Below are 46,279 nucleotides of genomic sequence, written 5' to 3' on the forward strand. Positions count from 1 at the left end.
TAAAGCACGTAGTCTTCATGGATTTCTGAGTGGAATTTACGCCTCACTATGTGCATATCAATTAACCCATCAAAATAAGCCAACAATTCAAATTAAGGAATCATCGGCTTAAGCAGGATCCGGGTTAAGTAATTCTTATTCAATTGGAAACTTTGCATATAAATAGCTAAAGAATCAAGAATAAATGATTCGCCAGTCATTAATGATCCATCTAATATTTAAATAAAATATAGGGTGGATCATTTTATGCAAATTCATACTGCAAAAAATAATGTGAATTACGATATATTAAAAAATATATTTAAAAATATCTCTGAGGATAAACTAGATTATATTTTAAAGTATTCAACTATTCGAAAATATCAAAAAGGTGATTTGATATTAAATAAAGAAAATTGCCATACTGCTTTATATATATTGCTTGATGGGATTATCCAGATTGGATATTTAAGCCCATCAGGTCGTTTTCATGCTTTTAATTATTTCTCGGAAAAGCATCTGATTAACCTGCTTCCTTGCCTCAATACACAAGTGATTGATTATGATTATTATGCTTTTAATCAGGTCAAAGTCCTGCAAATTCCGCAGCATATATTTATAGAAGAAATAAATGATAACAATCACTTAAAGCAGGATACTTTAAACATTCTCAGCCATCGGATGCAATATCTGATCCAGCAGGTCAAATTCCTGCAAGTCGCTAATTTACATCAAAAAGTATGCAAGGTTTTGCATGACCTTTCGATTCAATATGGTCGATCTCATCCTCTGGGAACTGAAATTAAACTCAAGATCTCCCAGCATGATTTAGCAGATTTAATCTCTGCTTCACGCCAAACTATTAATAAAGAAATAAAGAATCTGGCAAGTCAAAATATTCTGGATTGGCAATATGAGAATATCGTGATTAAAAATAAGGAATATTTAAATTATCAGATTAACTGGATTTAAAATAATATTTTTAGATTTTATAAAATAATATATCAAAATATATTTATATTATTTTTCTGCATATTAAAAATCATGCATATTAATTCCAGCCAAAACAACAGGAATTAATAATGAAAATTCAATCTATTAATGTGTGTAACCAGTTAAAAGGTACTATTCAGGAAATTGTAAAAGGTGATGTGGTTTCTGAAGTCGATGTAGTGACTGCTTCGGGTATTTTCACTTCGGTAATTACGACACGTTCTGTAGAAGAGCTGGATTTGCAGGTAGGAAGTCAGGTGATTGTGCTGATCAAATCGACTGATGTTTCACTGGCAAAACTGTAGGTGTGTCGATTGTATGAAGCAATATTTTAAACAAGGGGCAACGGTACTGCCTCTGCTGAGCGCGAGTATTGGCTTAACGCATGCAGATGCAGATATAGGTCAGTTACAACAACAGGTCAGTCAACTCGAGCAGTCATTAAAACAATTAAAAACCCAGTTGGCACAGATTCAGAACCAGAACGAGGCCGTTACAGAAGCCACTACTGCTAATGAGGCTGAACTATCTGCTGATGCAGAAACTGAATCTGATGATGACCAAAGCTTTTTGACACGTGCCGAGTTGCAAGGTCTGCAAAGCGACCTGGAAAACTATAAATATCAGGTACAACGTGACCGCGATACCAAAACGGCATTATCAACACGTCAGTTATTGATTAACGGGGTGGTACAGGCCAAAGCCTCTTATATCGATGAAGCACAACACACTCCACCTACGGGTACCAATACCGGGATGGCAGTTCAAGACCGCCACTCTTCGTTTGATTTAGGTGCAGTCCAAATTGGTTTTATTGGCAACCTGTATAAAGACTATGAAGAAGGCAAAAACCTGGACTTCAACCTGCGTTTTGGTACGTCTCCACAGACAGGAACCAATAACAGTTATCTGAATTTATTGGATGCGCAACTGACTTATCACGTATTGCCAACCTTAAGTGCCGACACGGGGCGCTTGAGCGTCACATTAGGCCAGCAACTGTTGCCATTTGGCCAGGAAGTTCAGGCCACTGAAGACTTGAAGCCCACCATTAACAATGCCTTGTTCAGTTTACCGGGCCTAGGTTATGGACTGGCACTGCGTGAAGTGGGTTTGATTGTGCGTGGAGATGCCTTACCAACCGTGGACTATGGTTATAACTATCGCTCGCCAATGATCAGCTATGCCTTTGGTCTGGTGAATGGTAATGGAGCCAATAAATCGGATGACAATGATGACAAAAACTTTATTGGACGTCTGCGTTATACCTTGCCTGCTGAATATAACTCATGGCTGCGTGAACTGAGTTTTGGTCTGTCCTGGTATCAAGGCAAGAGCAATCTATTTGAAATTGATGGTACCAGCGCGGCCTTTGCTGGTAAGGGCGATGTGCTGCGTAAAGGCTTCGATATTTACTATAACCACCATCCATTCGGTGTGACCTATGAATATGTGCAAGGTGAAGATGACACCTACATTTCACAAACTGCACAGACCTATAAGCGTGAAAGTGAGTCACACACAGGTACCTTGTTCTGGAACTTTGGTGAGCAGTTTGTCAAAGGATTCCGTAATCAGGGCCGTTATGACGACTGGTGGCCAAAATCTTATCAGGCCTTCTATCGCTACGACACCATTGATCGTGACAAGAATTTAGCCGATCAAACGGTTGATATTCACAGTCTGGGCCTGAATGCATTCTTTGCGGAAACCACCAAGTTCCAGATCAACCTGAACCATGTCAACAACGACATTACAAACAAGAGCTATAACGAACTGGTCGCACAATTCCAGTACGGATTCTAATTTTATATTTTGAGGAATTTTCACATGTTTAAATGGTCAAAAGTATTATTCGCTGGCCTTCTCTCCACAGCAACACTAGTGCCTGCTGTTCAATCCTTTGCAGCAGAAGCCAAACCGACCGTGATTCGCCTGGCATCTCCATTAGTCGGCAGCGGTAGCCGCCCGGTGGGCTATGGCAACTTTTACTCCACCACACAAACTTTAGGTTTGCTGGAAAAAGAATTCCAGAAAGACGGGATTAAAGTACAGTGGAACAACTTTAAAGGTGCAGGTCCTGCGATCAATGAATCTTATGCCAATGGTTTGGTAGATATTACCTGGCTAGGAGACTTACCGGCTTTGATTGGTAAGGCCAGTCGTCTGGATACCAAGCTGATTTTAGCGGGCGGTACACATGACAATACCTATCTGGTGGTGGCATCGGGATCATCCGCAAAAAGCTGGGCAGATTTGAAAGGCAAACGTATTGGTTTCTTCCGTGGAACTAGCGTGCATCTTGCTTTAAACCAGATTATTAAAAAACATGGTCTTACTGAAAAAGACTTCCGCTTTGTCAATGTAGATGGTCCAGTCGGCTATTCAGCACTGGCAAGTGGTGATCTGGATGCTTTATTTACCAACCAGTCGATTTTCCCTGTGACTGATCGCGGTGTTGCCAAGCTGATTTATAGTTCTAAAAAGGAACCGGCACAGTACCAAAGTTCGGGTTATATTCTGGTCAATTCTAAATTTGAACAAAAATATCCTGAAGTCGTACAGCGCGTTGTGAATGTGCTGGTCAAACAGGCGGCTTGGGATTCGAACCCAGCCAATAAAACTGAATTATTCAAAATATGGTCGAAATCAGGCCTTTCCTATAACACTTTTGTGCGCGCCAATGATGGTGTAGATCTAAAACGTCATAGTGCTCCGATTCTGGATGCTTTCAACGTTGCTGTAATTAAGAAAAAACTGAAAGCGGGTCAAGACTTGAAACTGATTCGCGGCAATATTGATGTCGATTCTTGGATTGAGCCGAAGTATGTCAATAATGCTTTAAAAACGCTGAATTTACAGAACTATTGGAAACCTCTCAATGCCAATGGGCAATAACCATCATGCCCTTGAGGAGGTTGAGTGATGTTACAGGAAATCGAGCTTGAAACAACCAAGACACTGACACAGGACAGTGCTGTATCCAGATTGAACCGAAAAAGTATTCTGAATTTTTTAAAACAGAATCAGGTGTTCATATGGGGAATCGGAGCACTTTTCCCCATCGCGCTGCTCTATCTGTGGCATGTGTCGGTAGAACGGAACTGGGTGAACCCTTTATTGCTCCCTGCACCTGAACTGGTCTGGGTGGCCCTGAAAGATCTGTATCAAACCGGCGAACTGTGGAGCAATCTGAGTGTCAGTCTGAGCCGGATTGGCTACGGGTTCAGTGCCGGCATTGTACTGGCACTGGTCTTAGGTCTGACTATGGGGCTGTCACGTCGAGCAGAAGCCTATATCTGGCCCACATTCAAAGCCATTAATCTGGTACCCGTGATCGGCTGGATTCCACTGTTAATTTTACTGGTCGGGATTGATGAAGCCCTCAAGATTATTCTGATTGCTAAAGCCGCGCTGGTGCCGATGACGATCAATGTATTTAAAGGGGTACGCAATATTCCACAGCAATTGACTGAAGTCGCGGAAGTTTATCAGTTGAGCACCTGGTCCAGATTTAAAAATGTGGTTCTGCCGGGTGCTTTTATCAGTTTTATCGGTGGTCTGCGTTTATCTCTGGCAAGTTCATGGGGCGCTCTGGTTGCAGTAGAACTGCTAGCTTCAAGTGAAGGGATCGGCTATGTGATGGTCTATGGCCGTCAGATTTTCCAGCTCGATGTGGTGATGGCAACTGTAGTGGTGATTGGACTGGTGGGATTTGGCTTTGACGTCATTATCCGCCTCATACAAAAACAGTTCCGTGGTTGGGATCAGGCTAGATAGAGAGAACATCATGAAAAAAATAGATTATCGCGGCTGGGTCATTCCTCTGGTTCTGTGGGTTGCCTGGTTGATCGTAACCGCAAAACAATGGGTTGATCCTGCTTTGCTGGCACCGCCAGCTGCTGTATGGCAAGCTTTTGTAGAAAGCTGGCAGGCAGGCGAGGTGACAGAAAACATTATCGCCAGTCTACTTCGCAATACGGCAGGGTTTATTGCCGGTGGAGTGATAGGTGCAGTGCTGGGTTTGGCCCTGGGTCTAAACGTCTGGCTGGATCGAATCTTTTCTCCAACGTTGAACGCCATTAAACACGTGGCTGTATTTGCCTGGATTCCACTGATGATTATGTGGTTTGGACATGGTGAAGTTTCAAAAGTGATTTTTATTGCCTTGGTGGTGTTCTATCCGGTGTTCTTTAATACCTATGACGGGGTTAAGAATGTGCCGGTCAAAATTAAGGAAGTGGCGCAGATTTTCCAGCTTAGTCCGGTACGTACTTTTTTTAAAGTGATTTTACCCGCAGCAGCCCCAAGTATTTTTGCCGGTTTGAATATTGCGCTGGTGTTTTCATGGGTGGCGACCGTGGGTGCAGAATATTTCTTTGTGTCCTCGGTTGGCGTGGTCAATCCAATCATGGATGGACAGAACCTGTTCCAGATGGAAGTGGTGCTATATGGCATGGCCATTATTGCGATTGTCGGACTGTTATTTTCCAAGGCAGCACAATTCTTTGAAAACTATAACTTACGCTGGCGTCAGGCGGCCAATAAATAAAAGATGTGAGATAACAACATGAATCAACAGGCGAATATTAAGGGTCATGTCCAGATCCAGAAACTAGACAAGTACTTCCCTAAAGACGGGGAGGAGTTACAAGTATTAGATCAGATTAATCTGAATATCCAGCCAGGCGAGTTCATTAGTATTGTCGGTAATAGTGGTTGTGGTAAATCAACCTTATTGCGGCTTTTGGTGGGCTTGGATGCCGAGTTTCAAGGCAGTATTTTGATTGATGGCAAACCGATTCAGGGCACCAGTCTGGATCGCGGGATTGTGTTTCAGGATCACCGTTTGTTCCCTTGGCTGAGTGTCGAGCAAAATGTAGCTTTAGCGCTGGAAAAATCAGGCCTGAGCAAAGCCGAAAAGCGGGAGCTGATTGATTATCATCTGGAGTTGGTGCAATTGAGCCAGTTTAAAACTGCCTATCCAAGTCAGCTGTCTGGGGGGATGAGCCAGCGTGTGGCAATTGCGCGTAGTCTGGTGAATCGTCCACAAATTTTATTACTGGATGAACCTTTTGGTGCCTTGGATGCCTTGACCCGTGCCAACTTGCAACAGGAATTACAGCGGATCTGGCAGTCGGAAAAGATCACCTCTATTCTGGTCACCCATGATGTAGAAGAGGCGGTATTGTTAGGTGATCGCGTAGTGGTAATGCAACCCCATCCGGGACGAATCAAACGTATTGTGAAAGTGGATCTGGAACGTCCGCGTAAGCGTGAAGACTACCGTCTGGCGGCCATTAAAAATGATATCTTGCTTGATTTTCAGGAGCAGGTCGAGCTTGTGCCGCATGAATTAGAACAGTATAAATTGGCCTGGTAAGCTGAGCCAATTGAATACCCGCATTCGCGGGTTTTTTATTGCCCTAAGCATTGTTGCGATTTGGTTATGCGGAATATTTTAAATAATGTTTTCTAGAAGAATAAAATTTTAAGATATTGAAATTTATAAGTTTGTGTCTAGCTATTAAAACCTATATATGCTTTTGATAACCAAATAAAAAATCAAGATAACTCCTTACCCCAAACTCTTTTATAGTGAAAAGAGTCCTATTTTGGCAGATCTAAAAGAGACAGAAATTTATCCAAGTTCGTAAATAGGATAGATCCAATCTAGAACAATGATTAAATGTGTATTGCAGCAAAAGGTGAGGAAAAATGACGGAGCAATCTCAATGTAGAATCACGATTCAAAATTTATATAAAAGTTATAGCACCGCACCAGATCAGCAGACCCAAGTCCTCGAAGATATTAATCTGGATATTCATGCAGGTGATTTTGTCAGTGTAGTGTGGCATGCTGGCTGCGGTAAATCTACATTGTTACGCTTACTGATGGGTTTGGAACAGCATCAACAGGGACAGATTCTGATTCAGGGAAAACAGCCAGCTGAACATCTTCCAAATCTCAGTATTGTCTATCAGGATCATCGGCTGTTTAACTGGCTCAGTGTAACGGAAAATATCCGCATGGCCTTACATCAAATCCCTTTAAGTAAAGAAGAGGAAAATCGAAGAATTCAGGAACAGCTAGAATTACTGCAATTGACGCCGTTTAAGGATGCTTATCCATCGCACTTGTCTGCTGGCATGAATCTGAAAGTGGCCATTGCCAAAAGCCTGGTTAATCAACCGGATATTTTATTATTAGATGATCCTTTTGCTGGACTGGACGCACTAATGCGTCATCATCTGCATAAAGAATTACAGCGAATCTGGAAAGCCAAAAAAATTACCGTGATTTTAGTAACCCAAGATATTTCGGAGGCTTTATTGCTGAGCACTTCAGTTGTGGTAATGCAGGCTAATCCTGGGCGAATCGAACAGGTTTTAAAGGTGCCTTTATCTTATCCACGCAAGCGCCAGAATATGCGACTACAGCAGTTGAAAAAAGAAATTCTAAAAGTATTAAATTTCTCAATCGCGAAGGATCAACAGCCGCTACTTACAAGCTTTGGTCAGTTTTGCTGGTAGGCTAGGGTCTTCATTTATTTTAAATTGTACAGAAATCAACCTCGCCCATATTTGTCATTTTTACTCGCACCAATTACCCAAGTGCTTAACTTAAAGAAATAAAAAATGCCCTATCGGGCATTTTTTATAATGGCTGTTTTAAGAGGCAACCGCAGTATTTTGTTGTGCAATCACATACTGGTTTTCTGGATGTTTCAGTCCTAAGTTTTCACGTAGAGTTGTGCCTTCATATTCGGTCCGGAACAGGCCGCGGCGTTGTAGCTCGGGTACGATGAAATCGACAAAGTCATTCAGACCGGCAGGTGTCGTTGGTGGCAAGACATTAAAACCATCAGCCGCTTCATTTTCGAACCATTCCTGTAGCTGGTCGACTACCTGTGCAGGTGTTCCGATCAGTGTCCAGTGACCGCGAGCAGAGGCAATATATTCATATAGCTGGCGAATACTAAAGCGATGCTTCGCTGCAATTTCGAACATCATTTGCTGACGGCTAGACTTGATCTCAATGTCTTCTAGAGGAAATGGAGCATCCAAATCATAGTTTGAAAGATCAATATCACCTGCCAGACCAGACAGTAAGCCCAAACCGACATCTGGATGAATCAGACTATTCAGCAATTCATATTTTTCTTTGGCTTCCTGTTCGGTTTTAGCCACAAAGACAGAAACCCCCGGCATTACTTTTAGATCATCCGGATGACGGCCATATTTAGCCAGACGACCTTTGACATCACGGTAGAAGGCTTGGGCATCAGATAGACTTTGCTGGGCGGTAAAAATCACTTCGGCATATTTGGCGGCCAGCTCACGTCCATCTTCAGACTGGCCTGCCTGAACAATCACTGGATAGCCTTGTGGTGGACGAGGGACATTCAGTGCACCCTGGACATTAAAATATTTGCCGCTATGCAGAGGTTCATGCTGTTTAGATGCATCAAAGAAATGACCGCTTTCTTTGTCATAGAGGAATGCATCATCTTCCCAGGAATCCCAGAGCTTCTGTACAACTTCAATAAATTCATCCGCGCGCTCATAACGGACTTTGGCATCCGGATGTGCACTAAAACCAAAGTTCCGCGCGGTTTCAGCAGATATAGTGGTGACGACATTCCAAGCGGCACGACCCTTACTGATATGGTCTAAAGAGGCATATTTTCGTGCCAACAGATACGGTTCTTCATAGGTGGTAGAAGCAGTGGCAATAAAACCAATATTTTGGGTGACGGCTGAAATCGCTGCGAATAAGGTAACTGGTTCAAAGCCCACGACTTTATCGCTATAACCGACATTCTTATTATGTTTGGAAGCGCCATGACTCCAGTTGACTGCCAGACCATCTGCAAGGAAATAGGCATCAAACAGGCCGCGTTCAGCAGTTTTCGCCAATTCAATCGCATAATCAATGCTTAAATGATTCTGAGGACGAGACTCAGGATGACGCCAACCTGCCGCATGTTGCGAAGTTGTTGGAATAAAAGCACCCAGTTTAATTTGTCGTTTAGCCATGAGAAGACCTTGTATTTTTATGCAATACACTGCTTATAACAAGGATCTTCATGGCTGAAAAATATAATAAAAATGAATCCATATAAAAAATATGGATTAAGCAGGAAATACGCTCTTTAGAGGTGGTTTGCTAAGGTTTACCCAGTAGTTCAGGCCGGAAGATTAAACCAGTGCCTCGATGGTCTTTTTCTTCCAGATAAACTGGTAATACAAGCCTTGCATAATACAAAGACAGACAAAGGCAAGGGCATAGCCATACCAGATCCCTTGTAAACCCCACCAGCGGCTGAACATATAGGCAGCTGGTACTTCAATGCCAATAATGGCAATGATATTGATCAACATCGGGACTGTCACTGTGCCACTGGCCCGCATGATCGAAGCAAAAATTGCGCTAGCACCAAAGAACAGAATCGACCATAGGACAATGAAGAGAAGTTGCTGACCTAGGACCACGACCTGCGGGTCAGTGATAAACAAAGCCATGAGATATTTAGAAAACAGATAAGCCAGAATCACCAGACTACCTGTGAACAAGATATTCATACTTAAGGCAGTTCGGGTCACTTTATTGAGCAAATCATTTTTACCAGCACCAATGGCCTGTGCCCCAAAGACGGAAGCCGCAATGGCAATAGAAAGGGCAGGGAACTGAATATAATTCAGCACCTGATTCACGGCACCATAGGCCGCCGTCGCTTCTGCACCATAACGGTTGACCAGACCTACAATGACCAGACCAGCGACTGAAGTCGTCACCATTTGAACTCCAGTCGGAATACCTAAGCGCAGGATAATCTTGCTGAGCTGAGGCTGATGACGAATATCTTTGATCAACGCCCAGTCTGGTCTTAGAGGGTGACGTTTATAATTTAAATAGAGAATGAGAAATAGCAGAACAGCCAGATTACCCAGAATGGTTGCAATTGCTGGAGAGATGATCCCCATTTTAGGAAAACCAAAATAACCGGCGATCAGGACCGGTGTTACTACCAAGCCAACGCCAATCGTCAAAGCAGAGGCAAATAGTGGTGTAGTACTATCTCCGACACCACGTAAAATTGAAGTATAAATAATATAAATGAAAATCAGTGGGCTACCAGCCAACATCCATTGCACATAAGGTAAAGAAAGGTGCATCACATCCGGATCTGTACCTAAAAGCTGTAAGATATTTTCGGCAAAAGATACACCCAATAAGGCAATCAGGCTGCCCCCAATTAGCGTCATAAATAGAGTTGAGCCAACTACACAACGCACTTTTTCCAGGTTTCTGGCACCCCAAGCTTGTCCTACCAGAACCGTAGAACCTGCAGAGAGACCAATCACAAAAGCCATCAGACAGAACAGGATCGGGAAAAATACTGCCACAGCTGCAATCGCTTGCACGCCCAACATTTGCCCAACAAAAACAGTATTAATCGTACCGGACAGGCTTTGCAGGATGTTGGTAACGACCAGCGGTAACAGGAAAATAAAAAATGTTTTCCATAAATTCTGCTGGTGAACCAATGCTTGCTGTGCCATATGACATCCTGTTCTTGATTTTTCATATATTTATCAGGACTAAATTATCCTTGATCCGCATCAAGAACGCCTTAGCTTTTCAGTAACCAATAAGTCTATTTTTTTAAACTTTGGAAAGAATATGTGCTGCTTCTATCAAGGTTTCATCTTTTTTGGCAAAGCAGAAGCGTAATAAGTGTAAATCTTTAGGCGGCTCCTGATAAAACGCTGATACCGGAATCGCCACAACACCGTGTTGTTTCGCCAGATAATGGCACATCGACAGTGCATCCAGATCAGGACGAATTTCACTGTAATCCAGATTCTGGAAATAGGTGCCTTGTGATGGCGTCCAGTGAAAAAGGGAGTCTGTCAGTGCATGATTAAACAGGTCCCGTTTGGTCTGATAAAAACCGGACAGCTCATGGATATGTTCAGAATGTAGCTGCATATATTCAGTCAAAGCCACCTGAATTGGCGTTACACCACAGAAGCTGACAAACTGGTAAATCTGTCTGAACATCTGCATTAAGGCTGGCGGTGCAACACAGAAACCAGTTTTCCAGCCGGTCACATGAAAGGTTTTACCAAAAGAACCAATCACAAAACTGCGTTCACGGAGTTCCGGAAATGATGCTGCAGAATGATGACGAACTTCATCAAATACCAGATGTTCATAAACTTCATCAGACAGAACTACAATATTGCGATCACGAATCAGTTCAATCAGCTGTTGCCAGTCTTGCTCTGTCCATACCGTTCCGGTGGGATTATGCGGTGTATTCACTACAATCATGCGGGTACGGTCATTGATTGCATATTTGACCTTATTCCAGTCCACAGAAAAACCAGGATATGCCAGAGCGATATGTACCGGTTTGGCACCGACCAGCTTCACGCTTGGCGCATAGCTGTCATAACTGGGATCAAAAATAATGACTTCTTCACCTGTTCGTACCGTTGCCTGAATTGCACAGAAGATTGCAATCGTTGCGCCAGGAGTAATGGTGATTTCATCTACCGGGTCTAGAATGAGCTGGTCACGATGCTGATAAAGATCAGCGACCAGCCCACGTAATACTGGTAAACCATCACCTGGCGCATATTGGTTAAAACCATTTTCAGCTGCCCGACTGAGGGCTTCAATCAATTGCGGTGGAGCAGGAAAATCTGGAAAACCTTGTGACAGGTTAATTGCCCCGAGTTTTTGTGCCAAGGCCGACATGGTGCTAAAAATGGTGACGCCCAGATTGGGAAGTTTAGAATGTAACTCAAGCATGTCCTTGGCCTCTGGCTTATCCTGTAATCGAGGATGATGTAGGAGATATAAAGTATTCGGCTTTCAGTGTAGCAGTAAGTGAATCAGCAAATAATCAGAAAAATCGAAAAGGTTGAAACAGAATACATCTTCTATTTCATAAGCATAGAGAATATAAGCTCAGGGTAAGGCTATTCGTGGTTAATTCATGTGAAATAAATACCAAGATGGATTGTTCTAAGCTTATTCCCTAAAATCAGTGCGATAAAAATAACCTCAAATAATAATTATAAAATGCTACAGAGTATTTATACGGTGCTTGAAGGCTTGGGTCTAAGCTCACAGAAGCGTGCACTTCATCTCCGATTTTCTAATGAAATTTTAAATTCTCAGGTTCTGATTCAGCGTATTGAAGGCAGGCACTGGATCAATGAGGGGCTACATGCTGAATTACTTTGTCTATCCACTCATCCCTATATTGCTTTAAAACAGTTTATTGGCTGTCAGGTTGCTGTTGATCAGGTCACTGATCAAGGTGAGCTTTTCCGAACTACAGGTATCATTACCGCAGCTAAACAGGGGCATAGCGATGGTGCTTTAAGTGTCTATCAGCTGACTCTCGAAGATGCGACTTCACTTTGGCATAAACGCCGTAATAGCCGTGTGTTTTTGAATAAAAGTATCAAAGCGATTAGTGAGATTCTGTTTACTGAATGGCAAAAGCGAAGTGGCTTATTTGCGAAAAGTTTAAGTTTGGATCTTTCCGGACTAAATCGTGAATATGATGTACGGCCATTGGTCATACAGTCCAATGAAAGTGATTATGATTTTCTGACCCGCTTATGGCGTAGTGAGGGTATTAACTGGCTGATTGATGAAAAGGAATTAATTATTCCAATCTCAGCTCAAACCATTCAGCCACAAGTCCTGCGTCTTGTTAATGGGCAGCAATATTTTCAAGCCTTAAAACGCCGTTCCATCCACTTCCATCACAGTCATGCAACTGAGCAATTCGATACTATCACCAGCCTAATTGCTGAGCGACAACTTGTACCAAATAGTGTTGCATTGCAACGCTGGCAAGCTATAGATCTGGAGCAGGAGCAAAACCAGCAGTTAGTGAATATTCAGCAAAGTAGTGTTCAGGATCATACCAGTTTAAGTCTGGAAGATGTCTGGAACATCAGTCCAGCTTGGACCAGTGACCTAAAGAGAGAAGATCAGGCTACATCATCCAGTCCAGCTCAACTGGATCAACTCAGTCAGCAACTTAGTCACTATCATGCCATGCAGTCCAAATATTTTAAGGCCAGCAGTAGTGTTCGTGATGCCCAAGTGGGTTACTGGTTTGAACTGCATGATCATCCCGAAATTGATCAACATCCGTGCAATGAGCGTGAATTTTTAATTTTGGGCAAACACTTCTATAACCAGAATAATTTACCAAAAGACATTTTGCTACAGGTGGATCAGCTCATGCTGTCCAGTCGCTGGAAAGTTCTGGATGACGAGAGACAAGGCAATGAGCTGTATTTAATTCGTCGAGATATTCTGGTGATACCTGAATATCATCCACTACAACATCGGCCAATGGCCTATCCACAACGGGCGAAAGTGGTAGGGCCTGAAGGTGAGACTATTTATGTCGATGAATGGGGACGCGTAAAGGTTCGTTTTTTATTTACCCGGAGTGAAGATCATCAGCATGATGGTGGTGCTGGCGCCAATGATAATGACACTGATTCGGCCTGGGTAGATGTGCTAACGCCATGGGCAGGTGAAGGTTATGGCGCCCGATTCCATCCACGTATCGGGGAAATCGTAGTGATTGATTTCTTCGAAGGGGATATTGATCGTCCCTTTATTGTTGGACGTATTCATGAAGCTGAACGTTATCAAACTATATTTGATAAGAAGGGGCAGTTGCCATTCACTAAAAAACTAAGTGGTATCCGTTCTCAAGAGGTGGAGGGTGAAGGTTTTAACCAGCTTCGCTTCGATGATACAACTGGACAGATTAGTGCACAGCTGCAAAGTAGTCATGGGGCCAGTCAGCTAAATTTAGGAAATCTAAGTCATCCAAAAGAAGATGAGGCTAGCGACGGGCGTGGTGAGGGCTTTGAGTTAAGAACAGATCAATGGGGAGCACTTAGAGCGGGAGCTGGCTTGCTTCTCTCTACCTATAAACAAGAAAATGCCAATGCCAATCACTTAAATGCCAGTCCTGCGAAAAGCCAGCTTGAATCTAGTTTGAATCATAGTAAAGCCTTAAGTGAGATTGCCAAAAATCAGCAAACAGATCCCTTAGAAGGGTTAGATCATCTGAAAAAATTTCTGGATCAGATTGAACAGCAAGATCAAAGCAAGGCTGAAACCTTTAAACAGGCTTTAATGCTGCTGTGTGCACCGAATTCAATTGCACTCTCAACTAATGAAGATCTGTATCTTTCAGCTGATCAGCAGATTAACCACAGTGCTGCGGATAATATTAATTTTTCCACACAGAAATCTTTGATTGCTCACTCTCAGGACAAGATCAGTTTATTTGCAGCCCAACAAGGATTAAAAGCCATTGCGGCAAAGGGGAAGGTCGAACTCCAGGCACAAGATGACGCAATAGAAACAATTGCTCGTCATAAAGTAAAAATTATTTCAACTGAAGATCGAATTGAAATTATAAGCCCTAAAGAAATTGTGCTTACTGCTGGTGGTTCTCAGTTAAAGATTAATGGACAAGGTGTATTTGGAGTAACAGATGGGAAGTTTGAGTGTAAAGCGGGGCAGCATAGTTTTATGGGGGGAGCAAACGTAACGTATGAAGTACCTCAGCTTCCCAACAAGCCTTTATATAGCAACAGACTGGATGTATATGATTTATTTTGGCAATCTGACTTCAGTACATTAACTTATAAAGCTTTTATTCCAGAGACAAATTCATATATATCAGGTCAGCTTGATGAGCATGGTCGTACTAAAAAAATGACTACAGCAGATCCTTCTAAGATTGAAGTTTTAGTAGGCCTTAATGATGATTGGGAATTAAATGTTCAGGGTTATGATGTAGAAGATTTAATAGAACATAATAATAACTAGGATATAAAAACAAAAATGGTGAATAAGTCTTTAGCAACCATACAAATTTTAGATTTATTGGGTAACCCAATTTCTAAAGTTCAATATGAAGTTAAAAATAGTAAAACAGGCCAACATGTAGTGCGTGGCTTTACCAACTCTAAAGGATGCCTATACGAGATTCAAAGAGATAAAGGAACAGTTTTAGATATTTACGTCAAAAGCCTTTTTGGCATAGGTATGAAAAAAGTTCAGACATTCACAATGTCGAAAGATCGTATGCTTGTCACGGTAATTAGCCCTAAAATTCTATTGGATTTAAAAACAGTTGATAATAATGGAAGTCAGGGAAGTTATAAGCGTAAAACACATACTATTGAAAAGGGTGAAACTTTATCATCTATTGCGCAGAAATATCAGACCACAGTTCGAGCACTTGAAAAGCTGAATAAAATAAAAGATGCTAATAGAATTAGTATAGGCCAAGTAATTAAGCTACCAGTTAATACACCTGCAACAGGGAATAATATTAGTACGAATAAAAAAACGAGTACTCAACCAATAGAAAAAAGTAAAACAGAAGATAAAAAAGTTGCTACTACGGCAGATACAGGCATTGCTACTACATTTGAAGAATACCAAAGGAAAGCGTTAGAACAACTTAATGAATGGTATGAAGAAGGGAAAAAAGCACTTTCAGAATCGGTAAAAATTGATATTACAGAAGACCGTAGCCAAGAGAGTGGAACACCTAAAACCAATACCAAAAATTTGTGTGAAAATAATCCTCAGTGTATATCAAAAGGTCAAAGTGAATTAATTAGAGAAGTTAATATCAGATTAGCTGGATTTGGAGGTGCATTACCTACAGATGAGTTTACTCCTTTAACTGCGAAATGTATTAAACAGTTTCAAAGAGATTATATGGGGGTGCCAGAAACTGGAAAAATATGTGGCAGTGTTTTAGTTGCTTTAGATAAGTTTTATTATGAATACCCGATTGCTAATTTTATGGCTAAAGCCAGTTGCCCTTGTGGAGAATGTTCAGGCTATGGTATGAATAGAAGAAATACAAAGTCAGGCTTTAATACTGCCAATGAATATCCAGGATTACATAGGTCATTAATATGGATATTAAAATCTTTAAATTTCTATTTAAAAAATGAATTTAAACCTAAAGGCCTTGAAGTGGCTTATATTGAATCTGGTTATAGATGTATAGGTGATAATAAGAAAAAAGGCAGAACCACAGTAAACCATATGGGTTTAGCGCTAGATATACACATCAAAAAAAATGGGAAAAGAACTAAGGCTATAGAAGATGTAGAGTTTATTAGAAAAGAAATTATGACTGTAAAAATGGGAGCAAGTGAAGAAAGGGCTTCTGATAAAATATATTTAGAGCCAACAAAATTTAAGAGTGGAGCAAATGGAGCAACTACTTGGGTTCATTTTGATGTAACAAGATTCTCGAGTATTTACTTTAATGATGAATACTTTAAAAAAGAGATTAAAGATCTAAATGGTAAGCCGATAGTTGAGATTGCTAAATCACTAAATATAAATTCTATTTTTAATTGTGCAGGAATAATTGTAAATACTTCTACTATTTCTAAAATAACAGACCAAACTATTGATGATCTTGTAAAAGAGTTAGGGGACGCAATTGCTAGTGGTGAAGGTAGCTATGAAGCTTGGAATGCGGGAGCTCCTGAAGGGAAAAGGGTCAAATATGGGAAAATGAATGACTTGCCAGGTACAATTACTGGGAAAACTATTGATGAGCTTTTAGAGGCTGCAAAAAAATATAAATGGGATGATAACAGAAGAAGATTTGCAACGGGGAAATATCAAACGATTCCTTCTACTCTAGCGGCAGCTAAAGCAAGACTAAATTTGACTGGTAATGAGTTGTATGATCATGATATGCAAGAAAGAGTCTTTAAGGAACATTTATTAAGAGGTCGTTCATCTATCTATAACCTGATTATTAATGGAAATAAAACTGTAGAACAGGCTATGGTTGATGCTTCTAAAGAGTGGGCTTCAATTGCTTTACCAAAGGGAAAAAAGAATAAATATGGGGTTATTTCTGATGGTAATATTGGTTACCATGAATCTAGAACAAATAAAGCAAATAAACATTCTACTGAGAAAGTTAAAGTTATATTTGAGAAAATACATACTTATCATTCAAATAAATAGGTTTTAAAAATGCAGTTCAAATTAATTTTATTATTTCTTTCTATTTTAGGATTTTCGAGTTGTACATACCCCAAAGAAAATATATTGATAACTTCAGATAATGTCTCAAAATGTTATTTTGAAGGTGGAAATATTGATTTTTGTTCGAAAGATAAGCTTGAGGTTTATAATAAGCATATTAAAGATTTACCTAATTTTTCAAATGATAAAGTGTTATTAATCTTAAATCATAATAGAGATTTAGGTGTAGGTGAAAGTAGAGTTGTTAAGCTGATAGTTATATTAGACCCGTTAGGGAAAAAAGTAATTCCTGTTCCTCAGATGGTAGGTAATTTTGTTGATGGTAAGTTAAGGGAGATTTATAATGAACCTGCTATTATAAAATACAATAAGAAGGGTAATAAAATTTGTTTATCAGGAACTACCTATTTTTTAAAAAATAATAATATTAATATTGAAGATGAATGTTATAATTTTGAAAAAGGTCGTATAAGTAAAATAGAGGATTTGAATTTAAATAATAAAGAATTTTCTAAATTGCCCTATTCATCCGATATTCATTTTAAATGTATAAATAATATTAAATTAAATAAGTGTAATGGGTTAAGATTGATATCTTCGCAAACAATGTTGAATAAGTATAACTTTATTAATCCTCAAGATGGAATGAGTGTGCTCTTGAAAGGAGAAAAAGATTTCTTTTTAATAGTATCTCCGTTTTTTGATGAAGAAGGGGCCAATTTAAGGATTATGAAAGTTAAAGATTTTAACTTAATTTCAGAAAAATATATATATGCAGGAAAGAATGTAGAGATTGATAATAATTTGAATATAAAATATTTTGAAGGAAATAATAAAAAAGAATTCTCATTCTAAGAATAATTGATTTAAAAAGCCGACTTTCATCGGCTTTTCACTTTACCCTTCCAAAACCTCTTCCAGCAATTCCTCACTCGGCGCAAAGTAATACGCACCATCCATTGGAGTCACGAAGTGTAGCAAGCGGTCATGGATCCCATCGCCTGATGTACCAAACATGCGCACTAACATGGCATCAATGATTTTCAGGTCTTTGGTATAAGCAATGAAGAATAGACCTTGGTCACCACGACCATCTCCATAAGGCAGAGAGTGACGTAGAATTTCCATTTCCTCGCCTCCCTCATCTTCAACGACAGTACGAGCGATATGCGCATTGGCAGGTTTTACCTCATCCCCGAGTTCAATCGATTCAAGTTTGGTACGACCCATCACTTGTTCTTGAGCATCGACTTTGAGTTTCTTCCATTTATCCAGGTTATGCGCATAACGCTGTGCAAAAATGAATGAACCGTCTTGGAAAATGCCAGCATCTTCACCCAGTAAAGCCACTTCAGCTCGATCATCCGGGAATTGCGGATTTTCAGTCCCATCGATGAAACCGGTAATATCACGGCCATCAAAGTAACGGAAGCAAACACGCTCATCTAGTACTTCAACCTGATCGCGAATACCTTCAAAGAAAGACTGACTCAAGGCGAAACAGATATCAGCACGCGCACTGGCAATATGAATCAGTACATCAGCGGGAACCACAGGCATATTAAATGAACCTTGAATTGGCTCTAATTGTTTAAAACCAGCAGGTGCCTGTTCATACAATTTTGACCAGAGTTCAGGACCAAAAGCGACAGCCGTTTTAATTTGCGCATTCGGATGTTGGGTAATCAGGCGATCGCGTGTCGTAAATAGCTGTTCTAATCGTTCTTTAAAATCTTCAATATTGAGATCTTTCAGGCGTAAAACAATAAAGCGAGCATGATCTGAAGGTAATGGCAAAATTACAGATTGGGCTGTCATTCATGGCTCCTGTAATAAATTTCTGTATCCAATCCTGCTATTGTGCCTGAAGCGCTATAGAGTGAATAGTATGCAGTCTGATGTTTAAGCAATTTTTTTGGCTGAAAATATTGGAAAAGTCATATAATTAGATCCTGAATTTGAATGAGTTAAATCTCCATGTCCTATCAAGTCTGGTTTGCTTATATGTTAGCCTGTTGGGTGATCAGTATTTCTCCAGGTGCGGGTGCTATTGCTTCGATGTCGAGCGGACTAAATTATGGCTTTCGACATGGATACTGGAATGCGCTCGGCCTGCAACTCGCCCTATTGGTTCAAATTGCCATTGTGGCTGCCGGGGCAGGGGTATTGTTCGCGACTACACCTTGGGCATTTCTTGCTGTGAAATGGTTTGGAGTTGCCTATTTATTGTATCTGGCCTTTTTGCAGTGGAAAGCACCAGCGCAGTCGATTGAAATTAAACATGAACTCGCACGAAAATCAGCTGGAAAACTCGTCATCCACGGTTTTCTGGTCAATATGAGTAATCCCAAGGCAATTGTATTTTTGCTGGCAGTATTACCGCAATTTCTGGACTTATCTAAACCGCAATGGATTCAATATGTGATTATGGCCGCGACTATGGTAACGATTGATCTGATCGTAATGGCAGGTTATACCGGTCTGGCTGCCAAGGTTCTGCGACTTTTGAAATCGCCAAAACAGCAGAAAGTCATGAATCGAACTTTTGCCAGCTTGTTCGCCGGAGCTGCGTTTTTATTGAGTTTGGTGCATCAGTAGGGAAACCTCTCCTTAAAGGAGAGGGAATTCAACGATCTCTTAAAGAATCATCTGTAAAAATTCATCTTCAGTCATGACCTCAATATCATGCTGTTTAAATAATGCAGCCGTCACGCCATCACCCTGAATTTTATTTCCAGTAAATGAACCATCATAAATCAGCTTGCTGCCGCAAGATGGACTATTGGCTTTTAAGACTGCATGGGTGACTTGAAATTTCTGTGCTAGCTCCAAGGCGGCATATGCTCCCTGTATAAAAGCAGTAGATACATCCCTTCCTTGAATATCTGTTACTTGAGCTAAACCTTTAAGAACTTCTAATCCTGTCCCGCCTTGAATCTCTGCTGCGGGTCGAGGTATAGGCAAACCACCACTGACTTCAGGGCAAATCGTGACATATTGATCCGGCAATAAATAATCGACCAACTCTTTTACCAGACAGTCGCGACCATCATAACGAACCTTGTGTCCGAGCAAGCAGGCACTAATTAGATAAAATTTACCTGCCATGTCTTAAGCCAGTTTTTTAAACTTCTGCAGAATAAAAATAGCAGCAAACAACACTGACATGGTCAGCACAATGGTCAGACCTGTTGACGTATTTAGACCTGCACTTGACCAGAGTCCGACTGTCACACCAATTTGTGCAATCACAAAAGCCCACATCACCATTTGACGAGGGGAATTTGCCAGTAGGCGAGCGGTGAGTGCTGGAATCACCAGCAATGCGCCCATCAAAAGAGAACCGACCGCACGTAATGCCAATACAGTAAACAGCGCCAGTAACAACATGAAGATCAGACGCTGCAGTTTTGCATTTACGCCTTCACTGATCGCCATATCAGGATCAATCGCAATTTGGATTTGCGCCTGCCAGCTTTTATACAGAACGGCCAAGGCCAAGATAATCACGACGGCAAAAGTAGGAAGATCTGTCCATGAAATGGTGAGTAGATCACCAAATAAATAGCTAAGCAGTTCCGGTCTTAAACTCGGTAAATGCTGAATGAATAATAAACCTGAACAGAGCAGGGTTGCTGAACAGAGTGCCAATAATGCATCATTCGGCAAACGCGGGTCATACAGTACCCATAGTACAGCGACCAATAAGACTGCAATAAAGCTGACCCCCATCCAGAGTGGCAGGCTCATCGCACCAGCAATTGCAACACCGAGCAAAGTACCATGTGCCATGGTGTCGGCGAAAAATGACATACGGCGCCATAGCATCAGACAGCCAAGCGGTGCGGTCAGGAACACCAAGAGTGTTCCCATAATCCATGCAGGTAATAGGAGAGATAACCAATCCATCATGGCTTAAGCTTCCGGCTCGGGGTGAATGTGAGGGCGTGAATCGTGCTGGCATGGTGTGGCTGAATCACCATGCGCACAATGGTCATGATGATGCTGGTAGAACACCCGATTGGTACCAAAAATGGCTTGATATTCTGGATGCTGCTGCACACTTTCTGGTAGACCGCTACAGCAGATATGTTTGTTGAGACATACCACGCGATGCGTGCCTTGCATTACCCATTGCAGGTCATGTGAGACCATTAAAATGGCACAGCCATATTTTTCCGGCAGGCTACGCACATATTCATACAGTTCAGCCTCAGACTGAATATCTAGACCCTGCATCGGTTCATCCAGTACTAGAATATCCGGCTGACGTAATAAGGCGCGAGCCAACAACACACGTTGACGTTCACCGCCGGAAAGCTGTTGTACTTTAGAATTTTCCAGTTTGGCAATGCCAGTATCACGGATGATTTCTGCCTTAATATCCGCAGGGCATTTTTCTAGAGCTAACAGGTCTTTGACACGTAGTGGCAGACTATGTGAAGGATTGAATTTCTGTGGCACATAAGAGAATTTCAGCTTGCGCGCCGTTTTGATTTCACCGGATTTTGGTTTGACGATTCCAAGCATGACCTTTATTAAGGTCGACTTACCGGCACCGTTCGGACCAATCAGCGTAACAATCTCTTTCTCCTGCAAAGAGAAATCAATCGCCTTTAAAATGTCACGATCATCAATATTGACCCAGATCTTGGAAAGCTGGATCAAGGGTGATGCATTCAAGCTTTGTTGCGACACTGCTGACAGATTCCTGAAATTTCGATAATGCTGTGGTGTGCACTAAAATCGTCTGAAGCCGCCAAGGCATCCAGTTGTTCTAATAAACCTTGTGCAGATGCTTCTTTGACTGCTTTACATTCAGTACAAATCAAGAATGCCGCCTGATGGCCTTCACGCGGATGGCAGCAGGGAATATAGGCATTAATAGAGGTCAGGCGGTGAATAAAGCCTTTTTCTAATAAAAAGTCGAGTGTACGGTACACCGTTGGTGGGGCAGCGGGACGGTCACTGGCATTTTTCATTTGTGCCAGCAGGTCATACGCACCCATCGGGCCGCTTGCATTCAGAATCAGTTCCAGTACCTCTTTGCGTAAAGGAGTGAGGCGTGCGCCACTTGCCGCACAAAGACTCTCTGCTTCGGCCAGACGTTGCGCGACATTTGGATGGTCGTGTACGCCGTGCAATGCATTGTGGTGTTCGTGCGAACATGAACCCATAGTTCACCTCAGGTGCGAAACTGAAAATTAAAAGATTTCAAATCTTAACATGAAGCGCCCAGAGTTTCGATTGGGCATAGGTATTTTTGTGATTTTGTTATATTATAACACTATTAAATTTGTCCTTATATAGTGATTTCTCTTCATGTTCCGTTTCCTTGCCCTGTGTAGTCTGGCTTTGTTCAGTACCCTTAGCTGGTCGCAAAGTTTGGTGGTTTCAACGCAGCCGATTTATCTGATTGCCAAGACCATTACTCAAGGCGTGGAACAGCCGACTTTATTATTGGCCAATCAAAGCGGTCATGATGTCAGCCTGACCCCGGCACACCGTAAAACGATTCAGGATGCTGGTCTGGTGATCTGGTTAGGGCAGGCACATGAAGCACCGTTGGCAAAAGTGTTGAACAATAACAATAAAAGTATCGCGATTTTAGATTCGGGTATTCTGACCACTTTGCCAATGCGTAATCCACGTGGGCAAGCCTTAAAAGATACCATCGATACCCATGTTTGGCTTGATCCAAATAATGCAGTACGTATCGGTTTCTTTATTGCAGCTCTACGTTCTCAGCAGCTGCCTGAGCATCGGGAGGCCTATTGGAAAAATGCGCGTGACTTTGCCCAAACCATGTTTTTGACTGCACAGCGTTATAGTTCTACAAGTAAAGCTCAACCCTATTGGTCCTATCATGATGCCTATCAATATCTGGAACGCCCATTGAACCTGAAGTTCATGGGGGCTTTAACCGATGATCCACATGTGTCACCAACCGTGGCGCAAATCAAGTATCTGCAAGACAGTCGTGTGCAGAGCAAAATGTGTCTGCTGGCAGAAGCACATGCTGGTGAAAATCAGTACCGTAAACTGAAACCGATTGTATTCCAGAGTGTCGATGAAAGCATGAGTGGGGCAGGGGACTTTATCCAGGCCTGGCAGAAATTGGCCGAGCAAACCCGTAAATGTGTGTTAAATGCCCATCAATGATTTAAAAATAATCAAGTTTTGATTAGTTTGCCAGCATTTGATCTGTTGAAAAAAACACGACTAAGGTCGGGAAAAGATTGCATGTTCAGGGGTGTAACTCTATAATGCCTGCGATTAAAAATAATCATCAGCTAAACTTGTCAAGCATGCTTGCTGTGAGTGAATAAATAATGAGCCGAACTAGTCGCTTGATTGACCGACGATTAGCGAAAGCTTTAGTCCTCTTACAAGCATTAATGATTCCTGTTTCAGCCTTGATTGGCTGGGTCGTGAAAGACTCAACCGTAGCCATGAGTGCCGCTTTGGGGGCGTTCGTCTGCTGGCTTGCGAGTTGTTATTTTTCATGGCAATCATTTCGAGCGGCAGGAGCCCGGGCATCTAAGCAGGTTCTTTCGAACATGTATAAAGGCTTGATGGGCAAGTTTGCAATTGTGATTGTTGGTTTCATTTTAATTTTAAGCAATGTACAGCCGTTATCCCCGGTGGCATTGTTTTGTGGTTTTATGCTCGTTCAAGCCATGTCGTGGGTCGCTCCTTTTTGGGTGTCACGTCTACAAAAACGAGTTTAAACACAACAAAAAATTGAAAAGTTTTTTTAGGAGCAGGCGAGATATCAAGCAGCACGCGATATTCGTTTGTTCTATAGTTTTTTGACATTGACCAGGTGTGATTTATGGCTGCTGAAGAACATGCCCTTACTTCGACCGAGTATATCAAGCATCACTTGACCAATATGACCTATGGCAAAATGCCAGACGGTACATGGAAGTTGGCTGAGTCTGCTGAAGAAGCTCAACAGATGGGGTTCACTGCTATTCACTTGGATTCAATGGGTTGGTCTATCGGACTTGGTCTGATCTTCTGTTTATTGTTCTGGATTGTTGCGAAAGCTGCAAATTCAGGCGTGCCTGGTAAATTCCAGTCAGTAATTGAAGTGATTATCGAGTTTGTGGATTCAAGTGTACGTGATACCTTCCATGGGAAGTCTCGATTAATTGCACCCTTAGCATTAACCATTTTCGTGTGGATTTTCCTCATGAACTTGATGGATTTAATCCCTGTTGACTTTATTCCTTATGTAGCTCAACAGGCGATTGCATCTATGCTGGGTGTGGACCCTCATCAGGTTTACTTTAAAATTGTTCCGACTACAGATCCAAACATTACCTTAGGTATGTCTATTTCTGTATTCTTCTTAATTATTTTCTATAGTATTCGTGAGAAAGGTGTTGGCGGCTTCGTTGGTGAGTTGGCACTTAACCCATTCAACCCAAGTAATCCAGTTGCTAAAGTGCTTTTAATTCCATTCAACTTATTGTTGGAATTGACTACTTTCTTGGCGCGACCAGTTTCATTGGCTCTACGACTGTTCGGTAACATGTATGCGGGAGAGTTAATCTTCATTCTTATCGCGTTATTACCGTTCTGGATCCAGTGGGCATTGTCTGTGCCTTGGGCGATTTTCCACATTTTGATTATTACGCTACAAGCATTCATTTTCATGATGTTGACTATCGTGTACATGAGCATGGCAAGCGAAAAGCATTAATGGTATGGCCTAACTGTCATCGGGCGGTTGGGCACACAATTTTTTAACTTAATTTGGTATAAAACCTAACCTCTGAGGAATTATCATGGAACTCACTTTAGGTCTAGTTGCAATTGCATCTGCTATCTTGATCGCTTTCGGTGCTTTAGGTACTGCGATTGGTTTTGGTCTTTTAGGCGGTCGCTTCCTTGAAGCTGTTGCTCGTCAACCAGAATTGGCTCCACAACTTCAAACTCGTATGTTCTTAATCGCAGGTCTTCTTGATGCTGTGCCTATGATCGGTGTTGGTATTGGCTTGTTCTTCATCTTCGCTAATCCATTTGTAGGTTAATCAGCTTAATTCCGAAATTCACTATTTGAGGAATTTGCAATGAATATCAACCTCACATTGTTTGGCCAAGCGATTGCGTTTGCGATTTTCGTCGCATTCTGCATGAAGTTTGTATGGCCACCACTAATCAATGCGATTAGTGAACGTCAGCGTAAAATTGCTGATGGCTTAAACGCTGCTGAAAAAGCGAAGGCTGACCTTGCAGATGCGCAAGCACAAGTGAAAGCTGAACTGGACGCGGCAAAAGCACAAGCGGCTCAATTGATCGAACAAGCGAACCGTCGTGCAGCGCAATTGGTCGAAGAAGCTCGTACTCAAGCGTCAGCTGAAGGTGAGCGTATTCGTCAACAAGCTAAAGAAGCTGTTGATACTGAAATCAATGCTGCTCGCGAAGAATTACGTCAACAAGTGGCTGCTCTTGCAGTTGCTGGTGCTGAGAAAATTCTTAGCCAGCAAGTTGACGCAGAAGCTCACAATGCCATGCTGACTCAGCTGGCTGCTAAACTTTAAGAGAGGCGGATTATGGCTGAACTCTTGACGTTGGCACGCCCTTACGCTAAAGCAGCATTTGCTTACGCTTCTGAGCAAGGTACAGCTGACTCTTGGTCAACTGCACTTGAATTGCTCAGTGCTGCGGTGCAAGACGAAGCATTTTCAGCTTATCTAAATCGCCCTGAGTTGACACCTGCTGAGCAGGTGGCACTTTTTGCTAAAGTTTTAGGTGAAGACCAAACGCCTGCAGTGTCAAACTTTTTGACTATGCTTGCTGAAAACGCACGTTTGGCTTTGCTTCCTGAAATCGCTGCAGAATATGAACAGCTCAAATCACAGAATAACAATACTGTGGATGTTGTAATTGAATCAGCATTCCCATTGACTTCTGTACAGGAACAACTTCTTACTCATGCGTTAGAGAAAAAATTCAATGCAGCAGTAAACGTTTCTGTAGAAGTTAACCCGGCGTTAATCGCGGGTGTGGTTATTCGTGCAGGCGACCAAGTGATAGATGATTCTGCGCTTAATAAGCTTGAAAAAATGCGTACTCGTCTTCTAGCTTAATTGCATATAAGAAGACTGAACTTTAAAAAGATTGAGGTATAGCGCAATGCAACAACTGAATCCATCCGAGATCAGTGCGCTCATTAAACAGCGTATCGGCGATCTGGACACCAGCGCGACCGCTAAAAACGAAGGTACCATTGTTATGGTATCCGACGGTATTGTGCGCATTCACGGCCTTGCTGATGCAATGTACGGTGAAATGATCGAATTCGACGGCGGCTTATACGGTATGGCACTGAACCTAGAACAGGATTCAGTGGGCGTCGTTGTTTTAGGTAACTACTTAAGCCTTCAAGAAGGTCAAAAAGCTCGTTGTACAGGTCGTGTATTAGAAGTTCCGGTTGGTCCTGAACTTCTTGGCCGTGTCGTAGACGCTTTGGGTAACCCAATTGATGGTAAAGGCCCTATTGATGCAAAACTTTCTGATGCTGTTGAAAAAGTAGCACCAGGCGTAATTTGGCGTCAATCAGTGGATCAACCTGTACAAACTGGTTATAAATCAGTAGATACAATGATCCCAGTAGGCCGTGGTCAACGTGAGTTGATCATTGGTGACCGTCAGACTGGTAAAACAGCTATGGCGATCGACGCGATCATCGCTCAGAAAAACTCTGGCATTAAATGTATCTACGTTGCAGTTGGTCAAAAACAATCAACTATCGCAAACGTAGTACGTAAGCTAGAAGAAACTGGCGCTATGGCGTATACAACTGTTGTAGCAGCAGCTGCAGCCGATCCAGCAGCAATGCTGTTCTTGGCTCCATACTCTGGCTGTACAATGGGTGAATACTTCCGTGACCGCGGTGAAGACGCTCTGATCATCTATGATGACTTGTCTAAACAAGCTGTTGCTTACCGTCAAATTTCATTGCTTCTTCGTCGTCCACCAGGTCGTGAAGCTTATCCAGGTGACGTGTTCTATCTACATTCACGTCTACTTGAACGTGCTTCTCGTGTATCTGCTGACTACGTTGAGAAATTCACTAACGGTGAAGTTAAAGGCCAAACTGGTTCATTAACTGCATTGCCGATTATTGAAACTCAAGCAGGTGACGTATCTGCATTCGTACCAACAAACGTAATTTCGATTACTGACGGTCAGATCTTCCTTGAAACATCATTGTTCAACGCGGGTATTCGTCCTGCTGTGAACGCGGGTATTTCTGTATCTCGTGTTGGTGGTTCTGCGCAGACTAAAGTCATCAAGAAATTGTCTGGTGGTATCCGTACTGCACTTGCACAGTACCGTGAATTGGCAGCGTTTGCTCAGTTCGCTTCTGACCTTGACGAAGCAACTCGTAAACAACTTGAACACGGTCAACGCGTAACTGAGCTTATGAAGCAAAAACAATATGCTCCATACTCAATCGCTGACCAAGCTGTATCAGTTTATGCATCTAACGAAGGCTACATGGCTGACGTAGAAGTTAAGAAAATCGTAGACTTTGACGCTGCGTTAATTGCTTACTTCCGTTCAGAACACGCTGCGTTAATGCAAAAAATTGACGAGACTGGTGCTTGGGATAAAGATATCGAAGCTGAATTCAAAGCTGGTATTGAAAAATTCAAAGCGACTCAAACTTACTAATTTAGCAACTTGCTAGATTGGTGTTGGTTTGGTTCACGGAATCAACCTTCGAGGGCTCGTAAGGGCCTTCGAATACTAGGTTAAGCGTATGGCAAATTTAAAAGAAATTCGCGCCAAAGTAGCTAGTATCAAAAGCACGCAGAAAATTACTCGCGCGATGCAGATGGTAGCAGCTTCTAAGATGCGTCGTGCGCAAGAGCGCATGGCTCAAGGCCGTCCGTATGCCGAAAATATGCACCGTGTAATTGCTCATTTGGTACAAGCGAATCCTGAATATAAACACCGTTATATGGTTGAACGTCCTGTTAAGCGCGTTGGCTATATCATTGTGTCTTCAGATCGTGGCCTTGCTGGTGGTTTGAACATTAACCTGTTCAAGAAAGTGGTAAAACACGTTCAACAGCAACAAGAGCAGTCAATTGAAGTTCAATTTGCTTTGATTGGTCAAAAAGCGGTTTCGTTTTTTAAAAACTACGGCGGTAAAGTGCTTGGTGCGACCACTCAAGTGGGCGACACTCCAAGTCTTGAACAGTTATCTGGTTCTGTACAGGTGATGTTAGACGCTTATGATAAAGGCGAATTAGATCGTATTTATCTGGTTTCTAACGGCTTTGTCAACGCCATGACTCAAAACCAAAAGATCGAACAGCTTGTTCCTTTGGCAGCTGCTGAAGAAGACAAGACGCTTAACCGTCAATACGGTTGGGACTACATCTACGAGCCTGAAGCTGAAGAGCTTTTAAATGGCTTGTTGGTTCGTTACATCGAGTCTGTGGTGTATCAAGGTGTGATCGAAAACATCGCGTGTGAGCAGTCTGCTCGTATGGTTGCAATGAAAGCTGCAACTGATAACGCGGGTGAATTGATCAAGAACCTGCAACTTATTTATAACAAGCTGCGTCAAGCCGCGATTACTCAGGAAATTTCTGAGATCGTTGGTGGTGCCGCTGCCGTTTAACATATATTAGTTTGAATTGAGGAGACAGCAATGAGTAGCGGTCGTATCATTCAGATCATCGGCGCGGTTATCGACGTCGAGTTTGAACGTAACAGCGTTCCTAAGATCTATGACGCTCTCCAAGTTGACGGTACTGAAACTACATTAGAAGTTCAGCAACAACTTGGTGATGGCGTAGTTCGTACTATTGCAATGGGTTCTACTGAAGGCCTTAAGCGTGGTTTGAACGTAACTAACACTAACGCTCCGATCTCTGTACCAGTAGGTACAGCGACTCTTGGCCGTATCATGGACGTTCTTGGTCGCCCGATCGATGAAGCTGGTCCTGTTGCGACTGAAGAGCGTTTACCAATTCACCGTCAAGCGCCTTCTTATGCAGAACAAGCGGCTTCTACTGACCTTCTAGAAACTGGTATTAAAGTCATCGACTTACTATGCCCGTTCGCGAAAGGTGGTAAAGTTGGTCTGTTCGGTGGTGCCGGTGTTGGTAAAACTGTAAACATGATGGAGTTGATCAACAACATCGCGAAAGCGCACTCAGGTTTATCTGTGTTTGCTGGTGTTGGTGAACGTACTCGTGAAGGTAATGACTTCTATCACGAAATGAAAGACTCTAACGTTCTTGACAAAGTAGCAATGGTCTACGGTCAGATGAACGAGCCACCAGGTAACCGTTTACGCGTAGCGTTGACTGGTTTGACTATGGCTGAGTACTTCCGTGATCAAAAAGACGAAAACGGTAAAGGCCGTGACGTACTATTGTTCGTAGACAACATCTACCGTTATACACTAGCAGGTACTGAAGTATCAGCACTTCTAGGTCGTATGCCATCTGCAGTAGGTTACCAACCGACTCTTGCAGAAGAGATGGGTGTTCTTCAAGAACGTATTACATCGACTAAGTCTGGTTCTATTACGTCAATCCAAGCGGTATACGTACCTGCCGATGACTTAACAGATCCATCGCCTGCAACTACGTTCGCTCACTTGGACGCAACTGTTGTATTGAGCCGTGACATCGCTTCTCAAGGTATTTACCCTGCGATCGATCCACTTGACTCTACTTCACGTCAGCTAGATCCACTTGTAGTTGGTACTGAGCATTACGAAATCGCTCGTTCAGTTCAAAACGTTCTTCAACGTTATAAAGAATTGAAAGACATTATCGCAATTCTTGGTATGGACGAATTGTCAGAAGAAGACAAACTTACTGTATACCGTGCACGTAAGATCCAACGTTTCTTCTCTCAACCGTTCCACGTAGCTGAAGTGTTTACTGGTGCTCCTGGTAAACTTGTACCGCTTAAAGAAACGATTCGTGGCTTTAAAGGTCTTCTAGCTGGTGAATACGATCACATCCCAGAACAAGCGTTCTACATGGTTGGTGGTATTGACGAAGTGATTGCTAAAGCTGAGAAACTTTAATTAGTTCCCTAATTTAGGAGATTCTCATGGCGACTATGCAATGTGACGTTGTAAGTGTTCAAGAGTCTTTGTACTCAGGCACTGTAACTATGCTAATTGCTAAAGGTGCTGGCGGTGAGTTAGGTATTATGCCTGGTCACGCTCCGCTGGTAACTTTGCTCCAACCTGGCGCGATCCGCGTTATTTTGGAAAACGGTACAGAAGAATTAATCTATGTATCTGGTGGTGTTCTAGAAGTTCAACCGCATGTTGTTACGGTTCTTGCTGATACAGCAGTCCGTGCAGAAAACTTGGATGAAGCGGCAATTATTGAAGCGCGTAAACACGCTGAACAATTGCTAGCAAATCAAAAGAGCGATTTGGACTCTGCTGCTGCTTTGGCTGCTCTTGCAGAAACTGCTGCTCAGCTGGAAACGATCCGCAAAATCAAAAACCGTGCAATGTAATTGCTGGTTTAAGATTGAAAAAACCACCCGAAAGGGTGGTTTTTTTATGCCCAATTTTCTTGAAAATTTGCACCTTCTGAATTTGGTTTAATTGTGGGTTTCTTAATATTTATAGTTAGTGGAATAGGGAAGTCATTGCCAATGATGACAGCTTCGCCAGGTTGGAGGCTTGGTAAAAAGTCAGATGCAGCTTTATCAATCTCACCGCATGCACGTTCTACAATTTCACGATCTCTATCGTTTGTAAGGCGATGAACGATGAGAGTGCCAAGCTGGCTTAGAACGCCTTCAGTAATATCTCTTGGCCTTTGTGTGGCAAGGCAGATATTTAATCCAAACTTACGTCCTTCTTTTGCAATGAGTTCAAAAGCATCTAGTTTAGCTAAGGTATCTTCATTACCAATTGATTTACCGATGAAGTTATGTGCTTCATCTAAGAAAACTACAATAGGTTTATTTGAAAAAGTACCTTTTCTAGATTCATTTAATAGTACTCTACCAATGCAATTAGCAATAATTTCACGAGCCTTATATTCGAATGGAATTCCACTAAGATCTATTCTTATTAATTTTTTACTAGTTTCAGTAGCAACTGCAAAACGGCTTAAGACAGTTGTTAAAGGGAGTTTTGTAGTTGAGGATGTAAATAATGTATTAAAAGGAGGCGAGTGAATAATACTAGTAATTCTACTTATTAAGGGTAAGCAGCTTGTATATGAAGCGCCATCTGAATTTCCCCAACGAGTAGGATCTTTGGGGCTAGTAAAAGAGGTGCTAAATTCAGGGAAGACACATTCATGTTCAATTTGAATATTAAGATTAAAAATATTAAAAGTAAGCTGGGGAGAATTTAGATCCAGAGAAGGATCATTTATAGCTGATAAAAAATCATGTTTATAAGAATTTATTTTAGGTACATATCCATTGGTAAATACATCAGGTTTTAAGTTTGCGATTTTTAAACTTCGGATAGCTTCTTTAAATTTTGGGCCTTGGACTTTGCCTGATGGCTCAAATAAAGCTAAAAAATCTGTTTCAATGAAGCATTCAGGTGGTAAGTAACATTCCTTGGAACCAGCTACTTCATACATTGGCTTGCCTAAATGAACATGAAAAATATCTTCGCTATTAAAGCCTCTATATTCACCAGTTGGATCTAATAAAATTATACGTGAATTGTGCTTTAAACATTCTTCTAAGATTCGAGCTGTAGTGAAGCTCTTTCCACCACCTGTTGATCCTAATATTCCAAGATGGCGGCCAAATAACTTCTCTGGTGTAACTGTGATTTTGCAGTCTCTATCAAGATCTATAGAACCAATTTCTAACTCAATTTTAGGAATCTTATTATTCATCCTACGAGGGATGTCTGCAATGAATTCGTGTGGTGCGGAATAAATTAAATCGTTAATACTTGGATAATAATCAATACCTGCTGTAACTCTTAGATTATCCATTTGGATTGATCCGAGTAATTGAATACGACCAACAATTTCTAGATTTGATAGCTCAAGATCATCTTTTTTAATTTCAACAATACGTCCAAGAATTAAATTAACTTGACTTTCAATAACTACAAATTCTCCAACTTCTCCTTTACCGTATCGTCTTCCCTCTAAGTATGTAGCTTGATGGTTTATATTTATAAATTCGAATTGAACAGAATTTGCTGAAATCGCATTAACTTTTCCAAATAGAAGTTCAGAACGCACAATTCCTAATTCTTCTAAATTACGCATTAAGTGTTCCTCCATGAATAACCTGGTAAAGGTTTTCCGCAGGACTCAAAGCTTTAAGATCTGGAATATTTATTGCAAAATTTTCGAAGTCAGCTTCAATAAATAAAATATCTAATCCTTTATCTGCTAATGCTTTAAATTTTTTCCAATAGGGTGAAAAATTATCAAGATCTTTGAATTTTCTTTCTACTGACCGATCTACGATAATTAATTTTAAGTGTGGATTAGATTGTAAAGCTGCATAAATTGGTTCGGATAAATGGTCATCATTGAAACCAAAACCAGTAGTAATTAAGCAAGTATTTGGCTCACGAATTCCTTGAAGAAATTTTGCTATAAGTTCTAAGTGAGGTTGAATGTAAGACTGTTGATATTTACCTTTTGCAGGAAAAATCATACATACATTTTTAGCATCATCAGATTCTTTTTGTTCAATAATAAAACTACCATCAGTTTCTTTTCTTTTAAACCAATTAACAGATCCGTGTAATTTATACATATGGAATACACCATCTAAATATTTCGGTGTATTGGATGTATTTATAGAATCTCTTTTAATGATATCGTAGTCAAAGAATTGAGGACTATAAATTCTAGGTGCGGAAAAAGTGAACCCATCTATGATTGTAATTCCAATTTTCCCTGCCGCTTCTTCAAAGCATGTATCGTAGTTCGTAGTAAAAAGTTTAATTCGGTTATCTTTACTTTTTCGTCTAGCAAGTTTTTTTATAAACTCCATATGGGCGAATAAATCGGATAGGGGTTTATCAAATTTACACTTATTTAAGATAATTTCTTTTGATCTTATTAAGAAATCTTCTAATTCAGGACATTCTTTTATTTGTTGATATGCTTCACAGTATGAGAGAAATTCTTCAATATTTTTATTATTAGGATTAGTAAGATCGTATTTAATTTGCGCAATAATTTTATCTGCTTCAGCTTTCCTAGATGGATCTTCAATACAAAATGTCCATAAATCAGGCATACTTGGACCTTTTACTTTACCGAGTGAAGTTCCACTACCAGCTAGTACCATAATGTTAGGCATTTGAAGGGCTGTTTTAAGTTTAGTTTTGAGATCATTTAAGTCATTAGTTTGTTGATCATACTCATCATCTTGATGAGGGATAAATTTCTCATTAGGCGTATTTCTGTAAAATTTAATATTCATATAAATGTGGTATAAAAGTAATTGTTTTTATTGTAATTTATTTAATTTAAAAAAATAGCTATATTGAGGCTTTAATTGAATATTCTTAATCCCATAAAATTCTTTTCTAAACTTTTAACACATGGTTCGTATAACGATTTCAAGAATATTGGTGTTTTATTTATAGTTTCTAATTAGCCATAATTTTGTACCACTCGATATAACTTTTACCTGCGCTGCGTAATCTTTTGAACCAATCTGTAAGCAAAGCCATAGTCAGAAAAAAACAATGCTAATTTGATATGGCGTCTTTACAGCTTTTCAGACCTTTTTAGTGAAAGCTTCACGGTTCCACTACCTCTGTCACGACGCGAACCACGTTGTTATCCATTTATAAAAATTGAATTGGCCAAGCAGGGATCTAATTATGAGTTATCAATCCGTTAACCCCTTTAACAACCAGAAATTAAAAGATTATCCGTCACATACTGATCAAGATATCCAGAATACCTTGGATACCGCAGAAAAAATCCTGAAGTCGGATTGGACTCAACAAGTAGATACCCGGATTGAGGTACTTCGTAAACTGGCAAGCAACATGCGGGAACGCAAGTCAGAACTGGCTAAAATCATGACGCTGGATATGGGTAAGCTGATCAAGCAGAGTGAAGGTGAGATTGAAAGCTGTGCCAAAATTGCTGAGTATTATGCAGATCATGCCAAAGAGTTTTTAGCGCCAGTTTCTTATGAAACGGAACTGGGAGAAGCATGGGTAGAGCATCATCCCTTAGGCATTATTATGGCGGTAGAACCCTGGAACTTCCCATTCTATCAATTGATGCGTGTCTTTGCCCCAAACTGTGCGATTGGTAACCCTGTGGTAGCCAAGCACGCCAGCATTGTTCCACAATGTGCTGAAGCCTTTGAACAGTTGATTCTGGATGCAGGCGCGCCGAAAGGTGTGTGGACTAATCTGTTTATCAGTAGCGATCAGGTCGCAGATATTATCGCAGATCCGCGTGTACAAGGCGTTGCTCTCACGGGTTCAGAAGGCGCAGGGCGTGCGGTAGCAGGGCAGGCTGGGAAACATGTTACCAAATCGACTTTAGAACTGGGCGGTAATGATGTATTCATTGTGCTGGATGATGCTGATCTGGAAAAAGCGATCAAAATCGGCTGTCAGGCACGCGTTAATAACACGGGGCAGGTTTGTACAGCAGCTAAACGTTTTATCCTGCATGAGAAAATTGCGGAACAATTTAAATCGGGCATGATCAAGGTCTTTGAAGGCTTAAAAATTGGTGATCCGTTGGATTCTGAAACTACACTTGGCCCACTGTCCTCAGCAGATGCGTTGGAAAAACTGACCAAGCAGGTTGATAAGGCAGTAGAGAATGGCGCGAAAGTCGTGACTGGTGGTAAGCCTTATGAGCATGAAGGTAATTTCTATCAGCCAACTATTCTGGAAAATATCAGCCGTGATAATCCGGCCTGGTATGAAGAATTCTTTGGTCCTGTGGCACAGATCTATGTCGCAAAAGATGAAGATGAAATTGTATCGATTGCCAATGATTCTAATTATGGTCTCGGAGGCATGATTCATTCACAAAATATTGAGCGGGCGAAAAAGCTGGCTTCACGTGTAGAAACTGGCATGATCTGGATCAACTGGTATACCGATACTGCGCCAGAGCTGCCATTTGGCGGGATTAAAAACTCGGGTTATGGTCATGAACTTTCAAGCGATGGTTTCAAAGAATTTGTGCAGAAACGATTGGTGGTGGTGAAAAGCCCAAAAAAATAATATTTAATTTTTAAAATAAAGAAGCCACTTAAACAGTGGCTTCTTTTTGAACGTGATATCAGCGTAAATCAGGTATTTTCTGGTTCAACTTCTGATGAAGCGTCTTTATCTGAGTTTTGAATCAGCATGCCTGCCAGTTTAAGCATTTCAGCTTGCACACTGACCATCTGGCTTTCAATTTTCTTTAAATCAACCTGACTGAAATCGACTTGGCCATTCAGTAAAGGAGAAGCCAGAACCTGTTGATTGGCACTCATGATATTGCTACGTACCTGATCAATTTCCTGACTTTTTAAATTCAGTTCACCTAAGGCCTGATTAAAGCCTGTCAACTGTTGTTGTAACTTACCTGCTGTAGCTTGCAGTTGCTGGGTATCTTTAGTATCCACCGCAGTTTGCAGATCAGTTTGGGTCTGTTTTAACTGTTCGACATAACTGCCCGCCTTGAATTGCAGATCAGCCACATCACGCACCATATAAAACATATTGCCAGACTTCAGCTCTGTTTGCGCAGTCATCGTGCGATCACTTTGCTTTGCAGGTTCAAGATCAGTAGAAAGCGTACTTTGTTCTTGCTCGACCGGTGCTTCGGTCGCCTGTTCACAGCCCATTAATAAAACGCCTGAGCTAAATAGGGCAAAAGGAAGAAGAGCATTTACAAGAATCTTGGACATGAAATCGTGGTCTCGGTGCAGGTGGTTCTAATGCATGACTATAAGAATAAAATGTGGAGATAAAAAAGATTGTTGCAAAGTTATAACAAATATTTTGAATACAAATGATTAAGACATTAAAAAAGAGTGCCGAAGCACTCTTTTTCACCGAGGAGGATAAAACTTATCCTGCAATAATTTTAATAATATTATGGCTCATCACATTGGTCAGGATATAGTCACCATTTACTTTGATCCATTGCTGATTCTTGCCGGGTTTGCTGAGTGTTTCGTATTTACTGTGATCTACCTTATACACTTTGCTCTGGAACTGAGCTGGTACTTTTTGACCTACACGCCAATCGTGTGAAGGATCTACTTTCTTATGTACCTGTTTATACTGTTGAGCGTGTGCAGGAGATTTATACTGTGCATGCTGCTGAATATGCGTTTTTTGTGGCTGATGATGTTATGAGTGATGCTCTGGAGCTGCAGCAAAAGCTGAAGTCGCCATAAGTGCACTAGATAATGAAAATACGACTGCTTTTACTAAGTCTTTCATGTTTTGAACTTATCGTTGTCTCTCTTGGGATAACTGCATATTAGGCTCAACTCATTGATAAATATGGAATGAAGTGTTGTAAAAAAATAAAAATTAAGCGTAAATCATGGAGATTTTAGAGCTAAGTAAATCTGGTTGTAAGTATTTGATTTTTATGTAAATAGTAAGTATCTATTATTGAAATAGATACTTACATTACTGTTACAAATTATTTAGCCAATTCTGCATTGATTGCATCTCGCAAGCGAGCATCATCTACCGGAATATTTGGTGCAAAACGCGCGACCACTTCACCTTGCTTGTTGACCAGGAATTTTTCAAAGTTCCATAGCACTTCTGGTAATTCATTTGGCGTATTGCCAAAACTTTTCAGGCGCTCTGCAAAATCTTCGCCGCCTGTACGTTGCGGCTGAGCCTGCGTCAGATAATGGTAAAGAGGATGCTGATCTTCACCCACGACAGAGATCTTGGAGAATAGCGGGAAATCCACATTGTAGTTCAGACTGCAGAACTGCTGGATTTCCTCGTCTGTGCCCGGTTCCTGACCTTTAAAGTTATTCGCAGGAAAAGCCAGAATTTCCAGTCCTTCGGTTTTTTTCTCATTATAAAGTTTTTGCAGTCCTTCATATTGTGGGGTTAAACCACATTTCGATGCGACATTTACAATCAACAGGACTTTGTCCTGATAATCGGACAGAGTCGTATTTTCTCCAGTGACGGTTTTTACCGGAATCTCATAAATGGACTGGCTCATATTATTTTGCTCGAATTGTTATGGAAATAGACTCATGTTTTATCGGGTCTGGGCGGTTTAAGCAAACATAAATTTTAGATAAGTTTGTGAAAAAAATATGAAATTCAATGTTCATGCCTGTGAGCCAAGTCGGCTAAACTGGTCATCAGTTGCAACCGACCTATTTAAAAAGATTTATTTAGCAAGCTCAGCATTGATTGCATCCAGCAGGCGTGGATCATCTGCCGTGATATCCGGTGCAAAACGTGCAACGACTTCCCCCTGTTTGTTGACTAGGAATTTTTCAAAGTTCCAGAGAACTTCAGGCGGTTCATTTGGAGTCAGGCCGTAATCGACCAGATCTTTCCACCATGGACCTTCACCGATACGTTCTGGTACAGCCTGAGTCAAAGTAGCATACAAAGGATGTTTAGCTTCACCCACGACCGGAATTTTGGCAAACAGCGGGAAATCCACCTGATAGTTCAGGGAACAGAATTCCTGAATTTCCTTTTCACTTCCAGGTTCCTGTTCCAGAAAATCATTGGAAGGGAAGCCTAAGATTTCCAGTCCTTCGGCTTTTTTATCATCATAGAGTTTTTGCAAGCCTTCGTATTGTGGAGTGAGGCCACATTTTGATGCCACATTTACCAGCAGCAAGACTTTGCCTTGATACTGGTTCAGCGTCATGTCCGTTCCTTGAATCGTTTTTACCAGAATGTCATACACAGAAGTGCTCATCGGATTTCCTTTTTATTAAATGAATGAGGGCTATTTGTTTTAACGGGTATTTAAATACAGTACAAGTCAGAATCAGTGAAATGCTTACTTGCCGGCTACAAATAGCATTAATTTTAGTTGAAAAATCAATTATGCTTAGGCACTTGCCAAGAGGGCATAGATTAACAATAGATAAAGACAGGGATGAAGTTATGACGCAGCAGCAAAAAACAATGTGGTGGGCCATGCTGCTTCCATTGACTGCGGTCCTGATCTGGTCATTGAATATGACCGTTAACCGTTATGTGGCGGATTATATTTCTCCCTTAAGTATCAGTTTTTATCGCTGGGTTCTGGCTCTGCTGATTTTAACGCCGTTAATGTGGCCCAAGGTTCGCAAAGCCTGGCCGGAAATTCGACCGCATCTGGGGCATCTGGCTGTCTTAAGTGCATTGGGCATGGTGTTGTATCAAGGCCTGGCTTATACCTCAGCACATTATACCAGTGCCACCAATATGGGCCTGATCAATGCCTTTATTCCAATTTTTACTATTATTGTCGGAATCTTTGTTTTACATGTTCGTCCCACTTTAATGGCGGTGATTGGTAGTATTTTGTCTTTTATTGGTCTGATGTATGTGATGGGGCAGGGGCAATGGGCACATTTACTGGATGCAGGAGATCATTATATTGGTGATCTGCTGATGCTGATTGCGGTATTTTTCTATGCCTGTTATGGCGTATTGCTCAAAAAATGGCAGATCCAGATTCCGCTATTGGTTAGTCTGTATATGCAGATTTTTTTGGCCGCTCTCTATCACATTCCTTTAATACTGTACTCAGGCTTAGATGCTATTAATAGTAATAACGTAGCAAGTATTATTTATGCCGGAATTTTTCCTTCTATTGCTGCCCCATTCTTATGGATGATGGCTGTACAACAACTTGGTCCAAACCGCAGCAGTATCTTTATGAATCTGATGCCGGTCTTTACAGCATTAATCGCTTATTTATGGTTGTCTGAAGCCTGGACAATCTACCATAGCATTGGTGGTGCCATTATTCTGGCAGGTATTTTATTGGCGCAATACCCTGCTAAACCCAAGGTTTAAGCGATCAAACACAGGGTCGAAGTTTTATTTGTTTAATATTTGAACAAATAATTACATTATTTTTACAGTATTATTCCTTAAATTTAGTGATTATGGATATAAAAATAAATTATTAAAAATTAACTTCATTTCAAAACTGAAACAAAAATAGCAAGATATTTTGAATTTTGATTAAATTTTAAATATTTTTAATAGAAAAAATGTATTAATACATTGTTTTATTGTATTTGCTGTTGTGACGAATTTCTCGCATAATGCCCGCATCGAGAATGATGAATCAGAAAAAACCTAGATTTATCAAACTCCCAGAGATTTACAGACCCTCTGGATGTGATAATACACATCCTTTTTTATGCTCAACCATCCCTATATGGTTGAGCTTTTTTTTGTCTTAAAACTTTAGTCGGCTTGAAAAGAAAAATGACTGAGCAAAGGCTCAGTCACGAATAATTTCACCTGTTACAGCATCAATAATCCGGCTTGGTTTCTGGCTCAGTCCCAGATCGCCATTCAGATAATTTAGGTCCTGATCAAAATAACGCATGGCATCTTGCAGGGAACGTGCAGGTTCTAAGCCGGCAGGATTGGCACTGGTCGAAACAATAAAACCGCCAAAGGCTTGACACAAGGCTACACAAAGAGGATGAGTAGTCACGCGCACTGCCACTTTAGGGTGTTTGCCTTTAATCCAGCCTGGAATATCGTCATTGGCAGGGAGTAGCCAGGTGGTTGCCCGGTCTGTAGGTCGATCATTACTCCAGGACTCAATTACTTTTTCACACATTTCTTCACTTAGATCCTGAAGTAAATGTTCTACTTGTGAAATATGAGCTGCGAGTAAAATCACGCCTTTTTCAATCGGGCGCTGTTTTAAGGTTAAAATCTGGTGAAATGCCTGTTCATTATAGGGGTCGCAACCTAAGCCCCAAACAGCCTCTGTAGGGTATGCCAAGACCTGTCCAGCTTTGAGACATTCAGCTGCTTCGGCAACAGAGGTGGTGATCATGTGTATACCTTATCAAAACAAGAAGTGTCTATTGTGAACCTTATTTGTGTGGACGACAACGTAGATACATGCCGGCTTGCTGGGTGCAAAAGCCAAGTAGCTCCAGTTCCATCAATTGACCGGTCAGAGAAGAAACATCCTGTTGCAGATGATGGCTGAGATGGTCTAGGTCCTGTCCGACCCAGTCCAGCTGGTTATAAAGTCTGAGCAGATGGGGCGGTATGTGTGCAGGAAGTTCATCCGCCATGTTATGTTGTACTTCATTTTGTAAGGCTTGCCATTGGGTCGCCAGAGCCAGTTCTTCAATCACCTGTTGCGGGTGATCAATCAGAATCGCACCTTCACGAATCAGCTGATGGCAGCCCTTATGATATTCGCTATAAATATGCCCCGGAATGGCAAATACGGTCTTGCCTTGTTCGGCAGCCAGTTTGGCCGTAATCAGAGAGCCGCTTTTTAAGGTCGCTTCAGCCACAATGACCCCGAGACTTAAGCCACTGACAATCCTGTTACGTCGTGGAAAGTGATGCTGCAACGGTGGAGTCTCTGGCAGAAACTCGGTAATGACTGCACCACCATGCGCAATAATCTCCTGGCGCAATTGTGCGTGTTGAGAAGGGTAGGTCTGATCCAGTCCGGTTCCCATCACCGCAATGGTTCCCTGATGTTTTAATCCTGCCCGATGAGCAGCTTCATCTATGCCTTGTGCCAGTCCACTATTAATATAGAAACCCTGTTCACTCAAATAAAAGGAAAAATCATAAGCTACTTGCCGGCCATGAGGACTTGGCTTGCGACTTCCCACAACCGCAATCTGGGCTTGTAGCAGGGTATCCGGCTGGCCTTGGCCAAAAATAATTGGTGGTTTGTCTACATAGTGGCTAAGTTGCTGCGGATAGTGCAGATCATGGTAGAGCAAGATGAAATCACTATCTCGTTGAATTTTTTCCAGACAGCGCTGAAATTTCTGTTGTGATTCTGGAAGCGAGAAGTCTTTTAAGCGTTGAACATGATTGGCATGAATGCCAAGCGCCTGCCAGGTGGGCACCTGATCAGGCTGTATGGCTGTGGTCAGACTTGAATAATGCTGACTGATTTTATAGAAGCTCGAAAGAGAATGCTGAACCAGATACCATAACGTCAGTGTTTCCAGTTGCACGCGTGATAACGAGTTCAGCATATTGAGACCTATATCTGTGTCTTCTTATTCTTTCAGTTGTAAAATTAGATCAATCTATTATTCATCTAACAATGGAGCTTGAATATTGGCACCTACCTTGATAGGTAACTCACTTTCCAGCACATAAGCATAGCTGAGCTGATCAAAAGTTTTAAAGACCATCACATTACCAATGCGCTCACCCGGAAGCTGTACACGTTCCTTGGTTTTCGGATCAGTCACCACTTCACCTTTCTGGTTTACGCTAAAGACATGACCAGTCTGAACCCCATGTGCCGTACCACGGTCAATCGTCACGACACTATGACGCGCAGCGGTACCAATTGAACCCAGCACACGCACAATCTGACCGCCAGCAACCGTATTTTCTGCATTCACTGGGTAGAACAGGGTAGGTAACATCGGATCGTATTCTGGCAGAACACGGTCACCACGACGCACTTCTGCATTATAGCTATCTGTCAATTCCAGCGTGGTGACATCACCTTCGCCACGTACTGCGATTCCGGAAGCAACCTGTTGCAACTCTAGAGCAGCCGTGTATTTCTTACCATTGGCATCGGTAAATACATAAGGGTCTGCTTCACGATATACCGCATAACGCTGACCAACCACCAAGCCATTCCCGCGTGCATAGACCTTCTGGCCTTTACCTGCCAGGACGCGCTGGTCTGCGGTACCGAGAATGTAAGGGGTGCCCTGAACTGAATCCGCTGCCACAATGGTATAGCGTTCCAGCCATTGCTGGATATGCGCCAATGGAATCACTGGAATCGTATTATTTAAAGATTCAACGCGAACCTGTGGTTGTAATGAGGTACTGCCGATATAACGACTGATGATGCCTTCACAGCCATCACCTTCATCTTTACCGATAATTGGACGACCTTGATAATCACACATCAACAGGCGGTCACCCGGGAAAATCCAATGTGGATTTTTCACGTGCTTGTTACTGGCCCAGATTTCTGGCCAACGCACCGGATTTTTTAAGAAACGTTTTGAAATATCCCACAATGTATCGCCTTTTTTGACCACATAGACATTGGGCGCACTGGCTTTTAAAGCAGGTGGATTGACGTTACGGGCAGGAGCTGCCTCGGCTGAATACATTGTCCCCATACTCACTCCGACACAAACTGCCAGTGCGAGCATTTGATTTTTTAACCCCAAGGCACTAAAAAATGGCATGCCCTTCAAAACCTTTTTCATTATCATAATTCCTAAAATTATGTGCGTAGTTGCGTTATAATAACGATCTTACACACATTTTTTTGATGAAGCATTCCCTTCATTTGGTTTTTTGATCAATGGCATAATTGAGGACGCAGTATGGCCTTATTACCTATTTTAAGTTTCCCGGATCCCCGTCTTCGTACCATTGCACAACCAGTCGAAGAAGTTACTGATGAAATTCGTCAGCTCGCTGCAGATATGTTTGAAACCATGTATGAAGCGCCAGGCATCGGACTCGCCGCGACCCAAGTCGATCGTCATATTCAGCTGATTGTGATGGACCTGTCTGAAAACAAAGATCAACCCATGGTGTTCATTAACCCCAAAATCACACCATTGACTGAAGAAACACAGCCTTATGAAGAGGGCTGTCTATCAGTTCCTCAAATATACGATAAAGTTGAGCGTCCGTCACGCGTAAAAATCGAGGCAATTGGTCTGGATGGTCAACCCTTCGAACAAGAGGCTGATGGACTTCTCGCTGTGTGCATCCAACATGAAATGGATCACTTAAATGGTAAACTTTTTGTGGATTATCTGTCGCCATTAAAACGTCAGCGTGCCCGTGAAAAAGTAGAAAAACTGGTTCGCCAGCGCAATAAAGAAAAAGTTGCAGTTAAACGCTAGGACTCTTTTCCCAAGCAATTTTTATGCTTCAACAAGCCCAATTTCGATTGGGCTTTGTTATACTTAGCCCAGACAAATTCAAGGGTTTGCCTATGGTCCTGCGGGGAGGTCTGCTACTTTCCTTTGTGGCGGTATTTCTACAGATGGCTGTGTTCTTACAGCCTTTGCTGCCGAAGCAATATCAGGTTGCTCCGGTCTGTGAAACCATCACGCGCGCCCTTTTAGTTTCCTCTCATGTTCATTCTGAACATTCTGCCCATTATCACCTTGATCAGCATCCTATTTCCTCAGACTCCATGGCGCATGAACACGATGCCAGTCATCAGTGTCAGTACTGTACTGTCTATGGCAACCTGGTTTTGCCGCCTAAGCTTGAAGTGAAAGAAGTCCTGGATCGAATTCAGGTCAGACTATTGGCTTTTGAACAAGCCTTTAAGCATGTCTGGTTTATCCTTCAGCGACTCTTTTTAATCCCGCAGGGACGGGCACCGCCACTGTTTGCATAAATCCACGTTGTTTTGCCTGGGTCTTGAATGACTCGGACCGTGTTTAATTTATGTATTCAGTGAGATTGAAAATGGCTCAGCCTAAATTCTTGTTACAGCCCCTTGCGGCTGCGATTTGTGTTGCCTGTTATTCATCAGTGGTTATGGCCAATGAAAGCATGCCTGTACAAACCATGGCGCCGATTGTGGTGACTTCAACTGCCGGTAATGATGCCAATGGTCTGATTGTTCGTGCTGATCCCAAACAGCCGATTCAGCCAGTGCCAGCAACCGATGGTGCCGATTATCTGCAAAGTATTGTAGGTTTTAGTTCGGTCAATAGCGGAGCTGGCACCAATGGCGATGTGACCTTTCGTGGCATGTTTGGTTCACGTATTAAAATCCTGACTGATGGCACTGAAAACCTCGGTGCCTGTCCAAGCCGGATGGATTCGCCCACTTCATATATTTCTCCAGAAAGTTATGATCGTATTTCAGTGATTAAAGGCCCGCAAACGGTTCAATATGCCAATACCGGTTCGGCAGCAACCGTCATTTTTGAGCGTAGCCCGGAACAGCTTGATCAGGATAAAAAATACCGTGGTCAGGCCAGTGTACTGATGGGATCTTTTGGTCGTCTGGATCAAAATATTGAAGCAGCCGTGGGTGATGAGCAGAAATATATCCGCCTGAACACCAACCGTTCTGTATCGAATAGTTATAAAGATGGCGATGGTCAAACTGTGCCTTCAGATTGGGAACGCTGGAGTGCAGATCTGGCACTAGGCTGGACGCCGGATGAAGACACTTGGGTAGAACTGACCGGTGGTAAAGCTGATGGTGAGGCGGTTTATGCTGGCCGGATGATGGATGGTTCCAAGTTTGCCCGTGAAAGCCTAGGTTTGCGTGTCGAAAAGAAAAATGTCACCGATGTCATTAAGAAAATCGAAGCGCAAGTGAATTATAACTATAACGACCATGTGATGGACAATTATAGCCTTCGTGATTTTAAACCAACCATGATGATGCCAAAGGAAACAGCAACGAATGTTACGCGTAAAACCTTAAATGCACGTATGGCTGTTACCCAGGAATGGGATAAATTTGAACTGATCACGGGTGTAGATACGCAGAATAACGAGCATACAATTCGGAAGACAGATACTGATCGTAATATTCCTTATCAAAATCTGCCACGCAGCAAAGATATGGAATTCCAGTCAATTGGTGGTTTTGGTGAATTGAGTTATCAAGTCGGTGACAACAATAAACTGGTGTCGGGCTTGCGTTTGGATCAGGTTAAAGTTGACGCTGTTCAGTCAAATCAGGAACGTAAAGAAACATTGCCAAGTGCGTTTTTCCGTTTTGAGAATCATCACCCAGAATATGACGATGGCAAAACCTATATTGGTTTAGGCTATGTAGAACGTATGCCGGATTATTGGGAATTGTTCAGCCCAAAATCAGGTAATGGGCAGTTAAATACCTTTAAAAATATTGATACCGAAAAGACATTACAGCTTGATCTTGGTTATCAGCATGCACATGGAAAATTCAACTCCTGGGCATCCGCTTATGCTGGGCTCATTCAGGATTACATCCTCACCACTTATTTGCCAACAGGTGATATGGGAATGCTAGAGGCACATACCCGTAATGTGGATGCAACCATTGCAGGTGCAGAAGCCGGTATTGGTTATCAGTTTACTGATGCAATTCAGGCAGACGTCAGTGCCATGTATGCCTGGGGTGAAAACACCACCGATCATACGCCATTGCCACAAATTGCACCTTTGGAAGCTCGGGTGAATCTGCGTTATATCCAGGAGAATTACACTTTAGGCGCTTACTGGCGTTTGGTGGATGGCCAAAACCGTATTAGTGAACATGAAGGCAATATTGTTGGTTATGACCATAAACAGAGTGCTGGTTTTGGCACATTGTCTTTAAATGGCACCTATCATGTGAATGAGAGTGTGGATCTTTCAGTCGGTGTCGATAATGTCTTCGACCAGACTTATACAGAACATTTGAATAAAATGGGGAGTTCAGGTTTTGGTTTTGCTTCAGATGAGCAATTTAATAATATCGGCCGAAACTACTGGGCACGCGTCAGTATGAAATTCTGATTTGACTAAAGTGAATACGAAAAGCAGGGCTTAGGCTCTGCTTTTCTTGTTTTTAAGGAGATTAAAATAATTAAATTCAATGGCTTATGATAAATATATATTTCTAAATAAAATAATGAACATTTTTCTTAAAATAGTTTTCATAAATAAAACAATAATTTATGAATTTTTTGGATTAGAAAATAAACACCTGATTCAAGAGTTTTGAAAAAGGTGTTGCAAGCCCTCTGAAATGCTGTAGAATGCACATCCATCGGCGGTGATGAAGATTAAAACTTCTGATAAAACAGTAACTTAGCATGAAATGGTTAAGTTAGGTTTTAGAAAGGAAGTTTAAAAATAATTTTCATTACTGGTTGACTTTCTAGAGATAGAGAGTAATATAGCCGACCTAGCTTGCTACTGACGAAGTAGTGAGAAGATCATTAAGAGATTATGAAGAACAACTTGTGTGGATTTTTACTGGTTGATTGATCGAAATTATTTTCATTGATTGATTGGTTTAAATTACTCGAAGTTTATTTGAGCGAAATTTAAGTCAGAAA

General features: G+C 41.6%; 45 protein-coding genes and 1 pseudogene. 29 read left to right on the forward strand and 17 right to left on the reverse strand.

Translation table 11 applies throughout. From position 1 onward, the window contains the following. From FTV31_RS11855 to FTV31_RS11895, 9 genes and pseudogenes are all read left to right on the forward strand, one after another. Positions 1-112 (forward strand): annotated as a pseudogene (locus FTV31_RS11855) (IS982 family transposase); the annotation flags it as partial. 134 nt (positions 113-246) lie between these two features. After that, positions 247-951, forward strand: coding sequence for a Crp/Fnr family transcriptional regulator (locus tag FTV31_RS11860; RefSeq protein WP_180015042.1), 705 nt, complete (start codon positions 247-249; stop codon positions 949-951). A 110-nt stretch (positions 952-1,061) separates the two neighbouring features. Beyond that, positions 1,062-1,277 carry a molybdopterin-binding protein gene (locus FTV31_RS11865; RefSeq protein ID WP_180015044.1) on the forward strand — a complete coding sequence of 72 codons (216 nt, stop codon included), beginning with the start codon at positions 1,062-1,064 and terminating at the stop codon, positions 1,275-1,277. A gap of 13 nt (positions 1,278-1,290) precedes the next feature. Continuing rightward, positions 1,291-2,778 (forward strand): hypothetical protein, encoded by a 1,488-nt coding sequence (locus tag FTV31_RS11870; RefSeq protein ID WP_180015046.1) that lies wholly within the window; start codon positions 1,291-1,293, stop codon positions 2,776-2,778. A gap of 24 nt (positions 2,779-2,802) precedes the next feature. Then, the gene (locus FTV31_RS11875; protein WP_180015048.1) at positions 2,803-3,870 is read left to right on the forward strand and encodes an ABC transporter substrate-binding protein; all 1,068 of its coding nucleotides are present in this window, start codon (positions 2,803-2,805) and stop codon (positions 3,868-3,870) included. 27 nt (positions 3,871-3,897) lie between these two features. Then, positions 3,898-4,752: an ABC transporter permease gene (locus tag FTV31_RS11880; protein ID WP_180015095.1), complete on the forward strand. Its 855-nt coding sequence runs from the start codon at positions 3,898-3,900 to the stop codon at positions 4,750-4,752. Positions 4,753-4,762: 10 nt separating this feature from the next. Further along, positions 4,763-5,524: an ABC transporter permease gene (locus tag FTV31_RS11885; RefSeq protein WP_180015050.1), complete on the forward strand. Its 762-nt coding sequence runs from the start codon at positions 4,763-4,765 to the stop codon at positions 5,522-5,524. Between the two features lie 18 nt (positions 5,525-5,542). Continuing rightward, a complete protein-coding gene (locus FTV31_RS11890) occupies positions 5,543-6,355 on the forward strand; it encodes an ABC transporter ATP-binding protein (protein WP_180015052.1) in 813 nt (270 codons plus the stop codon). Between the two features lie 335 nt (positions 6,356-6,690). Beyond that, positions 6,691-7,506, forward strand: coding sequence for an ABC transporter ATP-binding protein (locus tag FTV31_RS11895; RefSeq protein WP_180015054.1), 816 nt, complete (start codon positions 6,691-6,693; stop codon positions 7,504-7,506). Positions 7,507-7,644: 138 nt separating this feature from the next. Here the strand turns inward: FTV31_RS11895 and FTV31_RS11900 are convergent, their stop codons facing one another. The 3 genes from FTV31_RS11900 to FTV31_RS11910 all read right to left on the reverse strand — a co-directional run bounded on the left by FTV31_RS11900 (position 7,645) and on the right by FTV31_RS11910 (position 11,797). After that, positions 7,645-9,012 (reverse strand): LLM class flavin-dependent oxidoreductase, encoded by a 1,368-nt coding sequence (locus tag FTV31_RS11900; protein WP_180015056.1) that lies wholly within the window; start codon positions 9,010-9,012, stop codon positions 7,645-7,647. A 162-nt stretch (positions 9,013-9,174) separates the two neighbouring features. After that, positions 9,175-10,539, reverse strand: a complete 1,365-nt coding sequence (locus tag FTV31_RS11905) for an MATE family efflux transporter (protein ID WP_180015058.1) — start codon at positions 10,537-10,539, stop codon at positions 9,175-9,177. Positions 10,540-10,642: 103 nt separating this feature from the next. Further along, positions 10,643-11,797: a methionine aminotransferase gene (locus FTV31_RS11910; protein ID WP_180015060.1), complete on the reverse strand. Its 1,155-nt coding sequence runs from the start codon at positions 11,795-11,797 to the stop codon at positions 10,643-10,645. 273 nt (positions 11,798-12,070) lie between these two features. On the opposite strand from FTV31_RS11910, the gene FTV31_RS11915 reads away from it, so the two are divergent. Genes FTV31_RS11915 through FTV31_RS11925 form a run of 3 tightly spaced genes read left to right on the forward strand, consistent with a single transcriptional unit; the run spans position 12,071 to position 17,929 of the window. Further along, a complete protein-coding gene (locus FTV31_RS11915; RefSeq protein ID WP_180015062.1) occupies positions 12,071-14,869 on the forward strand; it encodes a type VI secretion system Vgr family protein in 2,799 nt (932 codons plus the stop codon). Between the two features lie 15 nt (positions 14,870-14,884). Next, positions 14,885-17,053: a LysM peptidoglycan-binding domain-containing protein gene (locus FTV31_RS11920; protein ID WP_180015064.1), complete on the forward strand. Its 2,169-nt coding sequence runs from the start codon at positions 14,885-14,887 to the stop codon at positions 17,051-17,053. A gap of 9 nt (positions 17,054-17,062) precedes the next feature. Further along, positions 17,063-17,929, forward strand: a complete 867-nt coding sequence (locus tag FTV31_RS11925; protein ID WP_004895313.1) for a hypothetical protein — start codon at positions 17,063-17,065, stop codon at positions 17,927-17,929. Positions 17,930-17,971: 42 nt separating this feature from the next. Here FTV31_RS11925 and FTV31_RS11930 read toward each other — a convergent pair whose 3' ends face one another. Continuing rightward, positions 17,972-18,892, reverse strand: coding sequence for a Dyp-type peroxidase (locus tag FTV31_RS11930; protein ID WP_180015066.1), 921 nt, complete (start codon positions 18,890-18,892; stop codon positions 17,972-17,974). A gap of 159 nt (positions 18,893-19,051) precedes the next feature. Here FTV31_RS11930 and FTV31_RS11935 point away from each other — a divergent pair, with 159 nt between their 5' ends. Beyond that, positions 19,052-19,672 (forward strand): LysE family transporter, encoded by a 621-nt coding sequence (locus FTV31_RS11935; RefSeq protein ID WP_125279444.1) that lies wholly within the window; start codon positions 19,052-19,054, stop codon positions 19,670-19,672. Positions 19,673-19,711: 39 nt separating this feature from the next. Here FTV31_RS11935 and FTV31_RS11940 read toward each other — a convergent pair whose 3' ends face one another. The 4 genes from FTV31_RS11940 to FTV31_RS11955 are packed head-to-tail and all read right to left on the reverse strand — an operon-like array spanning position 19,712 to position 22,251. Continuing rightward, positions 19,712-20,182: a DUF523 domain-containing protein gene (locus FTV31_RS11940; protein WP_180015068.1), complete on the reverse strand. Its 471-nt coding sequence runs from the start codon at positions 20,180-20,182 to the stop codon at positions 19,712-19,714. Between the two features lie 3 nt (positions 20,183-20,185). Further along, positions 20,186-20,986 (reverse strand): zinc ABC transporter permease subunit ZnuB, encoded by an 801-nt coding sequence (gene znuB, locus FTV31_RS11945; RefSeq protein WP_180015070.1) that lies wholly within the window; start codon positions 20,984-20,986, stop codon positions 20,186-20,188. A gap of 3 nt (positions 20,987-20,989) precedes the next feature. Next, positions 20,990-21,772, reverse strand: coding sequence for a zinc ABC transporter ATP-binding protein ZnuC (gene znuC / locus FTV31_RS11950; RefSeq protein WP_180015072.1), 783 nt, complete (start codon positions 21,770-21,772; stop codon positions 20,990-20,992). Continuing rightward, positions 21,754-22,251, reverse strand: coding sequence for a transcriptional repressor (locus FTV31_RS11955; protein ID WP_005233384.1), 498 nt, complete (start codon positions 22,249-22,251; stop codon positions 21,754-21,756). The genes znuC and FTV31_RS11955 overlap by 19 nt, the downstream gene beginning before the upstream one ends. A gap of 145 nt (positions 22,252-22,396) precedes the next feature. Between FTV31_RS11955 and FTV31_RS11960 the strand changes: the two genes are divergently transcribed. From FTV31_RS11960 to FTV31_RS12005, 10 genes are all read left to right on the forward strand, one after another. Further along, positions 22,397-23,236: a metal ABC transporter solute-binding protein, Zn/Mn family gene (locus FTV31_RS11960; protein WP_180015074.1), complete on the forward strand. Its 840-nt coding sequence runs from the start codon at positions 22,397-22,399 to the stop codon at positions 23,234-23,236. 170 nt (positions 23,237-23,406) lie between these two features. After that, on the forward strand, positions 23,407-23,805 hold the full coding sequence (locus tag FTV31_RS11965) for an ATP synthase subunit I (RefSeq protein WP_180015076.1): 399 nt from the start codon (positions 23,407-23,409) through the stop codon (positions 23,803-23,805). Positions 23,806-23,909: 104 nt separating this feature from the next. Further along, positions 23,910-24,785, forward strand: a complete 876-nt coding sequence (gene atpB / locus FTV31_RS11970) for a F0F1 ATP synthase subunit A (RefSeq protein WP_104505605.1) — start codon at positions 23,910-23,912, stop codon at positions 24,783-24,785. Between the two features lie 85 nt (positions 24,786-24,870). Next, positions 24,871-25,116: a F0F1 ATP synthase subunit C gene (gene atpE, locus FTV31_RS11975; protein ID WP_000424060.1), complete on the forward strand. Its 246-nt coding sequence runs from the start codon at positions 24,871-24,873 to the stop codon at positions 25,114-25,116. A 39-nt stretch (positions 25,117-25,155) separates the two neighbouring features. Continuing rightward, positions 25,156-25,626: a F0F1 ATP synthase subunit B gene (locus FTV31_RS11980; RefSeq protein WP_004780703.1), complete on the forward strand. Its 471-nt coding sequence runs from the start codon at positions 25,156-25,158 to the stop codon at positions 25,624-25,626. Positions 25,627-25,638: 12 nt separating this feature from the next. Next, on the forward strand, positions 25,639-26,175 hold the full coding sequence (locus tag FTV31_RS11985; protein ID WP_004780705.1) for a F0F1 ATP synthase subunit delta: 537 nt from the start codon (positions 25,639-25,641) through the stop codon (positions 26,173-26,175). A gap of 46 nt (positions 26,176-26,221) precedes the next feature. Beyond that, on the forward strand, positions 26,222-27,766 hold the full coding sequence (atpA, locus tag FTV31_RS11990) for a F0F1 ATP synthase subunit alpha (protein ID WP_004780707.1): 1,545 nt from the start codon (positions 26,222-26,224) through the stop codon (positions 27,764-27,766). 88 nt (positions 27,767-27,854) lie between these two features. Then, complete coding sequence (gene atpG / locus FTV31_RS11995) at positions 27,855-28,724, forward strand: F0F1 ATP synthase subunit gamma (RefSeq protein ID WP_004780708.1); 870 nt, start codon at positions 27,855-27,857, stop codon at positions 28,722-28,724. A 30-nt stretch (positions 28,725-28,754) separates the two neighbouring features. Beyond that, positions 28,755-30,149 carry a F0F1 ATP synthase subunit beta gene (gene atpD / locus FTV31_RS12000; RefSeq protein ID WP_004780710.1) on the forward strand — a complete coding sequence of 465 codons (1,395 nt, stop codon included), beginning with the start codon at positions 28,755-28,757 and terminating at the stop codon, positions 30,147-30,149. A 26-nt stretch (positions 30,150-30,175) separates the two neighbouring features. After that, positions 30,176-30,595: a F0F1 ATP synthase subunit epsilon gene (locus tag FTV31_RS12005; RefSeq protein WP_004780711.1), complete on the forward strand. Its 420-nt coding sequence runs from the start codon at positions 30,176-30,178 to the stop codon at positions 30,593-30,595. Between the two features lie 44 nt (positions 30,596-30,639). Here the strand turns inward: FTV31_RS12005 and FTV31_RS12010 are convergent, their stop codons facing one another. Both FTV31_RS12010 and FTV31_RS12015 read right to left on the reverse strand, forming a co-directional pair. Continuing rightward, positions 30,640-32,334: an ATP-binding protein gene (locus tag FTV31_RS12010; protein ID WP_163164580.1), complete on the reverse strand. Its 1,695-nt coding sequence runs from the start codon at positions 32,332-32,334 to the stop codon at positions 30,640-30,642. Further along, positions 32,327-33,508: an SIR2 family protein gene (locus FTV31_RS12015; protein ID WP_180015078.1), complete on the reverse strand. Its 1,182-nt coding sequence runs from the start codon at positions 33,506-33,508 to the stop codon at positions 32,327-32,329. Before FTV31_RS12015 ends, FTV31_RS12010 begins: the two co-directional genes overlap by 8 nt. Before the next feature lie 406 nt (positions 33,509-33,914). On the opposite strand from FTV31_RS12015, the gene FTV31_RS12020 reads away from it, so the two are divergent. Beyond that, complete coding sequence (locus FTV31_RS12020; protein WP_180015080.1) at positions 33,915-35,291, forward strand: NAD-dependent succinate-semialdehyde dehydrogenase; 1,377 nt, start codon at positions 33,915-33,917, stop codon at positions 35,289-35,291. 68 nt (positions 35,292-35,359) lie between these two features. Here FTV31_RS12020 and FTV31_RS12025 read toward each other — a convergent pair whose 3' ends face one another. Then, on the reverse strand, positions 35,360-35,965 hold the full coding sequence (locus tag FTV31_RS12025; RefSeq protein ID WP_180015081.1) for a hypothetical protein: 606 nt from the start codon (positions 35,963-35,965) through the stop codon (positions 35,360-35,362). Between the two features lie 163 nt (positions 35,966-36,128). Then, entirely contained in the window at positions 36,129-36,263 is a 135-nt protein-coding gene (locus FTV31_RS17315; RefSeq protein ID WP_373686986.1) for an RcnB family protein, read from the reverse strand. On the opposite strand from FTV31_RS17315, the gene FTV31_RS17320 reads away from it, so the two are divergent. Continuing rightward, positions 36,230-36,460 carry a hypothetical protein gene (locus FTV31_RS17320; RefSeq protein ID WP_257227183.1) on the forward strand — a complete coding sequence of 77 codons (231 nt, stop codon included), beginning with the start codon at positions 36,230-36,232 and terminating at the stop codon, positions 36,458-36,460. The genes FTV31_RS17315 and FTV31_RS17320 overlap by 34 nt on opposite strands. A 254-nt stretch (positions 36,461-36,714) precedes the next feature. Here FTV31_RS17320 and FTV31_RS12035 read toward each other — a convergent pair whose 3' ends face one another. Continuing rightward, positions 36,715-37,260, reverse strand: a complete 546-nt coding sequence (locus tag FTV31_RS12035) for a glutathione peroxidase (RefSeq protein ID WP_180015083.1) — start codon at positions 37,258-37,260, stop codon at positions 36,715-36,717. A gap of 174 nt (positions 37,261-37,434) precedes the next feature. After that, positions 37,435-37,980 carry a glutathione peroxidase gene (locus FTV31_RS12040; RefSeq protein ID WP_180015085.1) on the reverse strand — a complete coding sequence of 182 codons (546 nt, stop codon included), beginning with the start codon at positions 37,978-37,980 and terminating at the stop codon, positions 37,435-37,437. Positions 37,981-38,171: 191 nt separating this feature from the next. Between FTV31_RS12040 and FTV31_RS12045 the strand changes: the two genes are divergently transcribed. Continuing rightward, a complete protein-coding gene (locus tag FTV31_RS12045) occupies positions 38,172-39,071 on the forward strand; it encodes a DMT family transporter (RefSeq protein WP_180015087.1) in 900 nt (299 codons plus the stop codon). 436 nt (positions 39,072-39,507) lie between these two features. Here the strand turns inward: FTV31_RS12045 and FTV31_RS12050 are convergent, their stop codons facing one another. From FTV31_RS12050 to FTV31_RS12060, 3 genes are read right to left on the reverse strand one after another with little or no spacing between them, the layout of a single operon-like run. Further along, positions 39,508-40,077 (reverse strand): L-threonylcarbamoyladenylate synthase, encoded by a 570-nt coding sequence (locus FTV31_RS12050; protein ID WP_180015089.1) that lies wholly within the window; start codon positions 40,075-40,077, stop codon positions 39,508-39,510. A gap of 40 nt (positions 40,078-40,117) precedes the next feature. Continuing rightward, positions 40,118-41,257: a DNA-processing protein DprA gene (dprA, locus tag FTV31_RS12055; RefSeq protein ID WP_180015091.1), complete on the reverse strand. Its 1,140-nt coding sequence runs from the start codon at positions 41,255-41,257 to the stop codon at positions 40,118-40,120. Between the two features lie 57 nt (positions 41,258-41,314). Further along, positions 41,315-42,469, reverse strand: a complete 1,155-nt coding sequence (locus tag FTV31_RS12060; protein ID WP_104426934.1) for a LysM peptidoglycan-binding domain-containing protein — start codon at positions 42,467-42,469, stop codon at positions 41,315-41,317. Between the two features lie 120 nt (positions 42,470-42,589). Between FTV31_RS12060 and def the strand changes: the two genes are divergently transcribed. The 3 genes from def to FTV31_RS12075 all read left to right on the forward strand — a co-directional run bounded on the left by def (position 42,590) and on the right by FTV31_RS12075 (position 45,734). Further along, complete coding sequence (def, locus tag FTV31_RS12065) at positions 42,590-43,120, forward strand: peptide deformylase (RefSeq protein ID WP_004780730.1); 531 nt, start codon at positions 42,590-42,592, stop codon at positions 43,118-43,120. 92 nt (positions 43,121-43,212) lie between these two features. Then, positions 43,213-43,626, forward strand: coding sequence for a DUF2946 family protein (locus FTV31_RS12070; RefSeq protein WP_180004311.1), 414 nt, complete (start codon positions 43,213-43,215; stop codon positions 43,624-43,626). A gap of 71 nt (positions 43,627-43,697) precedes the next feature. Continuing rightward, the gene (locus FTV31_RS12075; protein ID WP_180015093.1) at positions 43,698-45,734 is read left to right on the forward strand and encodes a TonB-dependent copper receptor; all 2,037 of its coding nucleotides are present in this window, start codon (positions 43,698-43,700) and stop codon (positions 45,732-45,734) included. Positions 45,735-46,279 lie beyond the last annotated feature (545 nt).

The organism is Acinetobacter sp. YH16031, assembly GCF_013417335.1.
In the GTDB taxonomy this organism is placed as follows: domain Bacteria; phylum Pseudomonadota; class Gammaproteobacteria; order Pseudomonadales; family Moraxellaceae; genus Acinetobacter.

What these genes read in the sequence shown, in the direction of transcription:
- FTV31_RS11870 (WP_180015046.1), top strand. Translation starts at nt 1,291, where the DNA reads ATGAAGCAATATTTTAAACAAGGGGCAACGGTACTGCCTCTGCTGAGC.
- FTV31_RS11930 (WP_180015066.1), bottom strand. Translation starts at nt 18,892, where the DNA reads ATGACAGCCCAATCTGTAATTTTGCCATTACCTTCAGATCATGCTCGC.
- FTV31_RS12025 (WP_180015081.1), bottom strand. Translation starts at nt 35,965, where the DNA reads ATGTCCAAGATTCTTGTAAATGCTCTTCTTCCTTTTGCCCTATTTAGC.
- def (WP_004780730.1), top strand. Translation starts at nt 42,590, where the DNA reads ATGGCCTTATTACCTATTTTAAGTTTCCCGGATCCCCGTCTTCGTACC.
- FTV31_RS11940 (WP_180015068.1), bottom strand. Translation starts at nt 20,182, where the DNA reads ATGGCAGGTAAATTTTATCTAATTAGTGCCTGCTTGCTCGGACACAAG.
- FTV31_RS11965 (WP_180015076.1), top strand. Translation starts at nt 23,407, where the DNA reads ATGAGCCGAACTAGTCGCTTGATTGACCGACGATTAGCGAAAGCTTTA.
- FTV31_RS11890 (WP_180015052.1), top strand. Translation starts at nt 5,543, where the DNA reads ATGAATCAACAGGCGAATATTAAGGGTCATGTCCAGATCCAGAAACTA.
- atpE (WP_000424060.1), top strand. Translation starts at nt 24,871, where the DNA reads ATGGAACTCACTTTAGGTCTAGTTGCAATTGCATCTGCTATCTTGATC.
- FTV31_RS11980 (WP_004780703.1), top strand. Translation starts at nt 25,156, where the DNA reads ATGAATATCAACCTCACATTGTTTGGCCAAGCGATTGCGTTTGCGATT.
- FTV31_RS12010 (WP_163164580.1), bottom strand. Translation starts at nt 32,334, where the DNA reads ATGCGTAATTTAGAAGAATTAGGAATTGTGCGTTCTGAACTTCTATTT.
- dprA (WP_180015091.1), bottom strand. Translation starts at nt 41,257, where the DNA reads ATGCTGAACTCGTTATCACGCGTGCAACTGGAAACACTGACGTTATGG.
- atpA (WP_004780707.1), top strand. Translation starts at nt 26,222, where the DNA reads ATGCAACAACTGAATCCATCCGAGATCAGTGCGCTCATTAAACAGCGT.
- FTV31_RS11915 (WP_180015062.1), top strand. Translation starts at nt 12,071, where the DNA reads ATGCTACAGAGTATTTATACGGTGCTTGAAGGCTTGGGTCTAAGCTCA.
- FTV31_RS12060 (WP_104426934.1), bottom strand. Translation starts at nt 42,469, where the DNA reads ATGAAAAAGGTTTTGAAGGGCATGCCATTTTTTAGTGCCTTGGGGTTA.
- znuB (WP_180015070.1), bottom strand. Translation starts at nt 20,986, where the DNA reads ATGATGGATTGGTTATCTCTCCTATTACCTGCATGGATTATGGGAACA.
- atpB (WP_104505605.1), top strand. Translation starts at nt 23,910, where the DNA reads ATGGCTGCTGAAGAACATGCCCTTACTTCGACCGAGTATATCAAGCAT.
- FTV31_RS12020 (WP_180015080.1), top strand. Translation starts at nt 33,915, where the DNA reads ATGAGTTATCAATCCGTTAACCCCTTTAACAACCAGAAATTAAAAGAT.
- FTV31_RS12050 (WP_180015089.1), bottom strand. Translation starts at nt 40,077, where the DNA reads ATGATCACCACCTCTGTTGCCGAAGCAGCTGAATGTCTCAAAGCTGGA.
- FTV31_RS12075 (WP_180015093.1), top strand. Translation starts at nt 43,698, where the DNA reads ATGGCTCAGCCTAAATTCTTGTTACAGCCCCTTGCGGCTGCGATTTGT.
- FTV31_RS12035 (WP_180015083.1), bottom strand. Translation starts at nt 37,260, where the DNA reads ATGAGCCAGTCCATTTATGAGATTCCGGTAAAAACCGTCACTGGAGAA.
- FTV31_RS11920 (WP_180015064.1), top strand. Translation starts at nt 14,885, where the DNA reads ATGGTGAATAAGTCTTTAGCAACCATACAAATTTTAGATTTATTGGGT.
- FTV31_RS11925 (WP_004895313.1), top strand. Translation starts at nt 17,063, where the DNA reads ATGCAGTTCAAATTAATTTTATTATTTCTTTCTATTTTAGGATTTTCG.
- FTV31_RS11860 (WP_180015042.1), top strand. Translation starts at nt 247, where the DNA reads ATGCAAATTCATACTGCAAAAAATAATGTGAATTACGATATATTAAAA.
- FTV31_RS11885 (WP_180015050.1), top strand. Translation starts at nt 4,763, where the DNA reads ATGAAAAAAATAGATTATCGCGGCTGGGTCATTCCTCTGGTTCTGTGG.
- atpD (WP_004780710.1), top strand. Translation starts at nt 28,755, where the DNA reads ATGAGTAGCGGTCGTATCATTCAGATCATCGGCGCGGTTATCGACGTC.
- FTV31_RS11900 (WP_180015056.1), bottom strand. Translation starts at nt 9,012, where the DNA reads ATGGCTAAACGACAAATTAAACTGGGTGCTTTTATTCCAACAACTTCG.
- FTV31_RS11955 (WP_005233384.1), bottom strand. Translation starts at nt 22,251, where the DNA reads ATGGGTTCATGTTCGCACGAACACCACAATGCATTGCACGGCGTACAC.
- FTV31_RS11985 (WP_004780705.1), top strand. Translation starts at nt 25,639, where the DNA reads ATGGCTGAACTCTTGACGTTGGCACGCCCTTACGCTAAAGCAGCATTT.
- FTV31_RS12045 (WP_180015087.1), top strand. Translation starts at nt 38,172, where the DNA reads ATGACGCAGCAGCAAAAAACAATGTGGTGGGCCATGCTGCTTCCATTG.
- FTV31_RS11910 (WP_180015060.1), bottom strand. Translation starts at nt 11,797, where the DNA reads ATGCTTGAGTTACATTCTAAACTTCCCAATCTGGGCGTCACCATTTTT.
- FTV31_RS12040 (WP_180015085.1), bottom strand. Translation starts at nt 37,980, where the DNA reads ATGAGCACTTCTGTGTATGACATTCTGGTAAAAACGATTCAAGGAACG.
- FTV31_RS11880 (WP_180015095.1), top strand. Translation starts at nt 3,898, where the DNA reads ATGTTACAGGAAATCGAGCTTGAAACAACCAAGACACTGACACAGGAC.
- FTV31_RS11935 (WP_125279444.1), top strand. Translation starts at nt 19,052, where the DNA reads ATGTCCTATCAAGTCTGGTTTGCTTATATGTTAGCCTGTTGGGTGATC.
- atpG (WP_004780708.1), top strand. Translation starts at nt 27,855, where the DNA reads ATGGCAAATTTAAAAGAAATTCGCGCCAAAGTAGCTAGTATCAAAAGC.
- FTV31_RS12070 (WP_180004311.1), top strand. Translation starts at nt 43,213, where the DNA reads ATGGTCCTGCGGGGAGGTCTGCTACTTTCCTTTGTGGCGGTATTTCTA.
- FTV31_RS12005 (WP_004780711.1), top strand. Translation starts at nt 30,176, where the DNA reads ATGGCGACTATGCAATGTGACGTTGTAAGTGTTCAAGAGTCTTTGTAC.
- FTV31_RS11905 (WP_180015058.1), bottom strand. Translation starts at nt 10,539, where the DNA reads ATGGCACAGCAAGCATTGGTTCACCAGCAGAATTTATGGAAAACATTT.
- FTV31_RS11865 (WP_180015044.1), top strand. Translation starts at nt 1,062, where the DNA reads ATGAAAATTCAATCTATTAATGTGTGTAACCAGTTAAAAGGTACTATT.
- FTV31_RS12015 (WP_180015078.1), bottom strand. Translation starts at nt 33,508, where the DNA reads ATGAATATTAAATTTTACAGAAATACGCCTAATGAGAAATTTATCCCT.
- FTV31_RS11960 (WP_180015074.1), top strand. Translation starts at nt 22,397, where the DNA reads ATGTTCCGTTTCCTTGCCCTGTGTAGTCTGGCTTTGTTCAGTACCCTT.
- FTV31_RS11895 (WP_180015054.1), top strand. Translation starts at nt 6,691, where the DNA reads ATGACGGAGCAATCTCAATGTAGAATCACGATTCAAAATTTATATAAA.
- FTV31_RS11875 (WP_180015048.1), top strand. Translation starts at nt 2,803, where the DNA reads ATGTTTAAATGGTCAAAAGTATTATTCGCTGGCCTTCTCTCCACAGCA.